This is a genomic window from Deinococcus sp. Arct2-2, from assembly GCF_004801315.1.
GTDB lineage: Bacteria > Deinococcota > Deinococci > Deinococcales > Deinococcaceae > Deinococcus.
Window position 1 is genome coordinate 1 of the sequence record NZ_SSNW01000042.1, and the last position, 46847, is coordinate 46847.

The following is a 46847-nucleotide window of genomic DNA, read 5'->3' on the forward strand; positions in this document are numbered from 1 at the left end:
TCAAGAGGGTCTGTTTGATGCCCTCATTCTAAAGCTTTTTATTCGGAGCCCGTATAAGGTGCTGGGGCAGTGAGGGTTTGGGTGACGCAGTAGCAAGACAAACGATCCGAGTTGCACACTCTTCTTGTCTTAGAGCGTGTTTATGAAGGGTCAGCGGTTTTTCCAAGTGGCATGTAAAACAGCATCGCTGCGCTCACTCCCCCCTCCCCAGCCCTCCCCCGCAAGGGTAGAGAGAGCAGTAGACCGATCAACACGGCGTTCACAGCATCCTAAGAAGCTAAATGGAACTTTCTAAACACGCTCTTTGACCCTTCGACGCCTTCCCACCGCCCACTCCCCTACCCACCCAGCCGCAGCACGCTCTGATTGCCGCGCAGCACGAACACCGACACTCCCACTCCGGCCAGTGCGCCCGCTTGCCGCTCCAGCTCACGGATAGAGTCGGGGGCGGCCACCCACTGACGGCGCGGCTTTTCTCCGGGTTCCAGATAAAAGCCGTCTGGAATGGCAATTAGGGCGACCCGACTGGCGGTGGCGCGGGCACGCATGGCCTGCCCGATCAGAGCGCTCCCGGCGCGGGCGGTGAGAATAATCAGGTTGCCGCCTGCCCGAATCGGCGGGATGGTAGGCGGAGCAGCGTCAGGCTGAGCCTGTGTTGATGGTGCTTGGGCCAATTGTGCTTGGGCCAACCGCAACAGCGCGGCCCGCATCGCTTCGGGGGTGCGGCCAGTAGGAGTGGCCCCGGCGTTGGTGGCAACGGCAATCGGCAGGTCAAGTGCGAACGATTCCTGCACCAAGCTGGCCGCCAAGCGCACGGCGCTCTCTAGGTACACGTCGCCGCCCGTGCTGAGGTCAAGGTAAACGGTGACGCTGCTGGCGGCGGTACGCTCCGGCTCGCGCACCGTGAGGTTGCCCGTGCGGGCCGTAAGCCGCCAATGCACCCGGCCCGGTGGGTCGCCGGGAACATAATCGCGCACGCCGCGCAAACTGATCGGGTCTTCTAGGCCGTGCGTGCGAGACCACGCGCCCTCGCTGAGCAGGGGCCGCAGCAGATCGGGCAGCAGCAGGCCGTGTGTGCCGGGATAAACCTCTAGGCGGGTAGGCACTTTTAGCGGCACACTGCGCCAAAACAGCCCCAGCGGATCGGCCCAGCGCAGCGTTCCGCCCTCCCAGTCGAAGACGCCCCGGCGGTTGAGGGTCAGCATAGTTTGGACTTGACGCACCGCCTCGCCCTGCACCCAGCCTGCCAACACGGGCACGGTATCGGCCACCACAGTACGCGGCGGCTCGTCTTCGATCAGCACGCGCACGGGCAAGCGGCTGAACACTCTGGCCTGCACGCCGATGGGAATGCGGCCTCCGGCGAAGGCGGAAGCAGATAACGTGCGCGACAATGTGACGGTAGGCGGGCGGCGATAGGCCAGCCAGATCAGGCCCACCAATAGGGCGATCAGGGCCAACCACAGCAAGGCGGTCTGCAGCAGGATCATGGGTGCGAAATCAGCTTAGAGACAGGCTGAACTTCTACCGGCCCAGACTCCACTGGAACGGGTTCGGCCCGCAAGACATCGGCCACTACCGCCTCTCCCGGCGTGCCCTGAAGCCGCGCTTCTACCCGCAGGCTCAGGCGGTGGGCCAACACCCCCGGCGCGGCCCGCTGCACATCGTCAGGGGTGGTAAACGTGCGGCCTTCCATCCACGCGAGCGCCTGCGCCACCCCTTGCAACCCGAGGCTGGCACGCGGCCCACCGCCCAACGCCACCAATGGATGCTGGCGGGTGCGGGCGGCCAAGCCGGAGATATAGCGCCGTAGGTCTTCGGCCACGAACACGCCCCGCACGGCGCTTTGGGCGGCCAACAGGTCAGCGGGTGTGGCTACGGCTTCCAGCGCGTGAATCGGGTGTAGAGATTGCAGGCGGCCCAGCATCTGCACCTCTTCCTCCAGCGTGGGATAGCCCACCGACAGCCGCAGCAGAAAGCGGTCAAGTTGCGCTTCGGGCAGGCGGTACGTGCCCTCATGCTCCACCGGATTTTGCGTGGCAATGACCACGAACGGCGCGGCAAGGCGGTGAGTGACGCCCGATTCGGTGACTTGCCCCTCCCCCATCGCCTCTAGCAGCGCCGACTGCGTTTTGGGGGTGGCGCGGTTGATTTCGTCGGCCAGCAGAATGCCGGTGAAAATTGGCCCCGGCACGAATTCGAAGGTTCCGGTGGCAGGGCGGTACACACTGACGCCCGTAATGTCGCTGGGAAGCAGGTCAGGCGTGAATTGCACCCGCGCAAACGGCAAGCCCAGCGAGGCGGCGAGGGCGCGGGCCAGCATGGTTTTTCCGGTGCCGGGAGCGTCTTCCAGCAGAATATGGCCGCCTGCCAAAATTCCGGCCAGCGCCAGCGCAGTTACGTCGTTTTTGCCCACCAGCACGCGGGCCACGTTGTCCAGCACGCGCCCAACAAAAGCAGGGGCAGTAGGGAGAGAAGCGGCAGTCATGGCCGTCATTCTGCCTCTTCAGTAGGCGCAACGGGCGGCAAAGTGAGCAGTTCGGCCCGAATCGTCTGTTCGGCAGTTTCGGCAGCGTCGGCATCGGCGGTACTGATGGAGCCGCCGTAGCGCACGGGGGCATAGACGCGGGCCAGCAACAGAAGTGGGGCGGCCAGCGTGGGCAATTCGGCGGCAAGGCGGGCGGCGTAGCCCTGCGGCGTTTCGTGTGTAGCGCGGCCCCGGCCTGTTCCTTCCAGCGCAGTTTCGGCGTTGCGGTAGGCCACCCGGACGCGGTGCAGGGCGGCGGCGTCGGGCGCAGCGGGTTCGGGGGGCAGTGCGGCCTGAGCATCGCGGCGACTGGCCCCGCGCAGGCTGAGGGCCGTATGAACCAGCAGCGCAAACACCGCCAGATAAAACAGCAACGCTGCCCACAGCACCAGATTCAGGAAAGAAGTCAGGCGGCGTTCCTCTGCGGTAGGGGCCTGAACTTCTGATCCAGTCGCGCCCACTGCTGCGCCCTGCACGGGGGCGAGGCCGCCGCCAGACCCACCCGTAGAACTGCCGAACACCAACACCACCGCCAGCACCAGCGTCAGCACAAGGCCCGCGCCCATCAACCATTCCACGAGGGTTGCAGGCCGCCCCCGCCGCGCCGGAATGACCCGCAGCAGCAGAAACAGGGCCAATACAACCAAGATTCCGGCCACCGCCAGCAGTTCGGCAGGAGGCGCGGGAATCACGTCTTCGGTGATCAGGCGCGGGCGGGGGCGCGGCGCAGTGGCCTGCGGGGTGGCCGGAGTGGAAGCCGTGCTGCTGGAGTTGGGGGCCAAAACTTCTGCCCCGGCTTGAGCCTGTGCAGGCGGCACTGGCGACGTGTTCCACAATGGCGCAGGCTGGGGCAGCGCGAATGCTACAGCCAATGCGAGAGCCACCGGCAACGCCAGCCAAGCCGCCGTTTTCCCCGTCCATCCCGCACCTTCCCGGCCCAACCAGCCCGGTCTGCGGTCATCTTGCCCCGGACGCATCAGTGCCCCGCCTGCCAGTGCCAAAAGCAGCAACGGCTGAGGCGACACCAAGCCCACCGCCAGCACCAACCACAACCCCCTGCGCCGTCCCTCTTCCAGCAGGGCCGCGCCCCAATACAGGCCCGCCGCACCCAGCAAGGCTGCCAGATACAGCACCAACAAGTTGCCCAGAACCGCTGAACGGAGAGCCGCCGACAAGCCGCCTAGACCCAGCAGATGGCCCAAAATCGCGCCGCCCACGATGAGGAAGGAAATCAGCAGGCGGCCTTCACGCCACAGGGCAGAGCGAACGCCCAAGCCAAAGAGCAAACATAGCACGAGGCAGGCCCAGACGGGCAAAACGCCCAGCAGGGCCAGTGGCAACAAAGCTGCGCCGTAAGCCTGCCAAGGTGGGGTGTGAGGGGCTTCCTCTGGCGTGATCTGATCGTCTAGGAGCGCGTTCGGGGCAGACATTTTGGGGAAGTGTAGCGTGCGGGGCGGAGAGAGGTGAACTCAGATGAGGCAAACTCCGCCGCCGTGTGGAAGGGCAATCGCTTCGCTCATTCACCCCCTCCCCGGCCCTCCCCCCTCAAGGGAGAGGGGGAAAAAATCCCAGCCCAACGCACTCGCCTCATTCTCCCCACTCTTTCCCAAACAAAAACCCGCCCCAGCCGAAGCCAGAGCGGGCAGAACAACCCAGATTTTTAGCGCTTAATCTAGGAAGTCGCGGAGTTTGCGGGTGCGGCTTTCGTGGTATTTCAGCTTCCGCAGCGCCTTGTTTTCAATCTGGCGAATGCGTTCGCGGGTCACGTTGAAGCGTTGGCCCACCTCTTCCAGCGTGTGCTCGCGCCCGTCCACAAGGCCTTTGCGGAACTTCAGCACGAGGGCTTCACGTTCGGTCAGCTTGCTCAGGGCTTTTTCAAGCTCCTCGCTCAGCAGGGTTTTGGCGGCGTTATCTACAGGCGAATCCAGATTTTCGTCGGGAATGAAATCGCCGTAGAAGCTGTCTTTCTCGTCGCCAATCGGAGTTTCCAGCGACACGGGTTCCTGACTGACTTTCTGCACTTCCTCGACTTTGGTGGCGTCCCAGCCCGGCCCCATCGCCTCGGCTATCTCTTCGTGCGTGGCTTCGCGGCTCAGTTCCTGCTGAAGCTGACGGGCCGTGCGCGTGAGTTTGTTGATGGTTTCCACCATATGCACCGGAATCCGGATGGTGCGGGCCTGATCGGCAATGGCGCGGTTGATGGCCTGCCGAATCCACCACGTCGCATACGTGGAGAACTTGTAGCGGCGGCGATATTCGAACTTTTCGACGGCGCGGATCAGGCCTTGGTTGCCTTCCTGAATCAGATCGAGGAAGCCCAGCCCACGTCCGGTGTACTTCTTGGCGATGCTGACCACAAGGCGCAAGTTGGCCTCGATGAGTCCCTGACGGGCGTTCGCACCGTCTTCGGTTTGGCGCATCAAGCGGCGGCGGCCCCGGTCATCCATCTCCAAGTCTTCATCCAGCGTTTTGCGGGCAGCCTCGCCTTCTTCGATCCGGCGGGCCAGCGCAATTTCTTCTTCCAGCGTCAGCAGCGGCACGCGCCCGATTTCGTGCAAGTACTGGCGCACGGGATCGTTACTGACGGCGCGGGGCATATCGTCAAAGTATTTTTCTTCGTCGTCTTCGGTGTTGGCCGCAGCGCGGTTGATCGGGCCACCTTCTTCAGCCTCTTCCGCGTCGTCGTCGGTGTCCTCGTCGTCCTCGTCCACGTCCTGCACTTCGATGCCCTGCCCGGCAATAAAGAGCTGCATGTCTTCAAAGGCTTCGGGGCTTTCAGGGTCGAGGCCGTTGGCTTCGAGGGCCACACTCAGGGCCGCTGCAATGTCTTCGCTCGACAAGATTCCGGCGGCCTTGCCCACTTTCAGCATGTCCTGAATGCTGGGGTGGGCGTGGTAGGGCTTGTCGGCGGCGCTGCCCTTGCCGCTGGGGGCAGGTTTGGGGGCGGCTTTGGCGGCGGCACCCTTGGCCGGAGTTTTGCTGGCCGGAGCCTTAGCCGCAGCCGCTTTAGGAGCAGCCTTGGCTTTGGCCGCAGGCTTGGCAACGTCCGTTTGGGGCGCACCACTGTCGGACAACGGGCCGATACCCGGCTCCGAGGACACGTCATCGGCAGATGCAGCTTTGGTGGCTTTGGGCTTGGCAGCGGCTTTTTTGGGAGCGGGCTTGGCGGCAGATGTGCCTGAATCAGCCGCTTCCATACCCTCTGAACCAGCCTCTGCAGCAGGCTTGGCTTTAGGGGCGGCGGCCTTCTTGGGGGCAGGCTTGGCCGCCACTTCCGGGTTCGCCGTAACTTCGGCGGCGTCGGCTGCGCTGTCGGCGGCAGGCATGGCAGCGCGGGTGCGCGGCTGGGTGCGGGTGCGGGGCTTGTCGGGGGTCTTGATACGGCTTTCTTCGGGGGCGGCAAGCGTCGCCGCTGCGGAAACCTTGCTGCGCGTGCGGGGTTTGGTGGAATCTGCCATGCGGCCTCCTGAAACGTCAGTAGTGGATGTGAGAGTGTAGATCAGCGGTTCGTCTTCTCCGGGCCAAAGTCTGAGCTGGCGGATAGTGGCGACAGTGTATTCAAACGGTGTGCCAAACAAGCCCAAACAGAGCAGATACGGGAGCGTCGGACGGTGGCCGGAAACGTAAGGCTGAGAATACAGGAGAAGGAAGAGGGAAAAGCGCCTGAGCGAAACACTTGGAGCGGTAAACGTGCAACGGTGGCCTGAACGCATAGGTGCGGGCAAGAAGCCCATAGGCAGGGGTCAGCGCAGGCCGGAGCGCGTCAGTCTAGCAAACTGCCATCTTAGCAGGCGACATGGCAAACGCCAGATGCCCCTCACAGTTCACGGAGAGGCGGGCATCTGGGAGCAGGAGTGGTAGGGAAACAAGGTCAACATGTTAAATACGGGGTGGGGCGGGGAAAAGTTCCCAGTGGCTGGGGCAATGATAGGAATGGAGCCTTGAGCGGGCCTTTAGACAGAGTGGCTTTTGATTTTTGCTTGGCGACACTTTGAGTTGGAAGGCGAACCCCCCCGTTGCTCTGCAACGCCCCCCCTTAAAGGGGAGGACTAAACATCTTTTGCGCTCCCCTCTAAGGGGGGCTGGCTGCGAAGCAGACTGGGGGGTTCACACGCAACATCACCGCTCAACACTCCCTGAGTTTGGCAACCCTTAGACCAAGCAGCCCACTCGCTCAGACCGTCTTACTCGCCACCAGCACCTTAAACCCACCTTCCCGCAACAGTTCGCGCACCGGGCCGACTTCTTGCATCGGGGTTTCGTAGGGCAGCGGCTCGTTGGCGACCAGATACAGCGTGCCACCCGGCACCAAGCGGCGCACGGCGGTCTGGATAAACTCGCGGGCCACGTCCAGCACCACGCCGCGCCCCACATGGAAGGGCGGATTGGTGAGGATCAGGTCAAAGGTGCGCTGGCCCAAGCTGGCGTCTACGTCGGAATGGATGCACTCGCCCGTCAGGGTGTTGGCCTGCAAGGTGGCTTCTGCGCTGCGGACGCTGGACAGATCGCCGTCTACGAGCGTCACTTCTGCGCCGTGCTTGGCCGCCCACGCGCCGATGATGCCGGTGCCGCAGCCCAAATCCAGCACGCGCTTGCCTGCCAGATTCAGGGTTCCAGCGTCCACCAATTTCGTCAGATATTCCAAAAATAGTGTGGTGGCCTTGTCCAGTCGTCCGGCACTGAACACTCCGGGCAGGCCCACCACCTGAACGCCGTAGGCCTCATAGGTTTCGGGCTGGGGCAGCGGCGGCGTCTGACCGGGCCGACGAATCAGCTTGGCCACGCGCATTCCACCGTCGCGGCCTATGGTTTCGCCTGTGCCGAAGGCCGCGCCCGCCGCCCGCACATAGCGGTCAAAGCCCTTGTCCCGGTCTCCGGCGATGTACAGCGTGCCGCCGGGGGGCGTGCAGGCGTGCGCCCAAGCCACTTGCGCCATCGCGTAGGCGGTGCCTCGGTCTCCGGCCAACACGAGGGCCACCGTCTGTGCCCGTGTGGGCCACTCGGCGCTTAGAGTGTCGCCCGGACAGGCCGCCCGCGCCTCTATTCCAGCCTCTTTCAAAGCTGCCAATGCCGCCGCCGAACCTTCTACCGCCCGCAACGTGACCCCCGGCAGCGATCCGGTCAGGCCGCCCATTGCGGTCAGGTCAAGCACGTCGCCGCGCACTTTTTCACGGCGCATGGTCTGCACCATCAAGGACTGCGCCTCGTCTACTTCCGGGTAGCCGCGCACACCGGGCTTGGTAAAGGCGTGCAGCCCGTCTAGGCGCGGGGCGAGTGCGGCAGGGCGGGCATCGAAGTAGCTGTAACGCTGCACAGCAGGCGTGCTTTTAGCAGTGCTGGAACTGCCAGATGCAGCATTGCCCGGAGAAGTGCGTTCCTTGGCCCCCTGACCCGGTTTATCTGGACTGCCCCGCGAGACTCTGATCTTCTGTTTGCGTATACCGGTCATGCGTTCCCGTTTATCACATGCTGCCCGCGCCTGCTTCAAGCCGCGCCTCTCGTCTAGGCCAAAGCCATGTCTAGTCAGCTTCTATACACGGCTTTTATGTGTAAAGGCCGCATTACGTCAGCACCCATTCTTTCCCCATGTCATCCCCTTAGGCTAGGGGAGTACCACAATTCAACACCGACCAAGTGAAGTCGGTTTCGTCGCCCGCCAGTCCCGCACGATGTTCGCGCCACTGGCGGAGCTTTTTGGTGGCAGCAGCGGCGAGTGCGCTAGCCTGAGTTCGTGTCCTCTCCCGTTCCGTCCGTAACCCCAGATTGGGCCTTTGAGCGCGAGCATTGGCGGCGCGGCGCGTTCCGGGTAGCGGGCGTAGACGAGGCGGGGCGCGGGGCGTGGGCGGGGCCGGTTACGGTGGCGGCGGTGATTTTGCCGGGGCTGGCGCTTGAATATCCGTTTCGGGACAGCAAGCAACTGACGGCGGCTCAGCGGGAACGCTACGCAGTACAGGTGCGCGAAGTGGCGCTGACATGGGCCGTAGAACACGCGTGGCCCGACGAAATAGACCGCCTCAACATTTTGGGGGCCACCCACGCCGCTGCCGCCCGCGCCCTCGCCCGCCTAGTTCCGGCCCCGCAAGCCCTGATTACCGATTACCTGAAACTCCGCACGCCCCTGCCCCTGACCGCCCCAGCGCGGGCCGACGCCCTGAGCTACACGGTGGCCGCCGCCAGTTTGCTCGCGAAAACAGAGCGTGACCGCGTGATGACGGAACTGGACGCCGAGTATCCGGGGTACGGATTCGCGGCCCACAAAGGCTACGGCGCACCCGCCCACCGCGCCGCCCTAGAGCAACTTGGGGTGACGCCGCAGCACCGCCGAACCTTTGCACCGATTGCCCGCTTGCTGGCACAGAACGAAGCGGGTGACCTGTTCGGGGCCACTTCCTCAGACGGTCTTGAGGAAAGCTGAATGAATACAGGTTGGCGGGTCTTCCGTAGGCATTCGCGCAGAACCTACAGAAGTGCCGGGTGACAGTGCCCTAAAGTCAGACCTGAACAGCCACGCACCGGGCGAGCGGTTCAGACGATCTCACCTGTTTCAAGGAGCGTCATCATGGACAACCGCAATATTTCCAACCTGCTTACCGTCGCCGGATTCGCTTCTATTCTGGGCTCTATCGCCATCTGGGCCTCTCAGGGTGGGCAGGGCAAGGACGCCGAAACCCGCGCACACGGCGAACGCTTCGGCATTTTTGTGGGCCTGTGGGCACCCACCTTCTTTATTTTAGCTAACCGCTACAACCGCGCCGCTCTAGAAGACGGACGCAAGATTTTTGACAACTGAGGGCAGCCGAAGCAACTTGCTCAAGCAGTTTTCTGTCTTCGGTAAATTCATACGCAATCCAAACTCATTCCTAAATCAAATGACGAACAGCCTCAGCAATTGCGAGAGGCTGTTTTTTTCAAGCCTGTTCTCTTTACGGCGTGACGGGCAAATACCGCCAATTCACGTTCGCCAGCGTTTGCGAACTGGTCACAGTGGCAATCGGGGCGTCTAGCGAGGGCTGTCCAGTGCGAATTTCTAGGGTGTTCCAGCCACGCTTCAGGTCGTAATTGACCTGTACGCTGCCGCCCACCGTGCTGCTATCGGTGCGGGTAAAAGTGCAGTTCAGGGTTCCGGTCAGGCGCACGTCGCGGTCTGCATAGGCGTAAGTGCGCGTGGTAATCAGGATGTCCTGCGAGGTCAGGCGGTTGCTGATAGCGGCGCTGGCGGGCGACAGTTGACCTGTGACCGCGCCGCCCGCACCATCGGCGCTGAATGTGCCGCCGCCCAGCACCAACACGCGGGCGTTGGGTGTGCTGGATACCGGTTCGCCACTGCACTGCACGCCCCTAACCTGATCGGGCAAGACGCTGGGAACGGTGGGGAGGGCCTCCAGATTGCTGCCGCTGGGCAGGCGGGGTGTGGCGGGCAAGGCCAAGCGGTAAGTGCCGTCGGAGGCCACCTTTGCCGAGGCGATAGCCTGCGCCTGTCCATCAAAGTAAGCCGAAAAGACAGCGGTTCCGGCGGCGGGGGGAAACACGATGACGCCGCCTACGCTGGCCCCGTCCATATCCTGCGGGGCTGCCGTGCCACACGCGCTCAGCAGCGCGGCACACATCAGGGCGGGCAGCAGGCAGCGAGGAAGCAGAGTGGCAGGGGGGCGTCTCATAGGTCTAGTTGCATCTTAACGTTCTAGTCTTTCAGTAACCGCACAGAGTTGTGATGATACCGGATAGGTGACGGATACTGCTTGCCAGATGGTCAGACCGCCCAATTCAACTCACCTGAGGCACACTGGAAACAGGATGACGACTTCTGATTCTGCCCCGGCCCACATCGTTTCGGTTGCGGCCAATCCTACGCACGGCTTTAGCAAACAGCCTTTGCCCAGCGTGCAACTGCTGGCCGGACTGGGCGTGCAGGACGACACGCACGCGGGCCACACGGTTCAGCACCGTTCCCGCGTGGCCGCCGACCCCACGCAGCCCAACTTGCGCCAAGTCCACCTGATTCACGCCGAGTTGTTGGATGAGCTGAACGCGGCAGGCTTTGGCATCGCGCCGGGCGATTTGGGCGAGAATGTGCTGACACGCGGCGTAGACCTGTTGGCGCTTGCGGTAGGGACGCGGCTGCATGTAGGTGCGCAAGCTGTGATTGAAGTGACGGGACTGCGGAACCCGTGTAGCCAAATCGAGAACTTCAGGCCCGGACTGTTGGCAGCGGTGCTGGGCCGGGACGAGGCGGGGAACGTGATTCGCAAAGCGGGGATTATGGGTGTGGTGGCGGTGGGCGGCGAAGTTCGTCAAGGCGATTCCATCCGAATAAAGTTGCCGCCCCTGCCTCACCGGGCGCTGGAACGGGTCTGAATTTCGCCGCCCAAATGAGGCTCTGTTTGCCCGCGTCCTATTCCTTTTGCCGCCTCCCGCTACACTGCGGGGGTGAATGTTCGGAATTTTTCAATTATTGCCCATGTGGATCACGGCAAATCTACGCTGGCTGACCGCATCATGGAGCGGCTCGGCGCGATGGGCGAGCGGGACAAGCGCGACCAGACCCTCGATACGCTGGAGCTGGAACGCGAACGCGGCATTACCATCAAGTCCACGCCCGTTCGCCTGACCTATGTGCGGCCCCCGCAGGAAGACGGCACGGGCGGCGAAAGCTACACCTTCAACCTGATCGACACGCCGGGACACGTGGACTTTAACTACGAAGTGTCGCGCAGCTTGGCGGCCTGTGAAGGCGTGCTGCTGCTGGTGGACGCCTCGCAGGGTGTGGAAGCGCAAACCATCGTCAACGCCTACCTTGCCATCGACAGCAATCTGGAAATCATTCCGGTCATCAACAAAATTGACCTGCCCGCCGCAGACCCGGAAGGCGCGGCACAGGAATTAGAGGACGTGATCGGCATTCCCGCCGAAAGCGCCGTGTTCGCCTCGGGCAAATCGGGCATTGGGATTACCGAGATTCTGGAAGCCATCGTAGACCGCATTCCGCCGCCCCCCGGCGATCCGGAAGCCCCGCTCAAGGCTCTTATTTTCGATTCCTTCTACGATGCCTATCAGGGTGTGATTCTGTTCGTGCGGGTGCTGGAAGGCACGCTGACGCCCAAGCTGCCCATCATGCTGTTCAACTCCGGCAAAACCTTCGATGTGGACAAGGTGGGCACGTTTACGCCCGGCCTGATCGTCAGCGACTCGCTTCCGGCGGGGTCGGTGGGCTGGGTGGCGGCAGGCATCAAGGACATTCACGACGCGCAGGTGGGCGACACGCTGACCCAAAAAGACCGGCCCACGCCCACGCCGTTTCCGGGCTTTAAGCCCGCGCAGCCGGTGGTATTTTCAGGCCTGTACCCCACCGACACCGAGGATTACCGCAAGATGCGGGACGCGCTGGAAAAGCTGAAGCTGAACGACGCGGCGTTTACCTTTGAACCCGAGACCTCAGAGGCGCTGGGCTTCGGCTTCCGCTGCGGCTTTTTGGGCCTGCTGCACGCCGAAGTCATTCAGGAACGCTTGGAGCGCGAATACGATCTGGACTTGATCGCCACCGCGCCCGCTGTGGTGTACAGAATTACGCTGACCAACGGTACGATTTTTGAAACCCAAAACCCGGCAGAATTCCCCACCCGTGACCGGATTACCGCCACCGAAGAGCCGTATATCAAGCTGAGCATCATGTTGCCCGAAGAACACGTGGGGCCAGTAATGCAACTGCTTCAGGAGCGCCGGGGCAGCATGATCACCATGAACTACGTGGGCAAGCGCGTAGAACTGCTGTACGAGGTGCCGTTTGCCGAGATTCTGTACGATTTCCATGACCGCCTGAAGTCCATCAGCCGGGGCTATGCCAGCATGGATTACGAGCAGACTGGCTACCGCGATGGAGACCTGCGCAAGGTAGACATCATGGTGAACAACGAAATCGTGGACGCCCTCGCCGTGATCGTGCATGAGGACAAGGCCTACGCTATTGGCCGCAAAATCGTGGACAAGATGGCCGAAGTGATTCCGCGCCAAATGTTCCCCGTGCCCGTGCAGGCCACCATCGGCGGCAAAATTATTGCCCGCGCCACCGTGAAGGCTTACCGCAAAGACGTTCTCGCCAAATGTTACGGCGGCGACATCAGCCGCAAGAAGAAACTGCTGAACAAACAGAAAAAAGGCCGCGCCCGCATGAAGCAGATCGGGACTGTGGAAGTGCCGCAGGAAGCGTTCTTGGCGGTGCTGAGTACGGACGAGTAAGGCAGGCAACTTAGCCAGAGCCAAACCCACACAGCCAGATGGCGGATTGCCGTTCCCACACCGGGGCGGCATTCTTGCTGTCGGGCTACGGGATTTGCCCCAAGGGAGAACATCAGATGGCGCAGCGGCAAGTAATTAAGGCAGAGGCGCAGCTTTTTCCGCACCCCAACGCGGAACGGCTGGCGCTCTGCAAGGTAGGGCCATTTCAATTGGTGGTTCAGAAGGGCAATTTTAAGGACGGCGATCTGATCGTGGTTGCGCCGGAGCGGGCGCTGTTGCCGCCACAATTTGCGAGCCTGTACACCAACGCCGACACGGGCGTGTCCTATTTACACGGCCCGGACGCCAACCGCGTGGTCAGCATTCGGCTGCGGGGCGAGCGCTCGCAGGGAGTGATTTTGCCGCCCGACGTGCTGGAATCGTTGGGCCTGTCCGATTTGCCGATAGGAGAAGACCTGTCGGAGCGACTGGGCATCACGTTTTACGAGCCGCCTGTACCGATTTCTATGGCGGGCGACGCCGAGAACGTGAGCGGCGTGCTGGGCAGCGGCTACCGTCATCATGATGTGGAACAGTTCGGCATCTACGAGCGCGACTTCGTGCCCGGTGAGCCTGTGGTCGTGACCGAAAAACTGCACGGCTCGCAGGGCATTTATTACCGGGCAGCGGGCGGCGAATGGGTCGTGACCAGCAAAGGGCTGTCGCGGCAGGCGCTGGGGCTGAAGGAAAACGCTGGAAACGTGTACTGGCAGGCCGCCCACGCCGCTGGGCTATTTGAAGCCGTAGCCGCCGCTTACCCGCAAGACACCGCTTCACCGGGCCAAGAAGTACAGGTGTTTACCGAAGTGCTGCCCGTGCAAAAAGGCTACGGTTACGGCCAAAGCGGGCCAACCTTGCGGGTGTTCCGGCTCGTGGTAGACGGCAAGGATCAACCTTTGACCGAGTGGGAAGGCTGGTTTAAGGAGTGGGCCGTACCGCTGGTCTACGCTGGCCCCTTCGACGCCGCCCTGATTCGCACCCTCAAGGACGGGACGGAAACCGTATCTGGGCGCAGCCTGCACACCCGCGAAGGCGTAGTCGTCATTCCTGCCACTGCCCGCTACGCCTCCGATGGAACGCCGCTGCGGGTCAAGCTGATCAGCGACGCTTACGCTAAGAAAGAAACTGGAGATGAATTGAGCTGAAACTGGGCGACCTCTGTCTGAACGCTAGATGAATGCCGCATGACAGCGGGCCGAAGCTTCTCCCTTCGGCCCGCTGTCTGCTGCCCCGCCGAGGCCTAAGCGGGTGTGCTGGAGCTGCAAAATGCCCCTCTGACCGTAGTTCTGCCGTTCCTGACTGCCCCACCCGTCGGGGGCGGCACCTGGGGGGCTTGACACATGAGAACTCAGCCGTTACTCGTGACGGTTCTGTCAGAGCGCGGCGGCTAAGCTACTTTTATGAGCGCACGTGATGTCAGCATGAGGACTGCCCCCAACCGGGCGGCGGCTCCGCTGATGTCTACGAGCCGAACTGCTGGCCGGATTAGGCGGCGGGCCACCCTGCGCGGGCAATTTACGCTGGTTATTTTCATGTTGGCTTTCCTCCCCAATCTGGTGCTGACCTTTACCGCCCAGCCCAATGTGCCCACCATGACGCTGGTGGTGTGGATGCTGTTGGTGGGCCTGCTGTGCGCGATTACAGGCTACGTTCTCAGCGGCGCGTTGTTGCGGCCCCTGAACCGCCTAGAAACGGAAGTGCAGCGCGGCGACTTTGCACAGCCACATTCCGACGACCCCGCCGAAATCCGTGCTTTGCGCGGCGCGTTTACCACCCTGCTGGATCGCCTCGGCACCGAACAGGGCCGCCGCAGCGCATTTATGGCAACGCTGGTGCATGACCTCAAAACGCCCCTGATCGCCACCGGACACCTGACGCACGCCCTGACCGCCTACCCACTGCCCGAAGCTGAGCGCCGTGAAGTGGGCGTACAGATTCAGGCCGAAACCGCCCGCTTGCTGGGGCTGGTGCAGCAGATGGCCGACGCCCACCGTTTTGAGCGGGAAGACGTGCAGGTGCAATCTGTTCAAACGGATTTGCGCGGCCTGCTGGACAATGTGGCCCGCCGGGTGGCCCCCCACGCCGAAGCACGCGGCCTGACCCTCAGTGTGTTCGGCAGCGGATCGGCTCTTGTCGACGCCCACGTAATGGAGCGGGCCATTGCCAACCTGACCGAAAACGCCGTGCGGTACGCGCAAACCGGGGTTCAGTTGTCGGTCACGCCGCAGGGAATCTGTGTAGAAGACGACGGCCCCGGCCTCAGCGGTGATCTGGCCGACCTCGCGCAACCGTTCAACTCTCAGCCTGCCCTAATTGCTGGGCAACACTACACCGCCGGAACCGCTGGGCTGGGCCTGTTTATCGTGCGGCGCATTGCCGAAGCGCACGGCGGGCAACTGCTCTACGAACGCCGTCCTCCAACTGTGTTCGACCCTGACCTGCCAGACCAACCTGAGCCGCCGCCTCCACCTTCAGTCCACGATCCAACTTCCAGTGCTTCCCACGCTGTCCCAGACGCTCTTTCCCCTTCCTCTTCCCTGTTTACCCTGACCCTTCCGGAGGTCACCCCATGAGACTAGTTATCGCTGACGACCACCCTTTGTTCCGTATGGGCCTCAAGTACGCACTCATTCATCAGGGATTTGACGTGGTGGCCGAAGCCGCCGACGGTCTGGCCGCGCTGGACGCCTGCCGCCTGCACCAGCCCGACGCCGCCCTGCTGGACGTGAAAATGCCCGGCATGACCGGCATCGAAGTGTGCGAGAAACTGCGCCTGAGCAACCCCAACGTGGTCAGCGTCCTGATTACCACCTTTTCCGAACCCGCCATCGTGCAGGCCGCCCGCGCCGCCGGAGCACGCGGTTACGTGAGCAAGGAAACCGATCCCGAAAGCCTTGCCCGCCAACTGCGCGATATCGTGGCCCACCCCGAAATCGACCGCTTGCCGCATGTCGATGTGCCGCGCCTGACTCCCCGTGAATCCGAAGTGCTGCCGCTGCTGGCTCAGGGCTACAGCAACAAGGAAATCGCCAAGAATCTGGGCGTCAGCCCTGACACCGTGAAGGATCATTTGGCCCGCCTGTACGCCAAATTAGACGCGGGAGACCGCACCGAAGCCGTGAGCCGCGCCCGTTCCATCGGCCTGCTGCACTGAAACAACCAGAACCTCCGGAAGGGGCGCTTCGGCGTCCTTTTTTGTTTCTAGTACGTATTGGAGGCACACGCATTTCTGCTTGCCATCTCGTTTTCAGCCGTCAGAATGAGGCGGTGATGAAGACTCTCGCCCGTACTTTGCTCCTGACTGCTTTGGCTACCTACGCTGGCTGGGGAACCGCCGCCGCGCAAGCCGGACTGACGCCCATTACTGCAAACGACACCTTGAGAGAGCAAGAATCCGTGACTGTGTGGGGCGGCCTCACCTCCGAATTTGTTATTCTCCCCGGCCTTAGCGCGGGCCTCAGCATTCCGGTAGGGCAAGTGGGCGGAGCCAGCGTATCGGTGCGCGGCATGGCAGATGTGACCTTCGTGCCTTTGCCCGATGTAGAGATGCCGTTTATCCCGTTCGTGGGAGCCGATCTGCTGTTCAGCGGGCCTGCGGGTAACGTGACCGTGTACGGCGGGCCGGGCGTGGGCACCGTATTGGGTCAATTGTTTTGGGTCAGCGGTACGGCGGGCATTCGCAACACCTTCGGAGACTCCCGCTGGGGCTACTTCGGGGAATTCAAAGGGCGCTATTTGTTCGATACGAACGGAATTGGTCTGCTTTCTCCGGGCACACGCCTCGGCCTGACCTACCGCTTTTAGCGCAAACTCACCATAACTAGCCTTGCAGCTTTCAATTCCTATTCTGGCGGTCAGAATGAAGGCGTGATGAAGATACTCGCCTCTGCTTTAAGCCTTGCTGTGGTGTTGGGAAGCGCCACGGCACAAACGGCCCGCGCTCCCGCACAGTGGACGCTCTGGGGCAGTCTGACCGGAGAAACGGTGTATTTGCCCGGAATCAGCCTCGGCATAAGCCGCACTGTAGGGCAGCTAGGCGCACTCGATCTCTCGGTGCGGGGTGTGCTGGACGTTGTTCTTATTCCAGCCTCCGAGAGTCCCATTCCCTTGCCTGCGCCTTTGCTGGGGGCGGATGTGCTCTTCAGCGGGCCAGTTGGCGACCTCACGGTGTACGGCGGGCCGGGAGTCGGCACCTTCTTGGGCGACGCCTTTTGGGTCAGCGGGACGGCTGGCCTGCGCGACTCCTTCGGAGAGGGGCGCTGGGGATATTTTGGCGAAGTGAAAGCCCGGTATGCATGGGCACAGGCCAGCAACTTGACTCCGGGCGTGCGCCTTGGCCTGACTTACCGGTTTTAGCGGGTTGGGCAGTTCCCACGATCCTGTTTTCTCGCTCCTCACTCGCATAGATTCACCCTCCCCGACTTTCTGCCTGCCGGGTACACTCTCGCCATGACCACTGCCGCCCCGTTTCGCCTCTCGGCACGCGCCCAAAGCCTCAAGCCTTCCTCTACGGTGGCCGTCACCACCCGCGCCCTAGAACTGCGGCGGGCGGGCATAGACGTGATCAGCATGAGCGTGGGCGAGCCGGATTTCGATACGCCTGCACACATCAAGGCAGCGGCGATTGCGGCCATCGAATCGGGCAAAACCAAATACACGGGCGTGAACGGCATTCCCGAACTGCGCGAGGCCATCAGTGCCAAGTTTGCGCGTGAAAACGGCCTGAGCTACGCGCCTGACGCGGTGACCGTGACCAGCGGCGGCAAACAAGCGTTGTTCAATGCCTTTTTTGCCCTACTGAATCCCGGCGACGAAGTGCTGATTCCCGCGCCGTACTGGGTCAGCTACCCGGAAATGGTGGCGTTCACCGGGGCGGTTCCGGTGGCCGTACCCACCACGCCCGAAACTGGCTTCATGCTCGATCCGGCAGAACTGGAAGCCCGCATTGCGCCGCGCACCCGCATGATCATTCTGAACAGCCCCGGCAATCCGACGGGCGCGGTGTTTCCGCCCGATGTGCTGCGGGCGGTGGCAGACCTCGCGGTGCGGCACGGCCTGATCATCGTGACCGACGAAATGTACGAGCATCTGGTCTACGATGCCGAGCAGGTCAGCATCGGCACGTTTGCCCCCGACCATACCCTGACTATCAACGGGGCCAGCAAAGCGTATGCCATGACGGGTTGGCGCATCGGCTACGCGGGCGGCCCCAAGCAGGTTATCGCCGCCATGAACGCCATTCAGTCCCAGAGCACCAGCAATGCCAGCAGCATCAGCCAATATGCCGCCCTCGCCGCGCTGGAGCAGCATGAAGCGACGACGGAATTTATCGGCATGGCCCGCACCGCTTACCGCCAACGCCGGGACACCATCGTTTCGGGCCTGAATGCACTGGGGTTGCCCACACCCACGCCGCAAGGGGCCTTTTATGTGATGGCCGATACCACCAAGCTGCACCCAGACGAGCTGGAGGCCGCCCGCCTGATCTTGGATCGGGGTCGCGTGGCCGTGGTTCCCGGCACCGATTTCGGCGCTCCCGGTCAAGTGCGCCTCAGCTACGCCACCAGTTTGGAGCAGATTGGGGAAGTGCTGCGGCGAATTGGCGGTGTGCTGGAGGCTCACGCCTAAAGCGCTGATCACCTTTATTTTTCCTTTATCTCCCCTACCCTCTATGGGAACCCAACTCACACTCTGGCCGTACCTCACAGCATGAGCGACATGACCCCCGGTGTGGACGGCAGCTACAACCTGCGTGACTTTTTGGTGCAAACCGCCGAGCGCGACAATCCCGGCGACGTGTTTGAGCTGGAAAGCAGCAAGATGCTGGAAGTCCGCGTGGATGGCCGCATTTGGAGCAAATTGGGCGCAATGATCGCCTACAAGGGCAACCTGAACTTTAAGCGCGAGGGCACGCTGGAAGGCGGCCTGATGAAGGCCCTCAAACGCGCCGTGAGTCAGGAAATGAGTCCGCTGGCAAAAATCGAGGGGCGCGGCGTGGTGTATCTGGCCGATCAGGGCAAAGAAGTCAGCATTTTGCGGCTGCAAGGCGACACCCTGAACGTCAGCGGCAACGACCTGTTGGCCTTCGAGGACAGCGTGAAGTACGACATCACCATGCACCGCCGAATTGCAGGCATGGCAGCGGGCGGCCTATTTAGCGTGAAGGTGCAGGGGCATGGGCTAGTTGCAATTCTGAGTCACGGCAAGCCGCTGACCCTGCGCGTGACGCCCAACGAACCCCTGTTTACCGACCCCAACGCCACCGTTGCGTGGAGTGGCAACCTTCAGCCCCAACTGCGCGTGGATTCCAGCCTGCGCTCTATTTTTGGGCGTGGCGGCGGCGAAACGTACCAGATGGTGTTTCAGGGCGACGGATTCGTGGTGGTGCAGCCTTACGAGGAATTCGAGCAGGGCTTGGGCGGGGAGAGCAAGGGGGGCGGGATCAGCGATTTGTTTGACTAACGTGTAGGTTGTGGGGTGTGGGACAACAGGATCGTGGATCGTAGATCGTGGTTGGGCTGTTTCCACGTTCCACGATCCACATTCTGTTTCCCACACCCTACAACCCACTCCCCACAGCCCCACTGCTACACTCCTTCCCAATGAGTCATACGGATTCCGTCCAATTCCCGCACACCCGGAACAGCACCGGATGTCCGTCCATTTCCCGAAATCCGTATCTGTTCCCACTCACGTTGTTCGGGTCGAATCCCAAAAAAATAGGATTCAACCGGAATTTTAATCAGGTCAGCACATGGCACTGATCGTCATGGCAACGGGCGGCACGGGCGGGCACATTTACCCGGCGGTGGCGACGGCGCGGGCGTTGATGGCGCGGGGGCATACGGCGCTGATTTTGGGACAGCGGGGCGGCATGGAGGAGCGCGTGGCCGCCGAACAAGGCTTGCCGTTCGAGGGTGTGGACGCCGGGAAACTGGCCCGCAGTGGGCAAGGCCGCCCCGATCCCCGCGAACTATTGAAGGCTGGGCAAGGCTTGGCGCAGGCGCGGGCTGTCCTGAGCCGCCTCAAACCCGGTGTGGTGGTGGGTTACGGCGGGTTTGCCAGCTTGCCCGGAGTCTTGGCCGCCCAAAGTTTGGGCCTGCCTACCGTGCTGCACGAGCAAAATGCACGACTAGGACTGACGCAAAGGTTGGCGGTGTACCGGGCCAAAGCAGTTGGAACCGCCTATGAGCGCGTAATCGGGTTGCCGTCCGCCAAAGCCGCGATGGTAGGTATGCCCACCCGCGAAACCCGCATGAGCCGCGCCGACGCCCTCGCTCAGTTGGGCCTGCAAGACGGCCCCCTGACCTTGCTGGTCATGGGCGGCTCTCAGGGGTCTTTGGCGCTGAACAATGCCGTGCCCGACACGTTGCGGCATGTGCTGGGAGAAGAAGGCCTGCTGGGCGCGGGTGCGGGCGGCGGGGTGTCTCAGATGAGTACGCCCGTGAGTACGGGGGCCAGAGGCGAACTCCGGGCCGGGGGCGTGCTGACCCAGATTGATCTGGACTTTACTGGGCCGCCACTCTCTGCCCACGAGCGCACCCTGAACGACAGCCCAGCCGTACAGGTCGTCCATTCCACCGGGCCGCGCTGGCTCAGTGAAGTGGCCCCCCGCGTGCAGGATTTGGGTTGGTATCACCCCACTGGATACGTAGACGCGGTGGCGGCGTGGTCGGCGGCAGATTTGGCGATTACGCGGGCAGGCACGGGTACGCTGGCCGAAGCCGCCTTTCATGGCGTACCCGTGATCATGATTCCTCTGCCCGAATCTGCCGAAAACCACCAGTACCACAACGCGGCAGCGGTGCAGGCGGCGGGCGCGGGCCGAATGGTAGAGCAGCACCGCGTGGGCGAGGCACTGGGGGCAGCGGTGTTAGAGTGTGCGGCGTCGGGCACACGAACCGCCATGCAAGCGGCGGCCCTGTCGCGCTCTCCTGTGGGCGCTGCCGACCGCTTCGCAGACCTGATCGAGCGGCATCTCAAGTAATGCTGTGTGATACACGCTGTTCGGCAACAGTCGCGCCGCACCTGACCTTCCTACTCCATGACTGACCCCACCTATGACTGATCCTGCCTCTGCCCCTGCCCCGTCCACGCTCTCTGCTGCTGGACGTTCCGAATCCGCCCTTTCCCCGCAAGCTGACCCAGCCCAAGCTGGTCTGCCCAAGTCCGAATCCAAGTCCGAATCACCGCCGCGCCACTACCACCTGATGGGCATCGGCGGCATCGGCATGAGTGCTTTTGCCCGCTTGCTCACGGCACGTGGCCTGCGGGTCAGCGGCTGCGACGCCCAAATTTCGGAACTGACGGCCCAACTGACTTTAGAGGGAATCCCGGTAGCCCGACACCACGACGCGGCGCACATCACGGCGCAGCCGTATGGCCGGGTAGACGTGCTGGTGGCCTCTGAAGCCGTGCCCAAAGACCACCCGGAAGTGTTGGCGGCACTGGCGGCGGGCGTGCAAGTGCAGCCGCGCATGTCGCTGCTGAATGAGCTGCTGTCGGCTGGCCCCAGCATCGGCGTGATCGGCACGCACGGCAAAACCACCACCACCTCTATGATCGCCATTGCCATGCAGGGCGCGGGCCTCGATCCGGCGGCGTTCGTGGGGGGCATCGTGCCCGAATTCGGCAGCAATGCGCGGGTGGGCGCTGGCCCGTTTGTGGCCGAGGTGGACGAATCTGACCGGGCCTTTGCCCTGCTGGGCTGCGAAACCGCCGTGTTTACTAACGCCGAAGATGACCACGTGGGCGGCAACCTCGCCACCTACTGGGAAACGGTGGAAGAACAGCACGCCGGATTTGCCCGCTTCGTGTCTCAGTCGCGGCGGGTGCTGGCCTGCGCCGATTGGCCGGGGCTGGATGAACTGACGGGCGGTGCACCCGAACGGCTGACGTATGGACAGGCAGAAGGGGCCGACTACCGCGCCGTAAACGTGCGGCCCGATCCGGACGGCACGGCCTTTACGGTGACTTGGCAGGGTCAGGCGTTGGGAGAAGCACGGGTGGGCCTGCCCGGAACGCATAACGTGCTGAACGCGCTGGCGGCGCTGGCCGTAACTCACCTGTACGGCGGAGATTTTGAGGCCGCAGCCGCAGCCCTAGCCGCATTCCGGGGGCCGGGACGCCGCTGGCAGCACATCGGCACAGCGCGGGGCGAGGCAGGCGGGGCGCTGGTGGTGGACGATTACGCCCACAACGCCACCAAAGTTGCCGCCGCCGTGCAGGCCGCCCGCCAAACAGGAAGGCGCGTGCGGGTGGTCTTTCAACCTCACCGCTACCTGAGAACCCAGCAGTCTTGGCCCCGCTTGGCCGACGCCCTGATGGACGCCGACGAAGTGCTGCTGCTCGATATTGCCGCCGCGTCCGAAGACCCGATAGAGGGCATTCACGCCACGCTGATTTCGGGCCGGATGACGGACAACGGACACAGCGGCGTGACCTACAGCCCTGACCGGGCCGAAGTTGTGCGCTACCTGCGCGAATCGGCCCAGCCCGCCGACGTCATCGTGACGATGGGCGCGGGCGACGTGTGGAAGCTGGCCCGTGAAGTGGTGGCGCTGGAAGAAGTGGTTTCTGCCGAGGTGAGCGCGTGACCGCATCTGAACCTGTGACCGTGAGCCAAACGGGGGCGCGAGTAGAACGCCTTCCTCTGGCCCGTTACACCACCTTGGGTGTGGGCGGCGAGGCCGAAGTGTGGTTCGTGTCTACGCATGAGCAACTGGCCGAGGCGATGAGCCAGCCTTACCGGATTTTGGGCGGCGGCAGCAACTTGGTCATTGCCGACGAAGGCCTGCGCGAGCGCGTGATTCGCCTTGCGGGGCCACTGGCCGAAGCCGACTTGGAGCCTGACGCAGAACTCAGCACCCCTGATCAGATCATTACGGGTTGGGTGGGCGGCGGCGTACCCCTGCCGGGGCTGATTCGCAAGCTGCAAAAGCTGGGCTGGTCTAACCTAGAAGGCACGGTGGGCATTCCGGCACAAGTGGGCGGCGCGGTGTGGATGAACGCGGGCACGCGCTACGGCGAGATGTTCGACGGCCTGCACACGCTGGAAATCGTGACGCCGGAAGGCACGCGGCAAGTCACGCCAGACGATCTGAAGTGGGGCTACCGAGACAGCGGCATTCCGCGCAATCACATCGTGTCGCGGGTACGCCTGAAGCTGCGGCCCAGTACCCAAGACGCCGTGCTGGACGCCATGAACTTTGCCGACAATGCCCGCAAGGGGCAGCCCAAGATGAAAACTCCGGGGTGTGCCTTCAAAAATCCGGGCGGCGTGAGTGCCGGAAAACTGATCGACGAGGCGGGCCTCAAGGGACTGCGGGCCGGAAACGCCATGATCGCCCCCGAACACGCCAACTTCATCGTGAATCTGGGCGGGGCCACCAGTGCCGATGTGCATGCCCTGCTGGACGCCATTCGCAGCCGCGTTCCCGTGCCGATGGAATTGGAATACGAGCTGTGGCCTGAACACCAGTTGTTAGAGAACCGTTGGCCGGAGCAGGCGTGAGCGCCCGGAAGGTAGGGGAAGGCAACCGCCGGATTACGCCGCCGCTGGCTGAGCCTGTTGGTGCCGATGCGGTGGTTGCACCTGTTGTTCCAGTAGAGCCAGAGCCGGAACCCACACCAGTCTTCCCCACGCCCAAACCGCGCCGCACCCGCCTGTGGACGGCTTTGGGCATTACTTTGGCCGCCGCAGCTTTGGCTGGCGCGTGGTTCGGCTTGCCCGTTCGCACCGTGACCGTAACTGGCAACAGCCAACTCTCAGCGGCGCGGGTGCAGGAATTGGCGGGCCTGTCGCCCAACTTTGGCTGGCTGTATTACGGTGCGTGGCGAGCAAGGACTCTTGCCCGTCATCCTTGGATTTTGTCGGCCAGCATCGTCAAGCAGTTTCCTGATGGCGTCAGCGTGAACGTGGTGGAACGGGTTCCTTACGCCCGCTGGCAGCGCCCGGACGGGAGCATTGTGACCCTCGCCGCCGACGGCACAGTGCTGCCGGGCGCGGCCCCGAACGGCAAATTGCCCCTCTTGGGGGGCTGGGGGCCAGACCGCTTGGCAGACGCCCTCTACGTCTCACAGCTTTTATCGCGCTACACTGTGCAATCGGTTGCCTATACGCCGTCAGGGGTCACGGTCAAAACGGGCCTCGGCGCGGTGTGGAGCGGTGATCTGAAATCCCTCGTAAAGTATGCTGGGAGCATCAGCATGTACCCAAACAAAAAAATCAACATCTACCCGTGGGGGGTGAGCGTCCAAGAATGAAGGAAAATTCAATCATTGTGGGCCTCGATATCGGCACCACGAAAATTACCACCGTCATCGGGGAAATCGCGCCAAACGGCACCCTCGACATCATCGGGCAGGGCAGCGTGCCCAGCGAAGGCATGAAACGCGGCAGCGTGGTGAACTTGGAACGCGCCACCCACGCCATCCGGCAATCGGTGGCCGCCGCCGAGCGCGTGAGCGGCGTGAAAGTGGGCAGCGTGTTCGTGAGTGTGGCGGGCAACCATGCCAAAGCGATTACCAGTCATGGTTTGGCCGCCATTCGCCGCAACCAAGAAATTGCTCAGCCCGACGTTGACCGCGCCATAGAAAACGCCCGCGCCGTGCCGCTCGATCCCAACCTCGAAATTATCCATACGTTGCCGCAGGAATACGTGGTAGACGGACAGGAAGGCATCAAGAGTCCGGTGGGCATGCACGGCGTGAGGCTGGAAGTCGACGTGCATATCGTGGCCGGAACCGCCGGGCCGCTGCTGAATCTGCGCCGCTGCGTGCAGGAAGCGGGCCTGAAAGTAGACGGCTTCGTGCTGCACGCGCTGGCCTCCGGGTTGGCCACGCTGGAAGCGCTGGAACAAACCCAGACGGTCATCGTGATCGACATGGGCGGCGGTACCACCGACGTGGGCGTCTTCAAACGCGGCAACCTCGCCCACAGCGCCAGCATCCCGATTGGCGGCGAGCATGTCACGGCAGATTTGGCGCAAATTCTGAAGATTCCGATTGAAGAAGCCGAGAACGTGAAGCGCAAGTACGGCGCGGCCTTGCCCGAATTGGCCGATCAAGACCTGACGCTGGAAATTACCACCGCGTCGGGCAGCACGCACGCCATCAGCGCCTTCGAACTCTCGCGCATCATCAAGCCGCGCATCGCCGAGATTTACGGCATGATCCGCGACGAAATAGATCAGGCGCTTGGGCCAGTGGAACTCGTAGCCCAAACGGTGGTCATTACAGGCGGCGCGTCGCAACTGCGCGGCACTGCAGAACTGGCCCGTGACCGGTTCCGGTTGCCCGTGCGGGTGGGTCGTCCACGCGGGATCGGCGGCCTCAGCGATATCGTCAGCAGCCCTGAACATGCGGCCAGCGTGGGCTTGGTGCTGTACGGCATCGGGCAGGACGGCAAAGTTCCGGACATGATCTTTGAGAGTATGGAGACCGCGCAAAGCGGCCAGCCAGCCCCTGTCAGCGCGGGCAATGGCATGAGCAACGGCGCTCCGTCGCCTGCCACTGTGACGCCGCCGCCTCAGCCCACCGAAATTGTTCCGGTGAAGCCAGAAGCTGCCGCACCCAAAAAAGATGGGCCAAGCCTTGGCGAGCGCGTCAAAAACTACTTTAAAGATTGGTTCTGAATCGCCCGCACCCCATCATGACCCCGCCCTTATCGGTGGGGTCTTCGGGTTTTGACAAATACGGTGATCTGATTGAACCCAGACGCCCAACAAAGCTGCTCATCAAACAAACGAATCAGCACATGCTGGCAAAACCATGCAGGTCGACCAAATTTTTTATACCCATAATGAGTTTTTCGTGGTTGGAGAAGACCCATTTTTGATCGGGCTAAAACGTCTCCAAGATGAAAACCCGCCACAAGACACGCCGCGTCTCCAATCTCTTGTGCTGCACCATTCCAGATTGATCCATCATCCTCACCAACAAAGCCCACTTGCGTGGATCGTGCGTTAAACTACGCCGAATAGCGAACAGCTACGGGACAGCCCTCAACGGCGGTGCCGGAAGGTAAGGAGACATAATGCAAGCGGCCAAAATTCGTGTGATCGGCTTGGGCGGGGCGGGCAACAACGCCGTTAACCGCATGATTGAATCTGGACTCGAAGGCGTAGAGTTTATCGCTGGGAACACCGACGCGCAGGTGTTGGCCAAAAGCCACGCCGAAGTGCGGATTCAGCTCGGAGACCGCCTGACACGCGGCCTCGGCGCAGGGGCAGACCCGGAAGTGGGCGAAAAAGCGGCCCTTGAAGACCGCGAACGCATCAAGGAATACCTTGACGGCACCGACATGCTCTTTATTACGGCGGGCATGGGCGGCGGCACGGGCACCGGCAGCGCCCCTGTAGTGGCCGAAATTGCCCGCGAAATGGGCGTGTTGACGGTAGCGATCGTCACGCGGCCCTTTAAGTTTGAAGGGCCGAAGCGCCTGCGGGTGGCCGAAGAAGGGATCGGCAAACTGGCAGACCGTGTAGACGGCATGATCGTGGTGAACAACGAGAAATTGCTCACTGCCGTAGACAAGAAGGTCAGCTTCCGTGAGGCGTTCCTCATTGCTGACCGTGTGCTGTACTACGGCGTAAAGGGCATCAGCGACGTGATCAACGTGGAAGGCATGATCAACCTCGATTTTGCCGATGTGAGGAACCTGCTGGCCAATTCTGGCACGGTACTCATGGGCATCGGCGCGGGCCGGGGCGAAAAGGTGGCCGAAGAAGCCGCCATGAGCGCCATCCACAGCCCGCTGCTGGAACGCGGCATCGACGGCGCACGCCGCATTCTGGTCAACGTGACCGGCAGCTTTGACCTGTCGATGACCGACGCCAACGAAATTGTCGAGAAAATCCGCGAGGCCACTGGCTTCGAAGACCCCGACATTCTGTTCGGCATTACGCCCGACGAAGCCGCTGGCGACGAAGTGCGCGTAACTGTCATTGCCACTGGCTTCAACGACACGCCCATCAGCATTGCCGGGGGCACGAGTGGCCGCAGCAGCATCGAAACCATCGTGAAGCCGGTGCGCGGCACAGCCACGAGCAGCTATGATCCTAAGGATTACGATATTCCCGCGTTTTTGCGGAACGTCGAGCGGGAATAAGGGTTGGTTGACGGAGCCGCGTGCTGGGTGAGGCGCGGCCTTACCTGCTGGTTTGAAGGCGGTCTAAGGGTCTAGAGTCACAGGGACTAAGGAAGGTCAAAGACGATCTACCTTTTTTCCTTTCTCTAGGGCTTTCAGATCACTTTCTGCACTGGCGATCCTGTTACGACAAATCCTGAAAACTAAATGCCAGCCGCCCTAACTTATTTAGAGCGGCTGGCTTTCATGGATGGTTCGGACAGTTTTTGGTTCCAAAACACACAGCATGTAAAAATGTTGTCTGGGACGCCTTTCCCATTCCCCCCTCCCAGCCTCCCCCGCAAGGGTGGAGGAGCTAAAAACACCGTGTTCTTGGGCAACTCGTAGAGCAACTTTAGAAACTGTCCGAACCATTGTTTCATGGATGCTGCGGCCTGAGCTTCCCTTCTTTACACGCTCAGCGTTTTGGCGCAGCGGTACAAATCGCGGTTCACGTCTTTTCGCTTTTCCCACGTTTCGTGCAGGGGAATATGACTGATGCCGCCGCCTTGCCTGCCCACCATCACGTCACTTTTACCGTCCATCAGGGCGTACACGGCAGCTTCACCTAAGCGGCTAGCCAACACGCGGTCACTGGATACGGGCGTGCCGCCGCGCTGGATGTGACCCAAAATGCTGACGCGGGTTTCTTGGCCCGTGCCTTCGTGAATGGCCTTGCTGACGCCCTCTGCGCCGCCCGGATAGCCTTCAGCCACGATGATGATGGAGCTGGCCTTGCCTTTGGCAAGACTCTGCTTCACGATCTCCACGACGCCGTCTACGGGCTTGGCATCTTCGGGAATAAAGACTTCCTCGGCCCCGCCTGCCACCGCAACCTCTAGAGCGATGTGTCCAGCGTGGCGGCCCATAACCTCGATCACGAAGATTCGCTCGTGGCTGGCTCCGGTGTCGCGCAGTTTATCGACGGCGTCCAGCGCGGTTTCTACTGCCGTGAAGTAGCCGATGGTGTGATCGGTGCCGTACAGGTCGTTGTCGATGGTGCCGGGCACACCGATGACCGGGAAGCCGTGTTCCTGCTGCAAAAAGTGTGCGCCGTGAAAACTGCCGTCGCCGCCGATGACGATCAATCCATCGACTTGCCAGTCACGCAAATTCTGTGCGCCCTTGGCCCGGCCTTCCGGACTGCGCCACGTATGGGAACGGGCCGTAAGCAAGATGGTGCCGCCGCGCTGGATGGTGTTGGCTACGTCGCGGGGGCCGATCAGGGCCATGTCGCCCTCGTGAAGTCCCTGAAAGCCTCGGCGCACGCCTACGACTTCTATGCCGTTGTGGGTGGCGGTACGCACGACGGCACGAATGGCCGCGTTCATGCCGGGGGCGTCTCCGCCGCTGGTCAGCACGGCCACACGTTTCAGGCCGTTGGGATTGGAATGCTTGGTGTCTTCTTCAGTCATGGTGGGCCTCATTTGCTTGGATCACAGGAAAGGGTTGGGAGAGAAAGACGCTCAGGGCTGCTGAGCTTGCGTCACCTGTAAGGCCAGCGCGTAAGCGTCATTCTTACGCAAACCCTGCCGCATCAGCGCGTCACGTATATCTCTGACCCCTTGTCCCGCGGCGGCCCACGCTCTGGCCTGCTCTGCCGGATCGGTCACGGGCTGCGCTGGGTCGGCTTCGCCCTCGGGTCGGCCCGCCACCACCACTACAATTTCGCCTCGTGTGCCTGCCTCGAAATGCGCCGCCAAGTCGGCCAAGGTGCCGCGCCGGGTCTCCTCGAACCGCTTGGACAGTTCCCGCGTGACGCTGGCGCGGCGTACAGGGCCGCAACTGGCCGCCAAATCGGTCAGGGTGGCGTGCAGGCGGTGAGGACTCTCGTAGACGATGCTGGTTTCGGCCCGCGCCGCCACCGCACTCAGGCGGGCTTTGCGGTCTTTGCCCGAACGCGGCAAGAAGCCCTCGAAGGTAAAGCGGGCAGAATCTAGGCCCGACAGCACCAGTGCGGGCACGAAAGCGGTGGCTCCGGGCAACACTTCTATAGGCACATCGGCGGCAAGGGCGGCCTGCACCAGTTCCGCGCCGGGGTCACTGATGCCGGGCGTGCCTGCATCGCTGACATACGCAAGGCGGGCATATCGTTCCAGCACTTGCGGGGCACGGCGCATAGTGTGGGCGTCTAGGCGCACCAGCGGTTTGCGGATGCCCAAGTAAGACAGCAGCGCTCCGGTGCGGCGGGTGTCTTCGCAGGCCACAGCGTCGGCGGCCCGCAGGACTTCTATGGCCCGCAGGGTCAAGTCGCCCAAGTTGCCCACAGGTGTGGGAACGAGCCACACCCGCGCACCGTCCGGAATCGGGCTGATGGGGGGCAAATCGGCGTGGGCGTCGGCTGCTTCCTCTAATTCTGCTGACCAATCTTCGTCCAACACCAGTTCGTCTACGCCGCCATCTTCAGTTCCGCCCTCAAGCGTGTCTTCTTCTGCCCTACTCATCCGACTGGGGCTGGCCTGCCGTGCCTTCCAACTGCAATTGCCCCATCGCCATACCCGGCGTAGGCTTCACGCGCACGCGCACCTTGCGGGGCCGTTTCAGGGCGCTGGTAATCCGTGCGCGGAGCAGTTCGGTTTCGCCCACCGTAACCGTAACCACCGTGCCTTCGGGCAGGCGTGCGCCGATGAGCACTACCACTCCGTCTTCCACGATGCCCTTATACGCCCTCATAGCTGCGCTCCTTGCTGGGGACTGTTCGAATCCCGTACTTCTGACGGACACTGGCAACCTTCATGCCTCTCAGGATACGCATCCTTGCCGCCTCTATCCCATGAAGCCTCACGCTGGCGGCCCAGAGTCTTCACGCTTCGCGGCCTTGGGCACGTCTCTGACGGCGTTCGGCATTCGACAGGGCTTCGCGCAGGGCCACGATTTCGCTTTCCCGTGCGCCGCCCAACCGCGCAAAGCGGTCTATCACTTCGGCGGCTTCGCGGCGGCGGTCTAGGCGCAACAAAATCAGGCCCAAATGTTCTCCACCCACAAAATACGCACGGGGGCTGGACGGATCGGCGGCCACCTGTGCCCGCGCCGCCGCCAACCGCTGCGTGGTGACGCGGTGCCGGGTCACTTGCCAGCGCACCACGTAGGCCGCCAGCGAGAACGTCAGAACAGCGCCCAACATAGACGCGCCCAGCACCTCCGGCACGCCCAACTGAGCGCCCAGCCGCACCGTCAGCGGAAAGCTGAACGACAGCACCACCATCACCGCCAGAGTCGCCGCGTAGTTCAAGTGCGCCCCCCAAGCGGAGGCCAAAGCAAACCGGACATACGCCCCAGTTTAGCGGGCGGGGCGGGTGGGCGCTGTATGTCTATGTACGTGGGGGGATTGAGGTAGAAGGTGAACCCCCCCGTTGCTTCGCAACGCCCCCCCTTGAGGGGAGGATTAAAGATTTTGCGCTCCCCTTAAGGGGGGCTGGCTGCGAAGCAGACTGGTGGGTTTACACGCGGCGTGAATCCACCGTGCAAACCCTTCTGCCACACTGCCCCCATGAGACTGCACCTGATTACCGTGGGCGAACCCAAGCTGCCCTATGCCCGCGCAGGCTGGGACGAATACGAAAAACGCCTGCGCCGCTACCACAAACTGACCGTGACGCGGGTGGCAGGCAAAACGCAGGCGCTGGAAAGTGAGGCCATTCGCCGCGCCGCCGGAAAAACGCCGCTGATCCTGCTCGATCCACGCGGCCAACAATTCACGTCGGAGGGGTTAGCGGCGTATTTGGACGGGCAGGGTGTGGGCGGAACGGGCGAACTAGCTTTTGCGATTGGCGGCCCGGAGGGACACACCGACGAGCTGAGGGCCGGAGCCTACGCCCTCTGGAGCCTCGGTACGCTGACCCTGCCGCACGATCTGGCGATGGTGGTGCTGGCGGAGGCGCTGTATAGGGCGGCGACGATCAGTGCGGGGGAGCCGTATCACCGGGGGTGACGGGAACGTAGAGTGTGGATCGTAGAACGTGGAAAAAGCGCGGTGGCAGAGGCTTTCCCGCTCGCCTCTGCCACCACACAGCCCTGATCAATCAAGCTCCGTTTTGCTTTTTCTACGATCTACGTTCCTGATCAAACTCCCTGTACCTCAAATTTCAGACCCAGCCCCTCCACTTCCGTATTCGGATCGCGCCCGGCCACCAGCGCGTAGGCGGCCCGCTCCGGCGTCAGGTATGTGTCCATCACGCGGCGCAGATCGTCCAGTGTGACGGCCAGCAGGCGGGCTTTGAAGGCTTCCTGCACTTCGGGCGTGAATCCGGCCTGATCGCCGTAAAAACGCAGGCGGCCCACCGTGTCTGGGCTGGTCAGGGGGTCTAAGATTTTACTGGCGGTCAGAATGGCTTCGGTAAGTTCGCGCTCGCCCAACGGCGTGTCTAGGAAGGCACGGGCGTCGCGGAACACTTGATACGTGCGAGCAATGTGCGGGTCGCGGTAACTGGTCATAGAGAAGACGCCGCCCCGCGTGTCAAAGCCTGCGCCGCCGCCGTATGCGCCGCCCTTCTCGCGGATTTCCTTGAGCATGTACTCGCTTCTCAGCAGGCGCGACAGCACCAGCAACGCGGGACTGTCGGGGTGCGTATAGGGCACGGTGGGGTAGGCGATGGCATTGAAGGCCACTGGGGAATCGGTGGTGCGGGCCTGCGGGCCAGTGGTGAGCGGGGCCAACGCGGGGCGTCCGGTGGCGGCGTCGCCCGTAAACAGCGTGGTGATGGGCTGCACGTCCAGCCCAATATCGTCGGGCGTGGCGGTGAGACAGAGAAGTGGTTGCCCCCGCGTGATCAGCTCTTGCAGTTGGGCGAATTGGCCTAGCAGGGCGTCAATGCGGGCGTCCAAGCCTTCTGCACCCGTTTCACCTTCCGGGCCTTCTACGATGGCCTTCAGTGTCGCCAACGAGGTCAGCCCGCCAAAGCGTTCTTCCAGCACGGCGGCGGCGCTGACCTGTGCCGAGGCGAGGCGATCCGCGTAGGCGCTGCCCGAACCCACCACGCTGGCTTTCATGCCCGACAAACGCTGCTCCAGCAGTTGCCGGGTGCGCTCACGGGTAAATTCTGGGGCGGCGATCAGATCGTGCAGCACGGCCACCAGCGCCTCGGCGTTGCGGGCCAGCGCCTTACCGCTAAATGTCACCGCCAACCGCACGGCGCTCAGGTCATCAGGGGCGGTGCCCACGCCCGCGCTTGCGCCCACGCCGCCCGTCACGGCTTCTATGCGGCGCGACAATTCGGCGTAATCCTGCCCAGCCGCGCCGCTGCGGGTGACGGCATAGGTGTAGAGCGGCAGCACGTCCAGCAGGTCGGCGGGCAGTTCGGGCAGGCGAATTTGCACATCCAAATAACTCAGGCCGCCGGTAGGTTGAGGCACACGGCCCACCAGGGCGCGGCCTTCTTGCGTGGTGCTGTAGTCGGGGCGCTGCACGCCGGGCGTCACGTCGCTGAGGGCCAGCGTGGGCAACACATTCGGGTCGGATTCCTGCGCCTGAAGCGACTGGAGTTGCAAGCTTTCCCGCACGATTCGGGCGCGGTCTTCATCGGTGAAGTCCTTGCTGAGACGTTCTACGAGTTCACGCTCGGCTTGCTCGGCCTGCGACGCCAGCAGTGGATCGGGCGTGACCACCATCGTGACGCGGTGGGGCAGCGCCAGAAGTTCTTCCAGCATGGTTTCGAACACGCGCTTGCCACTGTCCAGATCGGCCCGCAAGCTGTTCAGTTCGGCATCCAACCGCAGGCCAGTCACGGGGTCGCCGCCGTACAACCACGGCCCCATCAGCCGGAACATCACTTGCAGGCCATATGGATAGCCGCTGTTGCTGACTTCCTTTTGCCCAATCTCGAATTGGTGCAGGCTACTGGCGATCAGGTCAGCGGGAATACCGTCCCGTGCGATGCCCGCCAGCGTGTCCAGCACCAGTTTCTCGACTTCGGCGGCCTTGCCCGCGCTGAGTCCCTTGAGGCCCACCGCGAACGCGCCCTCGCGGAAGGAATCGCGGTAGCCGGTCAGGTCGGCCAGCGCCGAGCCGACGCCCGATTCGATCAGCGGGCGGGTGAGCGGTGCGGCGGGATTGCCCAGCAGCACGTCGCTGAGGACACTCCAACGCAGATTCAGGTCGGGGTTGCTGGAGCGGCCCAGTTTCCATGCCAGCAACACTTGGCCGCCGCGCTCCGTGTCCGAACCCGGATAAGTCACGTCTACGCGGCGGGGTTCGGCAAAGTCGGGCTGATCGGGCACGCTCACATCCAACGATTGCGGCGCAAAACGGGCCATCACGTGCGACTCGATTTCGTCCAGCACGCGGGCCAAGTCCTGATTGCCGTAGGTGAAGAAAAAGGCGTTGCTGGGGTGGTAATGCGCCGCGTGGAAGGCCCGCAGTCCTTCATAAGTCAAGCCCGGAATGTCGTTCGGTTCGCCGCCACTGTTGACCGCGTAGGTCAGGTCGGGATACAGCGCCTTGCCCAGCGAGCGCCACATCACCGAACCCGCGCCCGCCATCGCGCCTTTCATTTCGTTGTACACCACGCCTTGCAGCTTCAGCGTGCTGGTGGGGTCGTCCAACTTCTCAAATTCGAAACGGTGGCCGTCCTGCCGAAAGGATTCGTAGCGCAGTAGAGGGAAAAAGGTGGCGTCCAAATACACCGACAGCAAGTTGAAGTAGTCCTGCACATTGCGCGTACTGAACGGATACGTTGTCCAGTCGTTGGCGGTCATGGCGTTCATGAAGGTGTTCAGGCTGCGCGGGGCCATCGCAAAAAAGGGATCGGGCACCGGGTACTTCTGGCTGCCCATCAGGGCCACGTGTTCCAGAATGTGGGCCACACCCGTGCTGTCTTTGGGGACGGTGGGAAAGGTGACGCCAAAGGCCAAGTTGTCGTCTTCGCGGATCACGTGGGCGTGGCGTGCGCCGAGTTCGTGGCGCAGCAGCACCAGCGTGCCCTGCATTTCGGGCAAGGCTTCGACGCGCTCTACGGTGTAGCGTCCCAGCGGCGTGCCTACGGTGGGCGGCTTGGTGAGTTGCATGGTCATAGGGGCAAAGTTTAGCGCCGTACTGCGGGAGAGAAGGTGGGGCTTGCCTCCAGCGGGTCATGTCCAGCAACCTTCTCCTTCCACTCCTCTCCTAACCCTCTCCCCATCTGCCTGCCCGCCCAGCCCGGTACACTGCCCCCATGCAAGCTCCGAATCGCTTAGCGCGGCGTCCGTTTGCCCCGCTCTGGCCCCTGCTAACCGCAGCGTTGCTGGGTGTAGCAACCCTCAGCGCCTGCGGCAGCAGCACTGGCAGCACCGCCACCACCGGGGCCGATCCCCTCACCTTCAATCTCACGTCGTTGCCGGTGGGCTATGTGGCCGAACCCTACGAAGCGCCGCTGGTGGTTACGGGCGGTACCGGGCCATACGGGTTTCGCGTGGCGGCGGGCAGCCTGCCTCCCGGCATCAGCCTGAGTGGGCAGAGCTTGGTCGGCAAACCCACCAAAACCGGAGCCTTCAAATTTACGCTGGAAACCAACGACGCGGGCCTGAGAAGCAAGGTGAAGGAGTACACGCTGAACGTGAACGACTTGCCCGCTCTGGCCCTGTTGCCCACGCTGCCTACCGGGGAAATCCGGGGAGAAACGCGGATTCCGGTCACGATTGCGGGGCCGCGTGCCGTGCGTGCTGCCCGCCTGATGTGGACGCTGCCCAAAGGCGTGACCGTGACCCGCGTGCAACCCGGAGAAAACGGCGGCGTGCTGTTTTGGCGGCAAGAGGGGCAAACCCTCAGTGTCAGCGTGGGCTTCAAGGCCATTCCGAGGGCGGGCGCACGGGTGATGCTGGTGAGCATCCGGCCCAACAGCGCCGTAACCCTGAGTGCGACTGGGTTGGCCTTCGAGGCCCGCGACGGCACCGGCAAACTGTTGGCGCAACAGGGGATGCCGACTGTTCCGGGGGCGGCAACGCCGGTGGCGAATCCAGCGACAGTTCCGGCAAGCTCTGGCACAGGCACATCTAGTACACCTGCCACGCCAGCCACCAGCACCCCAGCGACTCCAGCTCCAGCTACGACACCACCAAGCACCACCACCCCACCGACCACCGACCCGGTCACGACTCCTCCCACACCAAATCCACCCGACCCGACCCCACCTGAAAACGACACGCCGGTTGATCCTGTTCCCGGCCCTGGCACACAGCTTCCTTCTACGGGCGGCAGGGCATGAAGCGGGCGCGACTTGCCCTCGGTTTGACGGCAGCCCTGCTGACTCTGACCACCGCGCAAGCCAGCACGTTTACGCCTCTCACGCTGACGCAGCAGGCCAAGAAAGCTCAGGTGATCGTGCGGGCTACGGTGGGTTCGCCTACCGCCACACAAACCGGATCTGGGCCAACGGCGGTGTCTTGGATCAATTACCCGCTGACCGTGACCGAAATCATCGCCGGGGACGTGGCGAGTCTGCCTCTGCGTGAGGGCAAACCCACGCTGATGTTTCTGGCAGGCCTTCAGGACGTGCCCACGCTGAACTCTGGGCAGGATGTGTTTTTGCTGCTGTACACAGGCACACAGGACAGCCCGCTGGTAGGCTTCAATCAGGGCGTGTATCCGGTCATCAATGGCCGCGTGACCCTCTGGAACGAGGCGGCCATTGAGGCAGAAACACCCACTGCGGCGGCAACTGCTCGGGCAGCGGCCAGTACAGCAACGGCAGCAGCGGCAACAGCCAGCACCACCACTTCAGCGGGCGCTTCGGCCAGTGCAACTGCGGCCACTGCACCACCTGTAGACGGCGCAACGGCAGCAGCCAACAACCCGGTGACGCCTAGCCCGACGCCGACGACAGGCCCGGTAGCCCCGTCAGCAACAACAGGAACGACGACTCCGCCAGCAGGGAGTACAGCGACGGCGGCAGCTCCAGTCAATCCAGCCACAGCTTCCTCTACCGCAGCCGCAGCAACCCCCAGCCTAACGGCAACTCCACCCCAGACCGCAGCCCCAGCAGCACCCGTGACGCCCGCCGCCACCCCAGACCCCTTTGAGCGTGATCCGGCCAAGTTCCGCGATCAACTCCGGGCCGCAAGGAATTCACCATGAGCCGTACCAAACAGCGCCTCCTGCTCCTCAGCGCCCTGCTCCTGAGCGCCCCTGCCAGCGCCGCCACCGTCAAACTTCGCCCACAAGGAGCCGAATTGACGCGGCTGGTGCAGGAAGCCCTCGCGGCCATCAGCACCAAAGACCTGCCCGTGACGCTGGACAGCAGCAGCGGCCCAATTCTGAGCGTCGGCAGCAGTAACGGCGTGGCCTTCAATCCGGATGTGTCGGCCCGCGTGTTGGGCAGCGGCACCGATCAGCGCATCGAATTCAATCCGAATGGCCCGCAACCTCTCACCCAAACTTTACGCGCCGAACTGACCCGCTTTATTGGCCTGAAAGCGTGGACACCCGAAGCCGCCAAACTGCGCCTGAGTGGGGCCGATCTGAACGGCGACGGCGCAATCGACCTGACCGACTTTGCCCTGATCATGAACAATTTTGGCAAAACTGGGAGTTTGCCCGGCGACCTGAACGCAGACAGCCGCGTGGATGATCTGGATTTGCGGTTGTTCGGGGGGCAGTACAAGCCGTAAAAGTGAGTATGGGACGTGGAAAGGCGTCTAAGGGTCTAGGGTGAAAGGGTCTAAGAAAAGATTCTAATCTGACTCAAGTCCTTGCGCTCGCCCCTTGTCGGACTCGCAGAGCTGTGAAGTAGAAGGGCAGTTCTGCGGCGAACCCGCCCCACACCACACCCGCCCCGGCCTGCTACCCTGCCCCCATGACCGGGCGCAACGACCAACAGGCAGACACGATTGATCTGCAAGACTTTCTCAAACTTCAGGGCGTAGTTCAGACAGGCGGCGAGGCCAAATTTCGCGTGCAGGGCGGCGAAGTGCTGCTGAACGGCGAGGTAGAGACGCGTCGGCGCAAGAAGCTGCGCCGCGGCGACGTGGTGGAATACGCGGGCCAGACCATGAAGGTGGAGTGGTGAGCCAAGCGCACGCCGAAGCCGTAGCCGAGTTCCGACGGCGCAAAGATGAGCATTTTGCGGCGGGGCGCGGGCCGATTGGAGCCTCAGCCTTGGCCGACTTCCGGGGCCTGAGCTACTTTGCCCCCGATCCCGCTTGGGCCTTTACAGTGCCCGTGCAACCCGGCGACTTGGCCGAAATGACGCTGGGCACGAATACGGGCGAGACCCGGACAATGGCGCGGTTTGGGGTTGCGACGCTGGAATTACCGTCTGGCCCGCACACGCTGTCGCTATTTGCGCCGCTGGGTGAAGATAAGCCCGCACGGGTGTTCGTGCCCTTCCGTGACGCCACCTCGCGCACCGGGGAAACCTACGGCGCGGGGCGATATTTGGATGCACCCCTGGCCCAAGCCCCCGACAGTGACGAAACGCTGGTGCATCTGGATTTTAATATGGCTTATCACCCGTACTGCGCGTATGGCGACGGCTGGACTTGCCCACTGCCCCCTGCCGAAAACGTGCTGCCCGATGCCGTGCCAGTCGGGGAAAAACTGCCAAGCGGAGAAGCGAACTGACCGACGTTCTGGTGATCGGAGCGGGCATAGCAGGCGCGTCGGTGGCCTATTTTCTGGCACTGGCGGGAGCAACGGTGACGGTGCTGGATGCAGGTCTGCATGCGGCCAGCACGGTTTCGGCGGCCTTATTGAACCCGGTGCGCGGGCAATCGGGCGCGGTGGACGCCGGAGCAGTGGAAGGCATGACGCTCACGTGGGAGTTGGTTCAAGCCCTGACCGATGCTGGATACGCCGTGCCACACGGCAAAACTGGCGTGCTGCGGCCTGTGCCGGATGCCCGCACCCGTGCCCGCTTCGAAAAACGATTGCCCGCCGAACTTGCCCACACTTGGCTCACTCCTTCCGAATCGCCTGTGCCGCTCAGCTCCGGTTGGGACGCGGTCTTACATCTGCCGGAAGGCGGCTGGGTGGACGGCGCAGCTTTCACACAGGCACTCTTGGCGGCATCGGGGGCGTGGGTGGTGCATGGGCGGGCGCGAAGTTGGGACGCGACATCGGTGGAATTGGAGGACAGCACACGGCTGGAAGCGGGCGCGGTGGTGTGGTGCGGCGGCTCTGTGGGTGCAAGTTGGGCGGGCCACCCAGCCACCCACCGCGCCGGAACCATGCTGCTGCTGTCGCGGCCTGTGTCTCCGCTGCCCATCAGCTTCGGCGCTTACCTCTCCCCTGCTGCGTCAGGTGGTGTGCTGGGCGCGACTTTCGAGCAGCCCTCGCCCATTTGGAATGCTGGCCCGCTGCCGCTGGGATCGCTGGATTGGCTGCTGAAAAAGGGTGAAGCGCTAGCCGACATGAGCGGCGTACAGGTCACCGGACGCTGGAGTGGCTCGCGGTTGTCGGGTCTGCGGGTGGGCCAAACGCCGCAAGGTTGGTGGCAACTGACCGGACTGGGCAGCAAGGGCTTTTTGCTGGGGCCACTGCGGGCGCGGGAGTTGGCAGGGCAGGTTGCGGGCTGAGGATGGGTAGTGGAAGGGTAATCGCTACGCTCACTCCCCCCTCCCCGGCCCTCCCCCGCAAGGGGAGAGGGAGCAAAACCTACGCTTCTAGCCCTCTGCATTTATCCCTCGCCCCTTGCGGGACTTGAAAAGCTGCGGAGCAGAGAGGGGGCGCTTGGGTTGCAGCGGGGTGAGGGGTAATGAGCGCAGCAATTGCCCTTCTTAGACCCTAGACCCTTAGACCCAGCATCCACACACCGACATCCCCCGTCACGCCCCCGGTAACGCTTCCAATTCTTACAATTGCCCCGCCCGTCCTCTAGACTGACCTTATGGCGAAGTACCGTATTTGTTTGATTGAGGGAGACGGCATCGGTCACGAGGTCATCCCCGCCACCCGCCGCGTTCTGGACGCTGCCGGGTTCGACGCAGAGTACGTAATCGCAGAAGCCGGTTACGAGTACTTTTTGGATCACGGCACCAGCGTGCCGCAGGCCACCTACGACGCGGTAGAGAATACCGACGCTACCTTGTTCGGCGCGGCCACCAGCCCCAGCGGGATCAAGCCTGCCGGGTTTACCGGGGCGATCCGTCACCTGCGCCAGAAGTACGGCCTGTATGCCAACGTGCGTCCTACACGCACCCGCCCCGTGCCCGGAGCCTACGAAAACGTAGATTTGGTCATCGTGCGCGAGAACACGCAGGGCCTGTACGTGGAGCAGGAACGGCGCTACGGCGACACAGCTATTGCCGACACCGTGATCACCAAAGATGCTAGCGAGCGCATCGGCAAATTTGCGGCTGACCTTGCCATGAAGCGCGACAAGCGCCTCACGGTGGTGCATAAGGCGAACGTATTGCCCGTGACTCAGGGCCTGTTCCTCAACACGATTCTGGATCACACCAAGACCGTAGAAGGCCTGAACACCAGCACCATGATCGTAGACAACGCCGCCATGCAACTGGTGCGCAACCCCCGCCAATTCGACGTGCTGGTCATGACCAACATGTTCGGCGACATCCTGTCCGACCTCGCCGCCGGATTGGTGGGCGGGCTGGGCATCGCGGCCAGCGGGAACGTGGGCGACAAGTTCGGCATCTTCGAGTCGGTTCACGGCAGCGCCCCCGACATCGCCGGACAGGGTATCAGCAACCCCACCGCTAGCATTTTGGCCGCCGTATTGATGCTAAACCACATCGGCGCATCCGAACTGGCAACCAAAATAGACAGCGCCGTGAACACCGTGCTGACCGAAGGCCCGCGCACACGCGACTTGGGCGGCACGGCAGGCACGGAAGAATTTACTCAAGCGGTGATTGCACAGCTCAAGTAAGGCCGATGAGATAAAGAGTAGGACGTGGGCTGTGGGGTGGAGGAAAACCACGCGCCAAACGGGAGAAGCTGGGGCTTAATGCTCCGGCTTTTTCTTTTGTCTGGATGCCGTGAAGACTCGGTTCCAACCCGTAGGTTTCTGCCGATATTTTGGAGCCTTAGCAGAACAACCCCCCCGTTGCTGACGCAACGCCCCCCCTTAGAGGGGAGGACAAGGGCTTTTGCGCTCCCCTTGAGGGGGGCTGGCTGCGAAGCAGACTGGGGGGGTTACACGCGACTTCAATCTCCTCACAACCCAAATCAGCCTCACCCCCGACCCAGCCCAGTCCAGCGCGTGGTACTCTCCCCGGTTGAGATGCTGCCCACTTTCTTGCCACCCCAATTGCCCCGCAGTTGCCCGCCTGCCCACCGCCCACAACAGGTGCGACCATGATGATTCTCGCAGCGTTTCTATCGTGGTTTTTGGTGGGTCTGTTTATTCGGGTCAGCAAGGCGCGGGGCTGGGGGCAGCCGGTTCGCAAAGACGGGCCGCAAACCCATTTGGTCAAGGAAGGCACGCCCACGGCAGGCGGCGTGGCCTTCGTGCTGGCGCTGGCCGTCGTGTTTTTCCCGCTGTACCTCACTGGGCGGGCGGGCGACTCGCGGGAGCTGCTGCTGATGCTGGCGGCCCTCGGCATGGGCATCATCGGCGGGCTGGACGATTTTCTGAAAGTGGTGTCTCGGATGCGGGGCAGCGGCAAAAAAGAACTGCTGGCCCGCGAAAAGTTTCCGCTGCAAATTCTGGTGGGCCTGATCTTTGCCTACTTCGCTGCACCGCTCGCCAGCCATGAACTGTTGCCCTCGTTCGGCACGGCAGGCGACATTGTTTTGCTGACGCTGGTGATGGTGGGTTCGGTCAACGCCTTCAACTTTACCGATGGACTGGACGGCTTGCTGGGCGGTGTGGCAATTATCGTGCTGCTGCCGCTGTTGGCGGTATCGCCCGTATCGGCGCTGCTGGTGGCCGTGATCCTGGGCTTCCTGTGGTTCAACGCGCACCCGGCCCGCGTGTTTATGGGCGACATGGGCAGCCATGCCATCGGCGCAATCGCGGCGGGCGCGTACATCCTCTACGCCGATGTGTGGCTGCTGCCGCTGGCCGCCATCATTCCCGTCGTGGCCGTGCTGAGCGTGGTTATTCAAGTCGTATCGTTCAAAACGCGGGGCAAACGCGTGTTCCGCATGAGTCCTATTCAGCATCATTTTGAATTGAGCGGCTGGCCCGAAACCCACGTCACACTGCGATTCTGGGTCATTACGGCGGTGGCGACGGCGGCGGTATGGTGGATTTTGGGGGGAAGGCCGTAAAAAACTGTGAGTGGTTAGTGGTGAGTAGTCAGTGGGGAAGGATGGGGCATGACGGGTGAGGTTTCTAATCTTCCAGCCAATTTCGAAGAGTTGTTGGCCGACGCTTGGGCGGCGCGGGCGCATCTTCCGGCTTCTGGCACTACGTTTTACCGGGCAGTGCATACCACCGAAACGGGCGGGCTGTTTTGCGTGGATAGGGCGGGCGACGCGGGCATTCTGAGCCTGTACGCCGATTTGTGGCCCGCCAACGAACAGCGCTTGGCCGAAGCCTGTGCGCGGGCGGGGCAACTGGCGGGCGTGTACCTGAAACGGCGGCCTGTGGAAGCGCGGCATGCAGCCAACGTTGCGCGTGACCTGCTCACGCCGCCCGGTCCGGTGTGGGGCGAGGCGCGGCCCGAAGTTACGGTTCTGGAGGAAGGCGTACCCTTCCTGATTCGGCCCGGCGCAGACCTGAGTGTGGGCCTGTTCCCCGATTCACGCCGCGCCCGCCAATGGGTACGCGAACACGCCAATCATCAGGAGGGGCGCGTACTGAACACCTTTTCGTATACCTGCGGCTTTGGCGTGAATGCCCTGTTGGGCGGAGCTACCAACGTCAAAAATGTGGATCAGTCGCGTAAGGTGCTGGACTGGGGGCAGGAAAATTACGGCCTCAGCGGGCTGGACGCGCCCCGAACCGACTTCATTTCCGGCGACGTCTTCGAGTGGCTGGAACACTTCCGGCGGCGCGGCCAACTGTTTGATCTGGTGATTCTTGACCCACCCAGTTTTGCGCGCAAAAAGTCGGGGGTCTGGCGGGCCGAGCGCGACTACGCCCGCCTTGCGACGCTGGCGGCCAAAGTCACGGCTCCCGGTGGGCTGCTGCTGGCGATGCTGAACCATGCGGGCGTGTCTCCGGTGGCCTTTGACCGCATGATGGAAGTCGGCCTGCCCGAAGCGGCGCGGCGCGGGCGGCTGGATGTGCGCCTGCAACTGGGCGAGGATTACCCGCAGGCGCGGCATTTGAAGGCGCATGTGTGGCAACTGGATTGAGGGGGAACGTGGGGTGAAGGGCTAGAAGATTTGTGTCCGATGGGGCAACAGAACAGTTATGCTGATTGCAGTTCCCGCCTACTCTTCATAACTCGTTCCCGGAGGTCTACCTATGCCCACCCGTTTTCGTTCAGCTCTGCTTTGGCTCGCGCCCGTGCTGCTGGCTTCTCCTATCGTGGCCGTCGCGCTTCAAACCGCTCCTGTGTCCAATACTGTGCCCAATGTGACGCTCCCTGCACTGAAATTCGCCACTCCCAACGCGGCGCGTGGCGCACAGATTAGCGCCAATTGCGCGGGCTGTCACGGCGTGGGTGGGGTCAGCAAAGACGACGCAGTGCCCTCGCTGGCCGGACAGGTGGCGAGTTTTACGCGGCAACAATTGGTGGCTTTCAAGGCCAAACTACTGCCTGACCCGACTATGCAAAACATCGCTGGACGCCTGAGCGATCAGGATATGGCCGACATTGCGGCCCACTTTGCCACTCTCTCTCCCGGCCCGGCGTGGAAGGGAGCGGATGCAGCGGTGCGGGCACAGGGCGCAGCTCTTTATGCCACAGGCGACCCGGCCCGCAAATTGATTGCCTGCTCGGTCTGTCACGGTGCGGGTGGGCGCGGGAATGACAGCCTGATTCTGCCCAGCATCGCCAACCTTGCCCCAGCCTATGCCGAGGGGAAATTGGCCGAATACCGCGAAGTCGTGCCGTATGCCCACCCCAGCCCGCAGGCCATGCACGCCGCCGCGCAGGGGTTGACGGATGAGGAATTGACGGCTTTGGCGGCGTATGTGAGTAGTTTGAAGTAGGGGATTTTAAGCAGAGATTGCGGGTCAACCCCCCAGTCTGCTTCGCAGCCAGCCCCCTTAGAGGGGAGCGCAACATCTTTTAGTCCCCACCTTAAAGGGGGGGCGTTGCGTCAGCAACGGGGGGGTTCGCCTTCCAAGTCGCCGCCTGTCTGACCCACACGCCTCCCCCTCTCCCTGCGCGGGCCTATGCTGTAGCGCATGACGGATACCACCACCAAACGTAAACTGAACTGGAACAGCCATCAGGTCACGCAGGGCGATGCACGTGCCCCCAACCGGGCCATGTTGCGGGCGGTGGGCTTTCAGGACGGCGATTTTGAGAAACCGATTATTGGCGTGGCACACGCGCAGAGCAACATCACGCCCTGCAATAACGGGCTGGGCGAACTGGCGGGCCACATCACCGGGGCCATTACCGAGGGCGGCGGGATGCCGCAGGTGTACGGCACGATTACCGTGTCGGACGGCATCAGCATGGGCACCGAGGGCATGAAGTGCAGTCTGGTCAGCCGTGAAGTGATCGCCGATTCCATCGAAACGGTGAGCCGGGGCCAGAGTCATGACGGCGTAATCGTGGTAGGCGGCTGCGACAAGAACATGCCCGGAGCCATGATCGGCATCGCGCGGCTGAATATTCCAGCCATTTTCGTGTACGGCGGCACCATCAAGCCGGGGCATTACAACGGCAAAGACCTGACCATCGTGAGCGTGTTCGAGGCGGTGGGCGCACTGGGCGCGGGCAAAATGAGCCGCGAAGACTTCAATGAGATTGAGAAACGCGCCTGCCCCGGCAACGGCTCCTGCGGCGGTATGTACACCGCCAACACCATGAGCAGCGCCTTTGAAGCGATGGGCATGAGCCTGCCTTTTTCCTCCACCATGAGCGCCGTAGACGCCGAAAAAGCCGTGAGCAGCGCCGACAGCGCCCGCGCCCTGCTGAAACTGATCGAAGCAGACATCCGGCCCAAAGACATCCTGACCAAGAAGGCCTTCGAGAACGCGATTACCGTGATTATGGCGGTAGGCGGAAGCACCAACGCCGTGCTGCACCTGATGGCGATTGCCCACGCCTGCGACATAGACCTCGATCTGGCCGACTTCGAGCGCATCCGTGAAGCCACTCCGGTCTTCTGTGACCTGAAACCCAGCGGCCAATATGTGGCGACTGACCTGCACGACGTGGGCGGCATTCCCCGCGTAATGAAGATGCTGCTGAAAGAGGGTTTGCTGCACGGCGATTGCCTGACCGTGACCGGAAAAACCATCGCGGAAAATTTGGAGGGCGAGCCGGAAGAGCCGAACGCCGGACAAGACGTGATTCGCCCCTACGATCAGCCGCTGTACGCGCAGGGCCACCTTGCCATTTTGCGCGGCAACCTTGCCCCGGAAGGCAGCGTCGCCAAGATTTCGGGCCTGAAGAGCATCAAAATTACTGGCCCCGCCCGCATCTTCGAGAGTGAAGAAGAGAGCATGGCGGCTATCATGGCCGATCAGATCAACCCCGGCGACGTGCTGGTCATCCGCTACGAAGGCCCCAAAGGTGGCCCCGGCATGCGCGAAATGCTCTCGCCCACGTCGGCCATCATCGGCAAGGGCCTCGGCGACAGCGTGGGCCTGATTACCGACGGGCGCTTTTCGGGCGGCACGTTCGGGTTAGTGGTGGGCCACGTCGCGCCGGAAGCCTTTGTGGGCGGCCCCATTGCGCTGGTGCATGAGGGCGACACGATTGAACTGAACGCCGAAACCTGCGAGTTGACGTTGCATGTGGACGACGCAGAAATTGAGCGCCGCCGCGCCACGTGGGTGCAGCCCGAACCGCGTTACAAGCGCGGCGTGCTGGCGAAATACGCGAAATTGGTGAGTAGCGCGGCGGTAGGGGCTTATACAGACTGAGGCAGGTCTAAAGGTCTAAAAGTCTAGAGTCTAAGGAAATGGGCCGTCTGCCGAAGGGTGGGCGGCTTCATTCATGCAACAAGAATGATGATTCCTGTTTGCTTTTGTAGAGCGTGGTTGACAGCCCCAGAGATATTACGAAACAGAGCTTCCTCTTCCGTAAACTCTGCGCCTAGAAGTTCTCGCGCAATCGTAGCTACCTCTTCAGAAGTCCAAAAAGCCAGCCTGACGCCACCATCTTCTGAGTAGAAAGGCTGGTGATCACGCGACCTTAAAATTGGTCTACCGGTAAAAATATATTCTAAGAGGCGAATGACCGAAAGTGGTGGGCGCTCTTCTCTAGCGGTAATGGCATCTCTATAAAATCTGATATTAACCCAAGACTCATGAGCGTACTCAAACGGGTAGGCTGAATCCTCTTTCTGATCAGAGACAAACGTCAGATAAAAGTCGGTGAGGAGAGCATCGGTGGCTTTGGCGTTAGCTGGATGCTCCAAAACAGCAGAACCTTCAGCCAACACACTTTTTAGAAGCTCTATGGCGTCGGGGTTGAAGTCATTGGGGAACTCTTCGGATACAGATATATACCAATCGTGGAATGCAGCAAGAGGTGCGCCCAAGAAGTGTCCAAGCATCCCGTCTTCTGAGCCTAAATAGAATCCAACTCTTATACCCATGCCTCATTCTGACCGACTATCTTTTAATTTTCAATTCTAACCTTCACCCACCCAACTCCTTAAACACCGCCCGGCTAATCACCAATTGCTGAATTTCGCTCGTGCCTTCATAAATCTCGGTGACTTTGGCGTCGCGGTACAGCCTTTCTACGGGGTAATCGCGGCTGTAGCCGTTGCCGCCGAATATCTGGATAGCATCGCGGCTACAGTTCACGGCGGCGTCACTGGCGAGTAGCTTGGCAATGCTGGCCTCTTTGCCGTAGGGCTGGCCCGCGTCCTTCAGCCACGCGGCTTTGAGGGCCACCATCCGGGCGGCTTCGGTGTGGGCGGCCATCTGCGCGATCTTGAACGACACGCCTTCAAATTCGCTGATGCGTTTGCCGAACTGCTCGCGCTCTAGGGCGTAGCGGGCGGCGTGTTCCAGTGCGCTGCGGGCAATGCCCAGAGCTTGCATAGCAATGCCGATACGCCCCGCGTCGAGGCTCGCCAGCGCGATAATCAGGCCTTGGCCTTCGTCGCCAACCAATTGATCTGCGCCCACACGCACGCCATCAAAATTGACGGTGGTGGTGTGGGCGGCGTGCAGACCCAGCTTTTCTTCGGGCTTGCCGAAACTGAGGCCGGGAGCGTCGTGCGGCACCACAAAGCAGCTCACGCCGCGTGCGCCCGCGCCGCCTGTACGGGCCATCACGAGGTAGGTGTGCGCCTGCCCGCCGCTGGTAATCCACGCCTTGCTTCCGTTCAGAGTCCAGCCTTCAGCGTCGGCTTCGGCCTTGAGTCTCAGGCTGGCGGCGTCACTCCCTGCGCCAGATTCGGTCAGGCAAAATGCGCCGATGTGCTGCCCGGTGGCGAGAGGGCGCAAATACTGCTCGCGCTGGGCGTCGGTGCCGTAACGCAAAATCATCTGCTCGGGCAAGCCGTTTTGCACACTCACGATCACGGCCACGCTGGCATCAGCGGCAGCGATTTCTTCTAGACACAGCGCATAGGTCACGCTGTCCAGCCCCGCGCCGCCCCATTCTTCGGGCACGGTGGCCCCCATCAGGCCCATGTCGGCCAACCCGCGCAACTGCTCGTGCGGGTAGTCGCCACTGCGGTCAAACGCGGCGGCTTTGGGCGCAATCTCGGCGCGGCAGTATTCACGTACGTGCTGAACGATCATCCGCTGCTCGTCGGAGAGGGCGAACGACATGCCGGGGGCGGCTAGGGTGGCGGTCATGGGGTTAGGCTACCAAACGAGCGTTAGGCAGACAGTGAGGGGAATGGGGCGGTTGGAGCGGGCGGTCTGAGGAGGCGTTGTCTAAGGGTCTAGGGTCTTAGAGACTGTCTGGAAAGGCATGGATCAGTGGGAAACTGCGATTGGCTGGGCAAAA

At 62.5% G+C, this 46847-nt stretch carries 43 protein-coding genes; 30 read left to right on the forward strand and 13 right to left on the reverse strand.

Annotation, left to right across the window (positions count from 1 at the left end; genetic code table 11):
- Positions 1-338: 338 nt before the first annotated feature.
- The 5 genes from E7T06_RS15760 to E7T06_RS15780 all read right to left on the reverse strand — a co-directional run bounded on the left by E7T06_RS15760 (position 339) and on the right by E7T06_RS15780 (position 7976).
- Positions 339-1490, reverse strand: coding sequence for a DUF58 domain-containing protein (locus tag E7T06_RS15760; protein ID WP_136366730.1), 1152 nt, complete (start codon positions 1488-1490; stop codon positions 339-341).
- Positions 1487-2497: a MoxR family ATPase gene (locus E7T06_RS15765; RefSeq protein WP_136366731.1), complete on the reverse strand. Its 1011-nt coding sequence runs from the start codon at positions 2495-2497 to the stop codon at positions 1487-1489. The genes E7T06_RS15760 and E7T06_RS15765 overlap by 4 nt, the downstream gene beginning before the upstream one ends.
- Positions 2494-3957 (reverse strand): DUF4129 domain-containing protein, encoded by a 1464-nt coding sequence (locus tag E7T06_RS15770; RefSeq protein WP_136366732.1) that lies wholly within the window; start codon positions 3955-3957, stop codon positions 2494-2496. Before E7T06_RS15770 ends, E7T06_RS15765 begins: the two co-directional genes overlap by 4 nt.
- A gap of 237 nt (positions 3958-4194) precedes the next feature.
- Positions 4195-5985 (reverse strand): RNA polymerase sigma factor RpoD, encoded by a 1791-nt coding sequence (gene rpoD, locus E7T06_RS15775; protein ID WP_136366733.1) that lies wholly within the window; start codon positions 5983-5985, stop codon positions 4195-4197.
- A 716-nt stretch (positions 5986-6701) separates the two neighbouring features.
- The gene (locus E7T06_RS15780; RefSeq protein ID WP_136366734.1) at positions 6702-7976 is read right to left on the reverse strand and encodes a class I SAM-dependent methyltransferase; all 1275 of its coding nucleotides are present in this window, start codon (positions 7974-7976) and stop codon (positions 6702-6704) included.
- A 282-nt stretch (positions 7977-8258) separates the two neighbouring features.
- Here E7T06_RS15780 and E7T06_RS15785 point away from each other — a divergent pair, with 282 nt between their 5' ends.
- Both E7T06_RS15785 and E7T06_RS15790 read left to right on the forward strand, forming a co-directional pair.
- Positions 8259-8942, forward strand: coding sequence for a ribonuclease HII (locus E7T06_RS15785; RefSeq protein WP_136366735.1), 684 nt, complete (start codon positions 8259-8261; stop codon positions 8940-8942).
- Between the two features lie 144 nt (positions 8943-9086).
- The gene (locus E7T06_RS15790) at positions 9087-9317 is read left to right on the forward strand and encodes a hypothetical protein (protein WP_136366736.1); all 231 of its coding nucleotides are present in this window, start codon (positions 9087-9089) and stop codon (positions 9315-9317) included.
- A 133-nt stretch (positions 9318-9450) separates the two neighbouring features.
- On the opposite strand, the gene E7T06_RS15795 is transcribed toward E7T06_RS15790, so the two are convergent.
- Positions 9451-10185: a hypothetical protein gene (locus tag E7T06_RS15795; RefSeq protein WP_136366737.1), complete on the reverse strand. Its 735-nt coding sequence runs from the start codon at positions 10183-10185 to the stop codon at positions 9451-9453.
- Between the two features lie 136 nt (positions 10186-10321).
- Between E7T06_RS15795 and E7T06_RS15800 the strand changes: the two genes are divergently transcribed.
- From E7T06_RS15800 to ftsZ, 16 genes are all read left to right on the forward strand, one after another.
- Complete coding sequence (locus E7T06_RS15800; RefSeq protein WP_136366738.1) at positions 10322-10882, forward strand: MOSC domain-containing protein; 561 nt, start codon at positions 10322-10324, stop codon at positions 10880-10882.
- A gap of 72 nt (positions 10883-10954) precedes the next feature.
- On the forward strand, positions 10955-12760 hold the full coding sequence (lepA, locus tag E7T06_RS15805) for a translation elongation factor 4 (RefSeq protein WP_240741108.1): 1806 nt from the start codon (positions 10955-10957) through the stop codon (positions 12758-12760).
- A 116-nt stretch (positions 12761-12876) separates the two neighbouring features.
- Positions 12877-13944: an RNA ligase (ATP) gene (locus E7T06_RS15810; RefSeq protein WP_136366740.1), complete on the forward strand. Its 1068-nt coding sequence runs from the start codon at positions 12877-12879 to the stop codon at positions 13942-13944.
- Positions 13945-14256: 312 nt separating this feature from the next.
- On the forward strand, positions 14257-15372 hold the full coding sequence (locus E7T06_RS15815; protein ID WP_136366768.1) for a HAMP domain-containing sensor histidine kinase: 1116 nt from the start codon (positions 14257-14259) through the stop codon (positions 15370-15372).
- On the forward strand, positions 15369-15953 hold the full coding sequence (locus E7T06_RS15820; protein WP_026298755.1) for a response regulator transcription factor: 585 nt from the start codon (positions 15369-15371) through the stop codon (positions 15951-15953). Before E7T06_RS15815 ends, E7T06_RS15820 begins: the two co-directional genes overlap by 4 nt.
- Positions 15954-16069: 116 nt before the next feature.
- On the forward strand, positions 16070-16603 hold the full coding sequence (locus E7T06_RS15825; protein ID WP_136366741.1) for a hypothetical protein: 534 nt from the start codon (positions 16070-16072) through the stop codon (positions 16601-16603).
- A 66-nt stretch (positions 16604-16669) separates the two neighbouring features.
- Complete coding sequence (locus E7T06_RS15830; RefSeq protein WP_136366742.1) at positions 16670-17155, forward strand: hypothetical protein; 486 nt, start codon at positions 16670-16672, stop codon at positions 17153-17155.
- 93 nt (positions 17156-17248) lie between these two features.
- Positions 17249-18427 carry a pyridoxal phosphate-dependent aminotransferase gene (locus tag E7T06_RS15835; RefSeq protein ID WP_136366743.1) on the forward strand — a complete coding sequence of 393 codons (1179 nt, stop codon included), beginning with the start codon at positions 17249-17251 and terminating at the stop codon, positions 18425-18427.
- A gap of 81 nt (positions 18428-18508) precedes the next feature.
- Complete coding sequence (locus E7T06_RS15840; RefSeq protein WP_136366744.1) at positions 18509-19261, forward strand: AIM24 family protein; 753 nt, start codon at positions 18509-18511, stop codon at positions 19259-19261.
- 292 nt (positions 19262-19553) lie between these two features.
- Positions 19554-20786 carry an undecaprenyldiphospho-muramoylpentapeptide beta-N-acetylglucosaminyltransferase gene (gene murG, locus E7T06_RS15845; RefSeq protein WP_136366745.1) on the forward strand — a complete coding sequence of 411 codons (1233 nt, stop codon included), beginning with the start codon at positions 19554-19556 and terminating at the stop codon, positions 20784-20786.
- 223 nt (positions 20787-21009) lie between these two features.
- Complete coding sequence (gene murC / locus E7T06_RS15850; RefSeq protein ID WP_136366769.1) at positions 21010-22395, forward strand: UDP-N-acetylmuramate--L-alanine ligase; 1386 nt, start codon at positions 21010-21012, stop codon at positions 22393-22395.
- Positions 22392-23312: a UDP-N-acetylmuramate dehydrogenase gene (locus tag E7T06_RS15855; protein ID WP_240741109.1), complete on the forward strand. Its 921-nt coding sequence runs from the start codon at positions 22392-22394 to the stop codon at positions 23310-23312. The genes murC and E7T06_RS15855 overlap by 4 nt, the downstream gene beginning before the upstream one ends.
- Entirely contained in the window at positions 23309-24064 is a 756-nt protein-coding gene (locus tag E7T06_RS15860) for an FtsQ-type POTRA domain-containing protein (protein WP_136366746.1), read from the forward strand. The genes E7T06_RS15855 and E7T06_RS15860 overlap by 4 nt, the downstream gene beginning before the upstream one ends.
- Positions 24061-25434: a cell division protein FtsA gene (ftsA, locus tag E7T06_RS15865; protein ID WP_136366747.1), complete on the forward strand. Its 1374-nt coding sequence runs from the start codon at positions 24061-24063 to the stop codon at positions 25432-25434. Before E7T06_RS15860 ends, ftsA begins: the two co-directional genes overlap by 4 nt.
- A 136-nt stretch (positions 25435-25570) precedes the next feature.
- Complete coding sequence (locus E7T06_RS15870; RefSeq protein ID WP_136366748.1) at positions 25571-25768, forward strand: hypothetical protein; 198 nt, start codon at positions 25571-25573, stop codon at positions 25766-25768.
- Positions 25769-25835: 67 nt separating this feature from the next.
- Positions 25836-26909 (forward strand): cell division protein FtsZ, encoded by a 1074-nt coding sequence (gene ftsZ / locus E7T06_RS15875; protein ID WP_136366749.1) that lies wholly within the window; start codon positions 25836-25838, stop codon positions 26907-26909.
- Positions 26910-27337: 428 nt separating this feature from the next.
- Here the strand turns inward: ftsZ and pfkA are convergent, their stop codons facing one another.
- The 4 genes from pfkA to E7T06_RS15895 form a co-directional block, all read right to left on the reverse strand.
- The gene (gene pfkA / locus E7T06_RS15880) at positions 27338-28342 is read right to left on the reverse strand and encodes a 6-phosphofructokinase (protein WP_136366750.1); all 1005 of its coding nucleotides are present in this window, start codon (positions 28340-28342) and stop codon (positions 27338-27340) included.
- Between the two features lie 51 nt (positions 28343-28393).
- Positions 28394-29242: a 16S rRNA (cytidine(1402)-2'-O)-methyltransferase gene (rsmI, locus tag E7T06_RS15885; RefSeq protein ID WP_136366771.1), complete on the reverse strand. Its 849-nt coding sequence runs from the start codon at positions 29240-29242 to the stop codon at positions 28394-28396.
- 121 nt (positions 29243-29363) lie between these two features.
- Positions 29364-29600 carry a hypothetical protein gene (locus tag E7T06_RS15890; protein WP_136366751.1) on the reverse strand — a complete coding sequence of 79 codons (237 nt, stop codon included), beginning with the start codon at positions 29598-29600 and terminating at the stop codon, positions 29364-29366.
- 130 nt (positions 29601-29730) lie between these two features.
- Positions 29731-30159 carry a hypothetical protein gene (locus E7T06_RS15895; protein WP_136366752.1) on the reverse strand — a complete coding sequence of 143 codons (429 nt, stop codon included), beginning with the start codon at positions 30157-30159 and terminating at the stop codon, positions 29731-29733.
- Positions 30160-30417: 258 nt separating this feature from the next.
- On the opposite strand from E7T06_RS15895, the gene E7T06_RS15900 reads away from it, so the two are divergent.
- Positions 30418-30858 (forward strand): 23S rRNA (pseudouridine(1915)-N(3))-methyltransferase RlmH, encoded by a 441-nt coding sequence (locus tag E7T06_RS15900; RefSeq protein WP_136366753.1) that lies wholly within the window; start codon positions 30418-30420, stop codon positions 30856-30858.
- Between the two features lie 131 nt (positions 30859-30989).
- On the opposite strand, the gene E7T06_RS15905 is transcribed toward E7T06_RS15900, so the two are convergent.
- Positions 30990-33935, reverse strand: coding sequence for an insulinase family protein (locus E7T06_RS15905; protein ID WP_136366754.1), 2946 nt, complete (start codon positions 33933-33935; stop codon positions 30990-30992).
- A 140-nt stretch (positions 33936-34075) separates the two neighbouring features.
- On the opposite strand from E7T06_RS15905, the gene E7T06_RS15910 reads away from it, so the two are divergent.
- The 11 genes from E7T06_RS15910 (at position 34076) to ilvD (ending at position 44797) form a co-directional block, all read left to right on the forward strand.
- Positions 34076-35104 carry a putative Ig domain-containing protein gene (locus tag E7T06_RS15910; protein ID WP_136366755.1) on the forward strand — a complete coding sequence of 343 codons (1029 nt, stop codon included), beginning with the start codon at positions 34076-34078 and terminating at the stop codon, positions 35102-35104.
- A complete protein-coding gene (locus tag E7T06_RS15915) occupies positions 35101-35973 on the forward strand; it encodes a hypothetical protein (protein ID WP_136366756.1) in 873 nt (290 codons plus the stop codon). Before E7T06_RS15910 ends, E7T06_RS15915 begins: the two co-directional genes overlap by 4 nt.
- Positions 35970-36506: a hypothetical protein gene (locus E7T06_RS15920; RefSeq protein ID WP_136366757.1), complete on the forward strand. Its 537-nt coding sequence runs from the start codon at positions 35970-35972 to the stop codon at positions 36504-36506. Before E7T06_RS15915 ends, E7T06_RS15920 begins: the two co-directional genes overlap by 4 nt.
- Before the next feature lie 185 nt (positions 36507-36691).
- Positions 36692-36904 carry an RNA-binding S4 domain-containing protein gene (locus E7T06_RS15925; protein WP_136366758.1) on the forward strand — a complete coding sequence of 71 codons (213 nt, stop codon included), beginning with the start codon at positions 36692-36694 and terminating at the stop codon, positions 36902-36904.
- On the forward strand, positions 36898-37458 hold the full coding sequence (locus E7T06_RS15930; protein WP_136366759.1) for a DUF1684 domain-containing protein: 561 nt from the start codon (positions 36898-36900) through the stop codon (positions 37456-37458). Before E7T06_RS15925 ends, E7T06_RS15930 begins: the two co-directional genes overlap by 7 nt.
- The gene (locus E7T06_RS15935) at positions 37455-38411 is read left to right on the forward strand and encodes an FAD-dependent oxidoreductase (protein ID WP_276605578.1); all 957 of its coding nucleotides are present in this window, start codon (positions 37455-37457) and stop codon (positions 38409-38411) included. The genes E7T06_RS15930 and E7T06_RS15935 overlap by 4 nt, the downstream gene beginning before the upstream one ends.
- A 311-nt stretch (positions 38412-38722) precedes the next feature.
- The gene (locus E7T06_RS15940; RefSeq protein WP_136366761.1) at positions 38723-39724 is read left to right on the forward strand and encodes an isocitrate/isopropylmalate dehydrogenase family protein; all 1002 of its coding nucleotides are present in this window, start codon (positions 38723-38725) and stop codon (positions 39722-39724) included.
- A 428-nt stretch (positions 39725-40152) separates the two neighbouring features.
- Complete coding sequence (locus E7T06_RS15945) at positions 40153-41070, forward strand: phospho-N-acetylmuramoyl-pentapeptide-transferase (RefSeq protein WP_136366762.1); 918 nt, start codon at positions 40153-40155, stop codon at positions 41068-41070.
- Between the two features lie 48 nt (positions 41071-41118).
- Positions 41119-42102 carry a class I SAM-dependent rRNA methyltransferase gene (locus E7T06_RS15950; protein WP_136366763.1) on the forward strand — a complete coding sequence of 328 codons (984 nt, stop codon included), beginning with the start codon at positions 41119-41121 and terminating at the stop codon, positions 42100-42102.
- 112 nt (positions 42103-42214) lie between these two features.
- Positions 42215-42904 carry a cytochrome c4 gene (locus E7T06_RS15955; RefSeq protein ID WP_136366764.1) on the forward strand — a complete coding sequence of 230 codons (690 nt, stop codon included), beginning with the start codon at positions 42215-42217 and terminating at the stop codon, positions 42902-42904.
- A gap of 198 nt (positions 42905-43102) precedes the next feature.
- A complete protein-coding gene (gene ilvD / locus E7T06_RS15960) occupies positions 43103-44797 on the forward strand; it encodes a dihydroxy-acid dehydratase (RefSeq protein WP_136366765.1) in 1695 nt (564 codons plus the stop codon).
- Positions 44798-44868: 71 nt separating this feature from the next.
- Here ilvD and E7T06_RS15965 read toward each other — a convergent pair whose 3' ends face one another.
- Complete coding sequence (locus E7T06_RS15965; RefSeq protein WP_136366766.1) at positions 44869-45474, reverse strand: hypothetical protein; 606 nt, start codon at positions 45472-45474, stop codon at positions 44869-44871.
- A 43-nt stretch (positions 45475-45517) separates the two neighbouring features.
- Positions 45518-46693 (reverse strand): acyl-CoA dehydrogenase, encoded by a 1176-nt coding sequence (locus tag E7T06_RS15970; protein WP_136366767.1) that lies wholly within the window; start codon positions 46691-46693, stop codon positions 45518-45520.
- Positions 46694-46847 lie beyond the last annotated feature (154 nt).

Coding starts and splice junctions, on each gene's coding strand:
- E7T06_RS15760 (WP_136366730.1), bottom strand. CDS start 1,490: ATGATCCTGCTGCAGACCGCCTTGCTGTGGTTGGCCCTGATCGCCCTA.
- E7T06_RS15765 (WP_136366731.1), bottom strand. CDS start 2,497: ATGACGGCCATGACTGCCGCTTCTCTCCCTACTGCCCCTGCTTTTGTT.
- E7T06_RS15770 (WP_136366732.1), bottom strand. CDS start 3,957: ATGTCTGCCCCGAACGCGCTCCTAGACGATCAGATCACGCCAGAGGAA.
- rpoD (WP_136366733.1), bottom strand. CDS start 5,985: ATGGCAGATTCCACCAAACCCCGCACGCGCAGCAAGGTTTCCGCAGCG.
- E7T06_RS15780 (WP_136366734.1), bottom strand. CDS start 7,976: ATGACCGGTATACGCAAACAGAAGATCAGAGTCTCGCGGGGCAGTCCA.
- E7T06_RS15790 (WP_136366736.1), top strand. CDS start 9,087: ATGGACAACCGCAATATTTCCAACCTGCTTACCGTCGCCGGATTCGCT.
- E7T06_RS15795 (WP_136366737.1), bottom strand. CDS start 10,185: ATGAGACGCCCCCCTGCCACTCTGCTTCCTCGCTGCCTGCTGCCCGCC.
- E7T06_RS15800 (WP_136366738.1), top strand. CDS start 10,322: ATGACGACTTCTGATTCTGCCCCGGCCCACATCGTTTCGGTTGCGGCC.
- E7T06_RS15810 (WP_136366740.1), top strand. CDS start 12,877: ATGGCGCAGCGGCAAGTAATTAAGGCAGAGGCGCAGCTTTTTCCGCAC.
- E7T06_RS15815 (WP_136366768.1), top strand. CDS start 14,257: ATGTCTACGAGCCGAACTGCTGGCCGGATTAGGCGGCGGGCCACCCTG.
- E7T06_RS15820 (WP_026298755.1), top strand. CDS start 15,369: ATGAGACTAGTTATCGCTGACGACCACCCTTTGTTCCGTATGGGCCTC.
- E7T06_RS15825 (WP_136366741.1), top strand. CDS start 16,070: ATGAAGACTCTCGCCCGTACTTTGCTCCTGACTGCTTTGGCTACCTAC.
- E7T06_RS15830 (WP_136366742.1), top strand. CDS start 16,670: ATGAAGATACTCGCCTCTGCTTTAAGCCTTGCTGTGGTGTTGGGAAGC.
- E7T06_RS15835 (WP_136366743.1), top strand. CDS start 17,249: ATGACCACTGCCGCCCCGTTTCGCCTCTCGGCACGCGCCCAAAGCCTC.
- E7T06_RS15840 (WP_136366744.1), top strand. CDS start 18,509: ATGAGCGACATGACCCCCGGTGTGGACGGCAGCTACAACCTGCGTGAC.
- murG (WP_136366745.1), top strand. CDS start 19,554: ATGGCACTGATCGTCATGGCAACGGGCGGCACGGGCGGGCACATTTAC.
- murC (WP_136366769.1), top strand. CDS start 21,010: ATGGGCATCGGCGGCATCGGCATGAGTGCTTTTGCCCGCTTGCTCACG.
- ftsA (WP_136366747.1), top strand. CDS start 24,061: ATGAAGGAAAATTCAATCATTGTGGGCCTCGATATCGGCACCACGAAA.
- E7T06_RS15870 (WP_136366748.1), top strand. CDS start 25,571: ATGCAGGTCGACCAAATTTTTTATACCCATAATGAGTTTTTCGTGGTT.
- ftsZ (WP_136366749.1), top strand. CDS start 25,836: ATGCAAGCGGCCAAAATTCGTGTGATCGGCTTGGGCGGGGCGGGCAAC.
- pfkA (WP_136366750.1), bottom strand. CDS start 28,342: ATGACTGAAGAAGACACCAAGCATTCCAATCCCAACGGCCTGAAACGT.
- E7T06_RS15890 (WP_136366751.1), bottom strand. CDS start 29,600: ATGAGGGCGTATAAGGGCATCGTGGAAGACGGAGTGGTAGTGCTCATC.
- E7T06_RS15900 (WP_136366753.1), top strand. CDS start 30,418: ATGAGACTGCACCTGATTACCGTGGGCGAACCCAAGCTGCCCTATGCC.
- E7T06_RS15905 (WP_136366754.1), bottom strand. CDS start 33,935: ATGACCATGCAACTCACCAAGCCGCCCACCGTAGGCACGCCGCTGGGA.
- E7T06_RS15910 (WP_136366755.1), top strand. CDS start 34,076: ATGCAAGCTCCGAATCGCTTAGCGCGGCGTCCGTTTGCCCCGCTCTGG.
- E7T06_RS15915 (WP_136366756.1), top strand. CDS start 35,101: ATGAAGCGGGCGCGACTTGCCCTCGGTTTGACGGCAGCCCTGCTGACT.
- E7T06_RS15920 (WP_136366757.1), top strand. CDS start 35,970: ATGAGCCGTACCAAACAGCGCCTCCTGCTCCTCAGCGCCCTGCTCCTG.
- E7T06_RS15925 (WP_136366758.1), top strand. CDS start 36,692: ATGACCGGGCGCAACGACCAACAGGCAGACACGATTGATCTGCAAGAC.
- E7T06_RS15940 (WP_136366761.1), top strand. CDS start 38,723: ATGGCGAAGTACCGTATTTGTTTGATTGAGGGAGACGGCATCGGTCAC.
- E7T06_RS15945 (WP_136366762.1), top strand. CDS start 40,153: ATGATGATTCTCGCAGCGTTTCTATCGTGGTTTTTGGTGGGTCTGTTT.
- E7T06_RS15950 (WP_136366763.1), top strand. CDS start 41,119: ATGACGGGTGAGGTTTCTAATCTTCCAGCCAATTTCGAAGAGTTGTTG.
- E7T06_RS15955 (WP_136366764.1), top strand. CDS start 42,215: ATGCCCACCCGTTTTCGTTCAGCTCTGCTTTGGCTCGCGCCCGTGCTG.
- ilvD (WP_136366765.1), top strand. CDS start 43,103: ATGACGGATACCACCACCAAACGTAAACTGAACTGGAACAGCCATCAG.
- E7T06_RS15965 (WP_136366766.1), bottom strand. CDS start 45,474: ATGGGTATAAGAGTTGGATTCTATTTAGGCTCAGAAGACGGGATGCTT.
- E7T06_RS15970 (WP_136366767.1), bottom strand. CDS start 46,693: ATGACCGCCACCCTAGCCGCCCCCGGCATGTCGTTCGCCCTCTCCGAC.